This is a genomic window from Ochrobactrum sp. CGA5, assembly GCF_006345815.1.
Lineage (GTDB): Bacteria > Pseudomonadota > Alphaproteobacteria > Rhizobiales > Rhizobiaceae > Brucella.
This window is the reverse complement of sequence record NZ_VCIG01000042.1, coordinates 423535-481205: the sequence shown is the minus strand read 5'-3', so window position 1 is coordinate 481205 and position 57671 is coordinate 423535. Positions and strand designations below refer to the sequence as shown.

Genomic DNA, 57671 nt, shown 5'->3' with positions numbered 1-57671 from the left:
CTACGCCAATCTCTCCGACCGCGTGGCTTCCGCCGTTCTCGATGGCACTTATGACCGTGCCATTCTGGTTTGCGGCACCGGCATCGGTGTTTGCATTGCAGCCAACAAGGTCCCGGGCATCCGCGCCGCGTTGACGCACGACACCTATTCGGCAGAGCGTGCAGCGCTCTCCAACAATGCCCAGATCATCACCATGGGCGCCCGCGTCATCGGCGCGGAAGTGGCCAAGACCATAGCCGACGCTTTCCTCGCGCAGACCTTTGACGAAAACGGCCGCTCGGCTGGCAATGTCAACGCGATCAACGAAGTTGACGCGAAATACAACAAGGCTTGATTGGCCAGTCATTAAAAGCAGAAAAGCGGCCAGTTGGCCGCTTTTCTTTTGTCACTTTAGAAAACTTAGCTGAACTTCGGATCCAGCGAACCATCGCGATAGCGCTTTGCCATGTCGGAAAGCGGGATCGGACGGATCGAGGCAGCATGACCGGCGGTGCCGAACTGCTCGAAACGCTCCTTGCAGAGCTTGGTCATCGCAGCCATTGCAGGCTTCAGGTATTTGCGCGGATCGAACTCGCTCGGATCTTCCTGCAGGACGCGGCGAATCTGGCCGGTCAGCGCCATACGGTTGTCCGTATCGATGTTGATCTTGCGCACGCCATGCTTGATGCCGCGCTGAATTTCCTCAACCGGAACACCCCAGGTCGGCTTCATCTTGCCGCCATACTTGTTGATGATTTCCTGCAGCTCTTCGGGCACGGAAGATGAGCCGTGCATGACAAGATGCGTGTTCGGCAGCTTGCGATGAATTTCCTCAATCACATGCATGGCGAGCACGGAACCGTCCGGCTTGCGGCTGAATTTATAGGCGCCATGCGACGTGCCCATTGCGATTGCCAGCGCATCGACCTTGGTTTCGCGTACAAACTTCACCGCCTCATCTGGATCGGTGAGAAGCTGGTCGTGCGACAGCACGCCTTCCGCGCCGTGACCGTCTTCTGCATCGCCCATGCCGGTTTCGAGCGAACCCAGAACACCGAGTTCACCTTCCACCGAAATGCCGCCCAGATGGGACATCTCGCTGACCTGACGTGTGACAGAGACGTTATAGTCCCAGTCGGCAGGGGTCTTGCCATCAGCCTTGAGCGAACCGTCCATCATGACGGAGGTAAAGCCTGCCTGGATGGCGGTCATGCAAGTGGCGGCTTCGTTGCCGTGGTCGAGATGCACGCAGACCGGAATATGCGGATAGATTTCCGTCACCGCGTCCATCATGTGACGAAGCATGATGTCATTCGCATAGGCACGCGCGCCGCGCGAAGCCTGCAGGATGACTGGCGCATCGACGGCATCCGCCGCTTCCATGATGGCCAGCGCCTGTTCCATGTTGTTGATGTTGAATGCCGGGACGCCGTAACCCTTTTCAGCGGCGTGATCGAGCAATTGCCGCAGCGTAATGCGCGCCATTTCTAGCCTCCTAGTCAATGTTAGATCAGGTTATTTCGCGAAGTATTCGCCGAGGATATCCACCTCTTCGGCCACGCCGAACACCAGCGCACTGCGCTCGTGATAGGTTTGCGGGACGATATCGAGAATGGGTCTCGAACCGTCGGTCGCCTTGCCACCCGCCTCACGGGCGAGGAAAGCAATTGGATTGGCTTCGTAGACGAGCCGCAGACGGCCCTTCTCGTAGCCGGGGCGGCTGTCATTCACATAGAAGAACAGACCGCCGCGCTGCATGATGCGGTGCATGTCGCCAACCGCAGCACCGAGCCAGCGCATATTGAAGTTACGTCCGCGCGGACCATCCTTTCCAAGGAATGCGTCGTTGACATAGGCTTGCATGCCCGTGGACAGATGCCGCTGGACGGATGCGTTGAACGCCAGATCGGAGGTGCGTTCCGGCAGCGTTACATTGCGGCGCGTGATTTGGAAAATCCCGCTTGCCGGATCGAAGGTCGCGAAAATCACGCCCTCACCCACTGAAAAGCCGAGATCAACCGAATTGCCATAGGAAACATAACCGGCGGCAAGCTGGCGATTGCCGGGCTGCAAGAACGGCTCCACTGTGTCTGCCGGGAAAATCGAAAATATCGTGCCAAGTGGCGCGCCGAGGCCCACATTGCCCGAACCGTCGAGCGGGTCGATGGCAACGGCAATTAACCCATCCGCCTTACCCGCCACGGGGAGGTCGGCTTCTTCCGATAGAATGGACGCCGCACCCGCAGCAACCAGCAGATCGACGAACAGATTGTGCGAACCGACATCGATGCACTTCTGCTGGTCCTGATCGCTGTTGACGCCCACGAGCTTGCCCGGATCGCCCGGAAGAGAACCTCGTGCAATACGACCGGCAAGCCGTATCGCCCCGGCCAGAATAGCCTTGATCGCATCGGCAGTCGCAAGGCGCAATGCGTCCTTGCCTGCCCAGTTGTCGAGATAGGCACCGACAGCTTCGGCTTCCACGCGGTCGCTATCGCCTACCAGAACGAGGGGAGAAAAATTGCCAGCCATTGTCATTTGCCCTGCTCCAGCAAGAATTTTGCACGGGCGATAATCGCCTCTGCGGTGATGCCGAATTTTTCATAAAGCACTTCGGCGGGAGCCGAAGCGCCGAAGCCATCCATGCCGATCACGTCGTCTTCGCTGTCGACATAACGCGTCCAGCCGAATTTACCTGCAGCCTCGACGGCGATGCGCGGCGCGTCACCCAGAACGCCCTCGCGATAATCCTTGCTCTGCTTTTCAAACAGATCCCAGCTTGGCATGGAGACAACCGCCGTCGCTATGCCTTCTTCGGCAAGCTTTTCTGCTGCCTTCACCGCAAGCGAGACTTCCGTGCCCGTGGCAAGCAATGTGATCTGGCGCTCGCCCTTCGCCTCACGCAGCACATAGGCACCGCGTGCCGAAAGGTTCTCGCCATTGTCGGTACGAAGCTGTGGCACGTTCTGGCGTGACAGGGCCAGAACCGAAGGCGTATGCGGATCGGAAACCGCCACAGCCCAGCATTCCAGCGTTTCAATCGTGTCTGCCGGACGGAAAACATGAAGGTTCGGCATGGCGCGCAGGCTGGCCAGATGTTCAACCGGCTGGTGGGTCGGGCCATCTTCGCCGAGACCAATGGAGTCATGCGTCAACACGTGGATGACACGCACACCCATGAGTGCCGAAAGGCGAATGGCGTTGCGGGCGTAATCGGAAAACACCATGAAGGTGCCGCCGTAAGGGATGAAACCGCCATGGACCGCGATGCCGTTCATCGCCGCGCCCATCGCAAATTCACGCACGCCGTAGCTGACATAGCGACCGCTCTTTTCCGGCGTGAAATCGCTGTCGACGGCAGGAACACGGGTGAGGTTCGAATGGGTAAGATCAGCCGAACCGCCGATCATTTCCGGTAGCGCCGCCGTCAGGCTTTCAAGCGCGATCTGGCTTGCCTTGCGGGTCGCAACATTCTGCGGCTTGTCGAGGAGGCGCTGCTTTGCGTCGTGGACCACCGCCGCAAAGCCCTCCGGCAAAATGCCGGCAATACGACGGTCGAACTCGGTACGTTCCGCTTCCGGCAACGCATCGACGCGCTTCTGCCATGCTTCGCGGTCTGATGCGCCGCGTGCACCGGCTTCACGCCAGGCATCCAGCAGGGGACCAGGAATCTCAAAGGCTTCAGCCGTCCAGCCGAGCGCTGCCTTGGTGGCGGCATTTTCCGTAGCACCTAGCGGCGCGCCATGCACACCGCTCGTACCGGCGCGGTTCGGAGAACCATAACCAATGACCGTCTTGAGTGCGATCAGCGTCGGACGGTCGACCTGAGCCTTGGCACGCGTCAACGCGGCATCGATGGCATCATGATCGTGACCGTCGACCTTTTCGACGTTCCAGCCGCACGCCTTGAACTTGGCCGGAATATCGTCGGTGAAGGCGATTTCCGTGCTGCCATCAATCGTGATGCCGTTATCATCGTAAAGCACGATCAGCTTGCCAAGGCGAAGATGACCAGCCAGCGAGATCGCTTCCTGTCCCACGCCTTCCATGAGACAGCCGTCGCCGCAAAAAACATAGGTGCGGTGATCGACAATATCCTTGCCGAACTGGTCGGCGAGCGCGCGTTCGGCGATTGCCATGCCGACCGAGCTGGCAAGACCCTGACCAAGCGGGCCGGTGGTCAGCTCAACGCCTTCAGTGTGACCATATTCTGGATGACCGGCGGTCTTTGAACCCCATTGGCGGAAGTTCTTCAGCTCGTCGATAGACACATCCTTATAGCCCGCCAGATAGAGCGCGCTGTAAAGCAGCATCGAACCGTGACCATTGGAGAGCACGAAACGATCGCGATCCGCCCAGTTCGGTGCCGCGGCATCAAATTTCAGATGCTTGGAGAACAGAACGGCTGCCGCGTCTGCCATGCCGAGCGGCATTCCCGGATGGCCGGAATTGGCGGCGTCCACAGCATCAATCGAGAGAGCGCGAATGCAGTTGGCGAGTTGCAGCATATCTGATACGGGCGGGGCGAAATTCATCGGCGGCAACCTCCTTGCCAAAAGCAAAGCCTTGAGCATGTCCGGCAGACGAAACCCGGTTCGGCGCCGATATGCGTACAACAACAAAGCCAGGGCGCATTGTGTAACGGGGCGTAACCCCGACTGGGTGCAAAGCGCTCGTGCTGCCCGAGATTTTGCAGTCCTTTCAGGGCCAGCCTCTCAGACACCAATTCCGGTAACACCGTTTCAAAAGCATAACAATACGGCCATAACATTATAACGATTTAAATGTGATCTTGAGTGTGATTTTTCTTTCCACACCCCTGCTTTAGGCTATTCGGGCGGACCAAATCGCGGTTCTGGCGACGCGACTCACTTCCCGAAACACGAAAAAGCAGTCCGCAGGCGACCCGCAGACTGCTCCTTATAATAGTATCGAGATGAGGCGATTACGCCCCGGCCATACGCTGGCGCCTCTCACGCAACAGCATCGGGCCGTATTCCAGGACATAGAGCCCGAAAGCCCCCATCCAAAGTAGGGCAGATGCTGCGAGGATGGTGTGGAAGAAATTCGGCATGACTTCCGCCAGTGGACGGATCAGCGCTGCCGCGACAAGGCACAGATAAGCGACTTGCGTGACGGGCGAAGCCGTCAGTTCGCGCCCGGTATGGCCGCGGGTGGCCCGCGTCATGACCGCCAGCATCATGCAGCCGATCGCACCCACGGTCACGACATGCAAGGCGGAATATGGATTAAGGCGATCAATGGCCGAAAGACCGATGACAAAAAAGCCGAGCGGGATAAATGCATAGGCGACGTGAAGTACAAGCAGCAGCTTTTCCCGCGCTACAGACCATCCGCGCCAGCGGTAAAGCCGCACGATGTGAAACAGGGCTGCAATCCACGCCAGTACCGCAGTTATGGTTTGATCGGGAGCTGCGATCCAGCCGATGCAGGCAGCCATCCCGACAAGGATACTAAACCCGTCATAGCGATTGAACGGGACCGGAAAGCGCGTCGTCCCCATCTTGTTGAGCCAGTTGCGGGTGAAGCTTGGCACAATGCGCCCGCCAATCACCATAACCAGAAGGACATAAGCGCTGACCCCGATGCGGTTGGCCAATGCCACGTCGCCGTCGGTCAGGATCAGATAATGGAAGACAAGATTGGCGCCCATCACCGTTGCCACGCCGACCAGCACCTTAAGGTTTTTCCATTGGCGCCCAGCAATGATTTCCCGCGCACAGATGGAAAGCAGCAAAGGCAGAAACAGGCTTTCGACAGCGACTGCAAAGCGCACATCGATGAGATCTGGCTCCAGAAAGACGAGGCGTCCGGCAAGCCATACGCCACAAAGAAGGGCAAGCGGTGTGCCCGACACCGGCAGGCCTCCCGTCCAGTTCGGAATGGCTGTCAGCAGAAAACCCGCCAGGACGGCTGACGAGAAACCGAATACCATTTCATGAGCATGCCAGTTCAATCCACCATAGGAACCGCCCAACGGCATTCCGAGCGTCAATGACAATATCCAGAAAAGCATGGCCAAAATGGCCCATATGGCTCCGCCCAGAAAGAAAGGGCGGAAGCCATAGCTGAGGAGGACGGGACCGGTCATTTTCAGTCCGCGCGGCATACCTTTTTGATCGGATGGCATCGCAGCAGGTACTGCTTGCAGGCTTGGCTGTCTGGTCATGATGTCCTCGTCATGAAGCCGGTTCAAGTTCGGCTCATCGAGAGTTTTCGGTCACTCTTGCTTAATTTGCGCTGGCGACGACTTTTTCCAGCCGTTGCTGAACGACCTTTGGCTTCTTGGCCGAAACGATCTGGTCAAGATTGGCTGGATTGTCGCCCACCGCGATCAACGCGATCATTCCCATGGCATAGTGTGGTGTGCACTTTACCAGATATGCACCGGGTTGGTTAACCGTCAGCACATAGTTCTCGTTGATCTTGCTTTTGAATTTTTCGGCACCTTCAGGGATCATGTCCTTGATGGATTCAACATTATGCCCCTTGTCGACCGGCACGAAGGTGATTGTGTCGCCGGGATTCGCCTTGATATAGGCAGGCTCGAAAACCATGGCGCCCTCAGCGCCCTTGTTGAGCATGTGAACTTCAATATTTTCAGCAAGGGCTGGTGCCGCCAGCACAGCCAGAATGCCTGCTGCAGCAAGTTCGATCGCGAGGTTACGCATTTTCATCCTGATCTCCATCGATTGGCGCACCTGCCTTCTCGGCTTTAACGCGCCATGTAACGGGATTTAGACCTGACGCCTGTCGGCCTCTTTGATCTGGATCAAACACATGAAGTTATTCCTGATAATGGCGCTCAGAATAAAACCGATTGATTATCTGCATCGGAACATCGCACCATTCGATGTGCCCGCCAGCCCTTTTGCCGCAGCCTCCAGTCCTCTGGTGCGGCATGACAATCCTGCATGCATCTTGTATGCATTCTACGAACGATATTCGCCTACACTCGGCCCCGCCCCAAGAACAGCGCCCAAGAATTGGCAAGGAATGAAAGAATGAGCGACACCATTTCGATTTCAACTGAAGAACTCGCCAAGCTTGTGCGAGAAATCCTTCGCAAGGCTGGTTTCAGCGCCGATCATGCCGCAGCCATTGCGAAGACAATTGTGGCGGGCGAGCGCGACGGCTGTAAATCGCATGGTGTCTACCGTATTGAAGGCTGCCTTCGCACGCTGAAGAGCGGCAAGGTTGTCGCCGATGCCGACCCGGTCGTCACGACCGACGACAGCGCGGTCGTGCGTGTGGACGCCAAGGGCGGCTTTGCCAATCTTGCATTTGAACGCGGCACACCTGCCCTCGTGGAGAAGGCGCGCAAGCTAGGCATTGCGGCGCTGGCGATTAACGACTGCACCCATTTCGCGGCCTTGTGGCCTGAAGTCGAAGCACTCGCCGAACAAGGCCTTGCGGCAATTGCCATGTGCCCCAGCTATGCCACTGTGGCACCAGCAGGCGGAACGAAGCCGCTTCTCGGCACCAACCCCTTCGCCTTCGGCTGGCCTCGCTCCGGCGAGTATCCTTATGTGTTCGACTTTGCCACGAGTGTTGCCGCGCGTGGCGAACTGGAGCTTTACCGTCGCGCCGGAAAGCGACTGCCAGAAGGCTGGGCCGTCGATGCGGACGGCAACCCGACCACCGATCCCGAAGCCGCCCTTGCCGGCGCGATGTTGCCGTTCGGCGGGCACAAGGGATCGGCTATTTCCACGATGATCGAACTTTTGGCCGGTGTGATGATCGGTGATTTCACCAGCCCCGAGGCCCTAGACTTCCTTGGCACGACGACGCTTGCGCCGCGCCATGGCGAACTCATCATTGCCTTCGACCCTGCCCGCATGGCAGGTGGCCGCGGCAACCCGCAGGAGCGTGGCGAGATCCTGATCGATGCGATTGCCGGACAGGGTGCGCGCCTCCCATCGCAACGCCGCTTTGCCGCGCGCCGCGATTCATTGGCAAAGGGCATCACGCTCAGCGCCGACGAGATCGCACTGTTGGAAAAGCTGAAGGAAAAGGGTCTCGACGCAGTGTCGTGAACCCAAACAAAAAGGCGCCGGAGTTCGGCGCCTTTTTCTTTTATCTGCATTTGTTTCAGGCGGCGTATTTCGCCGCCGCACCGCCCTGCTTGTTCCAGTCGGCATACCAGCTCTGGAAGAGCTTCAACTGGGTTTCGCAATAGCCACGCTGGCTGTCGGACAACTTGTCAGTCTCATTGAAATGCAGCTCATATTCCGGGTTGCCAGTCAGAACCATCATATGCTTGTAGAAGAGCACAAGGTCCGGGCCTTCATCGAAAGATGACAGCACGTCCAATGCGGCTTCCAGTTCCAGCGCCAGCTTGCGCGCTTCAACATCGCCTTTGGCCGCAGCCTTCGACAACGCTACCAGGTGCTGGACTTCTTTCGGCAGCACATTGCCGATACCGGTGATCGCACCGGTTGCACCGCAATTGACGAAGCCATGGAAAACGCCGGTATCGACACCAACCATCAGGGTCACTTCATCATCGGCGCTGGTGATGTTTTCGGCTGCGTAACGCATAGCTTCCGCACCGCCGAATTCCTTGAAGCCGATCAGGTTCGGATGTTCCGCACGCAGGGCGAAGAACAAGTCTGCGCGGGTTGCAAAACCATAGTAAGGGCTGTTGTAGATAACGGCTGGCAGATCGGGAGCCGCCGCAAGGATCGCCTTGAAATGGGCCTTCTGCGCCGACATCGACGAACCGCGCGAAAGAACGCGTGGAATGACCATCAGGCCCTTGGCACCGACTTTCTGCGCATGGGCAGCGTGGGCAGCGGCGATCTTCGTATTGACCGCACCGGTACCGACGACGACGGGCACGCCAGCTTTGGCAAGCGCTTCGACGCCGGCCATGCGTTCTTCGTCCGTGAGAAGCGGCCAGTCCCCCATGGAACCACAATAGACAACCGCAGACATGCCCTTCGCGATCAGTTCCTTGCCTTTGCGGACCAACGCATCGAAATCAGGCGTGCGGTCAGGCTTGCAGGGGGTCATGAGGGCCGGAATGCAACCGGAGAAAATGTTAGAGGTCATAGCGTTTTTCCTTGAGCGCTTTTCACACAACCTGAATCTACAATCGGTCTGTCGAGCGTTGTATTGAATCAAATATACACTTTGTATTTTTCTTGTCGACCAAAATTTTATTTCTGGTTATGATTGCTTGACGGTTGGGATTTAAACTGGTGTTAAAAAGGCTGTTGCACTGCCTCATAAACACCCACAGAGGACAAACAGGATCATGGACAAAGACGACGCAAACCAGGCAGCCGACCGGAAGAAGGGTTCAGGCGTCAAGCTGGTTTACGACGTGCTGCGCGACGAGATCATCGATCTTTCGCTTGCGCCGGGTAGCCCCATCGATGAAAACCAGCTTGCCGAGCGCTTTTCCATGTCGCGCACGCCTATACGTGAAGCATTGGTGCGGCTGGCAAGCGATGGCTTCGTGACCACACTTCCCAATCGCTCGACCGTTGTTTCCAACATCGATTTTCTCAGCCTTCCCGCGTTTTTCGACGCAGTGACGCTGATGTACCGTGTAACGACGCGGCTTGCCGCCCGCAACCGGACCGACAAGGACCTTGAAAACATCCGTGCACATCAGGAAGCTTTTGCCCGCGCAGTCCGCTCACAAAACGCGCTGGAAATGATCGCAACGAACCGTGATTTTCATGCGGCCATTGCGGAAGCGGGACGCAATCCCTTCTACACCACTTTCTTTTCGAGGCTTCTTGATGAAGGTCGCAGGCTGTTGCGCCTTTATTACCAGTCGTTTGCCGATCGCCTACCCGAGCGCTACGTCACCGAGCACGAAGACATGATCCGCGCCATCGAAGAACGGGACGTGGATACCGCCGACCTGCTTGGCAAGGTGCATGGAGACCAGATCGTCTATCAAATCCGCAAGCTGATCGCGGAAGACCGTCGCGATCAGCTTGATTTATAGGGCGTTTACAGCAGAGAGGCCGCAATCATACGGCTTCAGGCAAGCGTCGGGGGGCCGTTACGCGGTCGAACCATGCAAGCGTCGCCTTGCTGTCGGGAGCCAGAAGAACGCCGCAATCACCGGCGAAATCGTTCCAGCCTTCGACATAGGTCTCCCGGACCACGGTCAGCACCGGAATCCGGCGCGAATACGCCGTTTCGATGATAGAGCGGAAACCATGTCCTTCCGTTTCACCCTTGCCGAAACGGTTGAGGATCAGAATGTCGGCTCCGTTATCGAGTTCCGTCAGAAGCGGGCCTGCCACATCGGCGAGCGCCGCCGGGTCGAGACGACACCCCTTCGACCCCGAACCGAGCGGCTGCGAAATAATCTGCGTCATGCCGGTGCCGATATGCTCGATCTCGATTTCACGGCAGCATTCATCCGCGCTGCCTTCGCGGTGCTGGATAAAACCCACCGCGCGAAGTCCCGTTTGCCTCGCCCGATGCGCTACACCTGCCAGAAGCTGGTCCACCGGCACGTCCTTTGCGGCCAGAATAGCTGCAAGTGTCGGTTCATGGCTCATGCCTCGGTTCCCTCATTCGACAACAGATCAATCCCCGTAATATCGGCATCTGCTGCGAGGATTGCGATATATTGCGACACGGCCTTGGACCAGGTCGAGGCTTCCAGCCAGCCGGCAATCCTGTCGGCGACATAGTCGAACGGCAGTTCTTCACCCTCGATGCGACGATCGAGCCGCACGATATGAAAGCCGAACCGGCTCTCAATCGGGTTCGGCGTTATTTCACCGGGTGTAAGGCGCTCCAGCGCCCGCTCAAATTCGGGCACTGTGCTGCCGCGTGTGAGTTGGCCAAGATTTCCGCCATGCGCACCTGACGGGCAGGACGAATATTCAAGCGCAACCGAGGCGAAAGTGGCCGGCGCGGCAATCACCGAGGAGGCCAGATGGGCCGCAGTCGCACGGGCCTTTTCGCGCGCTTGGCTGTCGGCCGGATCGGCGGCGATCAGGATATGGCTCGCCTCCAGAATGGGCGCGCTTGTGAAGCGGTGGCGGTTGTTTTCGTAAAAGCGCAGCGCTTCCTCGCGCGTTGCGGAAGGCACTTCGACCTCCCGTTCGATCACCATGCGCACCAGCGCATCCTCGTCAGTCTCGCTGCGCCCTTCGGCGTCTTTCTCGCGATCGGGAACAATACCGGTTTCCCTTGCGCGCTGCAGAAGAAGCTCACGCACGGCGAGCGCCCGCGCGGCGGCAAACAGCGCCGCACCGGGGTTTTCCGACGGATGGTTTTGCGCCTCCGTCAGAATGTCGGTTTCGTTGATCGCCACGCCGTTGACGGACACCGCGTCGAAGACCGGACGCGGCTTCGGCGGCACCCGCGTATCCGGTTCCTGATAGGTGGTGTAGCCGGTCGGGTGATTGTGCTGCCCTGCGGCGGGCTGTTTCCGATCGAAAAGCGTGACCATAAGCCTTACTCCGCAGGTATGCGCATTTGCGAGGGCTGGACCGTTTGGTTACGTTTGCGCACAACCTGATAGCCCGGACGCCAGATGTAGCGCACCGGCGCGCTCAGCATATGCACAAGGCGCGTAAACGGAAACAGCAGGAAGATGGTAAGCCCCAGGAAGATATGCATCTTGAAGATGATCGACGCATTGGCGATATAGCTCGATGCCGCCGGGTTGAAGGTGAAAATGCCTTGCGCCCAGTTCATGAATGTTACCATTTCGCCGCCGTCGAGATGCTGAAGCGAGATCGGGATGGTGCTGAGCCCCAGCAGAAGCTGCAACCATAATAGAATGATAATCAGCGTATCAGTCGGCCTTGAGGATGCACGAACACGCGGATCGAACACACGGCGATGCACAAGCATGCTGGCGCCGACGATTGCCATTACCCCCGCGATGCCACCCGCCACGACGGCGAGTATCTGTTTTGCCTCATGGCTGACGCCCAGCATGTCGAAGACCCAGATCGGTGTCAGCAGGCCGACAAAATGACCGGCGAAGATGAACAGCACGCCGAGATGGAACAGCACCGAACCCCACATAAGCTGCTTGCGTCGCAAAAGCTGGCTTGAGCCCGAACGCCACGTATAGGGCTCGCGGTCGTAGCGGAAGATCGAACCAAGGACGAGCACGCTCAATGCGATGTAGGGATAGATGCCGAAAAGAAACGTATGGAGGTACGCCATTTTCCGTCTCCTATATATGCGAAGGGTTGGACGGGGAGCCGGGCTTGCGCTGTGCAGCACGCATCTGCATGCGTAGCCGGTCCGGCCCGCAGGAGTTTTCACCCGCATTGCCGCCAAACGTCACTGCTTCTTCTTCCCATATGCGGTCGAGCGCGGCGAGGTCGTTCGGATCGTCTTCCTCTTGCCGAAGCAATTCTCCGACGAGGTTCTTGTCCGGCTTGGCATTGGCGACGTGAAGCAGCGCGGCAAAGGCGTTGGCATAGGGTGACTGCCGCTTGCGCAGACGCTCACCAATGGCCGCGGTAATATGGCCGGTCTGGGTGAGAAGATCGTGGATTTCTTCCGGCGAGCGCGTCGACAGGAATTCGAGGAACAGCGGCAGATAGTCCGGCAATTCCTTGGCATCCACGACAAAGCCGTTGTCGTCATACATCTTCATGAGATCGACCATGGCCTGGCCGCGATCGCGGCTTTCACCATGTACATGCTCGAAAAGATGCAGTGACAGCGACCGTGTGCGGTCAAAAAGATGCACGTAGCGTTCCTGTGCCTCGTAGAGGTCGCAGTCGCAGACATACTCGACAAGACTGTCGAGGAGCCTGCGGATGCCGGGCGAGAGTTTTTCCCCGGCAAGCGCCTCTTTCAGTTCCTCTCCGCCAAGCTGCAGCTCAGGCGTCGGATAGGACAGCAGCAGCGATATGATTTTCAGGGTCTTGTTCATTACACCTGCTCCCTGAAAATGTCGGTTGGCGTCTGGACGACCTTCTGGCGCTTGGAACCGAACAGGTCTTCCGTCGATGTGCCACCTGAGCAGCCATTGCCGAAGGTGAAGCCGCAGGAGCCGCGCATGTCATAGGCGTCTTCGGTGACTTCGCGATGCGTCGTCGGGATGACGAAACGGTCTTCATAGTTGGCAATCGCCATGATGTGGTACATTTCCTCGATCATCGCCCCGCTCATGCCGACGCGGTCGGCAATCGCCTCGTCGATAACGCCATCGACGGTCTTGGCGCGCATATAGGCACGCATGGCGAGCATGCGTTCCAGCGCCGAGATGACCGGCTCTTCCTTGCCTGCCGTCAGAAGATTGGCGAGGTAGCGGACCGGAATGCGCATGGAACGGACATCCGGCAGCGGACCATCCATGCCGAGCTTGCCCGCAGCGGCAGCCGATTGGAGCGGCGAGAGCGGCGGTACATACCAGACCATCGGCAGAGTGCGGTATTCAGGATGAAGCGGGAAGGCAATCTTCCAGTCCATTGCCATCTTGTAAACGGGTGAATGCTTGGCAGATTCCAGCCAGGCTTCCGGCACACCATCCTTGCGCGCCTGTTCGATCACGGCAGGATCGTTCGGATCGAGGAAGATGTTGAGTTGCTCCTGATAGAGATCCTGTTCATTGGCCGTGGAAGCGGCTTCCGAAATACGGTCTGCATCATAGAGCATCACGCCCAGATAGCGGATGCGACCGACGCAGGTTTCCGAACAGACGGTCGGCTGGCCTGCTTCAATGCGCGGATAGCAGAAGATGCACTTCTCGGACTTGCCCGAACTCCAGTTGTAATAGATTTTCTTGTAGGGGCAGCCGGAGACGCACATGCGCCAGCCGCGGCACTTTTCCTGATCGATCAGGACAATGCCGTCATCCTCGCGCTTGTAGATCGCCCCTGACGGGCAGGCTGCAACGCAGGTCGGATTGAGACAGTGCTCGCACAGGCGCGGCAGATACATCATGAAAGTGTTTTCGAACTGGCCGTAGATTTCCTTCTCCACGCCTTCGAAATTGTAGTCTTTTGAACGCTTGGCGAATTCACCGCCAAGAATTTCTTCCCAGTTCGGACCCCATTCGATCTTTTCCATCCGCTCGCCGGAAATCAGCGAGCGTGGACGGGCGGTCGGCATGGTCCTGCTTTCGCCTGCTGTCTGGAGATGGCCGTAATCGAAGTCGAACGGCTCGTAATAGTCGTCGATTTCCGGCAGGTCCGGGTTGGCGAAAATCTTGGCGAGGATACGCCATTTGGCGCCCATCTTCGGCTCGATTTTACCGTTCTTCTTGCGGACCCAGCCGCCGTTCCACTTTTTCTGGTTTTCCCATTCCTTGGGAAACCCAATGCCGGGTTTGGTCTCGACATTGTTGAACCAGGCATATTCCACGCCTTCACGGTTCGTCCAGACGTTCTTGCACGTCACCGAGCAGGTGTGGCAGCCGATGCACTTGTCGAGATTGAGCACCATTCCAATTTGCGCACGGATTTTCATTCTGCTGCCTCCTTCGCTGCGGAGCTCTGGTTGCCTTCCTCAAGCGGCCCTTCCATCCAGTCCACATGGTCGAGCTTGCGCACGACCACGAACTCGTCGCGGTTGGCGCCGACGGTTCCGTAATAGTTGAAGCCATAGGACTGGTGGGCGTAGCCGCCGATCATATGCGTCGGCTTTGTGATGATGCGGGTGACTGAGTTGTGAATGCCGCCGCGCTGGCCGGTGAGCGGCGAGCCGGGCGTGTTCACGATCTTCTCCTGCGCATGATACATGAAGATGGTTCCATCCTTCATGCGCTGGGAGACGACCGCACGGGCCACGATGGCGCCGTTGGCGTTGTAGACTTCCACCCAGTCATTATCGACGATGCCGGCCCTTGCTGCATCCGGCTCCGAAATCCAGACAACCGGCCCGCCGCGATTGAGCGTCAGCATCAGGAGATTGTCCGTATAGGTGGAGTGGATGCCCCATTTCTGGTGCGGCGTGATGAAGTTCAGCACCAGATGCGGCTGGCCGTCCGCCTTTTCGCGGATTGCCGGGTTGACCGTCTTGGTGTCGATGGGCGGGCGATAGACGCAGAAGCCCTCGCCGAAGGCGCGCATCCACAGATGATCCTGATAGAGCTGCTGACGGCCGGTCAGCGTGCGCCACGGGATCAGCTCATGGACGTTGGTATAGCCCGCATTATAGCAGACGGTTTCGGACTCGATGCCCGACCATGTGGGAGACGAGATAATCTTGCGCGGCTGCGCAACAATATCGCGATAGCGAATCTTCTCATCTTCCTTGGGGATAGCCAGATGAGAATGGTCGCGGCCTGTGAATTTCGACAGCGCTTCCCATGCCTTGACCGCCACTTCGCCGTTGGTTTCCGGCGCGAGCGACAGAATAACCTCGGTTGCGTCAACGTCGGTATAGATGCGCGGGCGCCCCTCGCTCGCACCCGGCTCATGCACCTTGCCATTCAGTTTGGCGAGCAGCTCGACCTCGTGTTCGGTATTCCACGAAATGCCCTTGCCGCCATTGCCCAGCTTGTCCAGGAGCGGCCCGACGGAGGTATAGCGCTTGTAGAGGTTTGGATAATCGCGCTCCACAACCACAACCGAGGGCATTGTCTTGCCGGGGATTGGCTCGACTTCACCCTTCTTCCAATCGAGGACCTCCTTAGGCTGCGCCAGCTCGCCCGCCGTGTCATGCAGGGTGGGCACGAGAACGATGTCCTTCTCGACGCCCAGCACTTCCGGCGCCACTTCCGAGAACTTCCGGGCAATTCCCTTGAAGATTTCCCAGTCGCTCCGTGCTTCCCATGCCGGGTCGGCTGCGCTCGACAGCGGATGGATAAACGGATGCATGTCGGACGTATTGAGATCGTTCTTCTCGTACCAGGTGGCAGTCGGCAGAACGATATCGGAATAGGCGCAAGTTGTGGACATGCGAAAATCAAGCGTAACCAGAAGGTCGAGCTTTCCTTCGGGAGCATTCTCATGCCACACGGCCTCACGACTTTCCTGTGCGCCTTCCTGTCCCAGATCCTTGCCAAGCAGCCCGTTGGACGTGCCAAGCAGGTGTTTCAGAAAATATTCATGCCCCTTACCCGATGAGCCTAACAGGTTGGAACGCCAGACGAACATGTTGCGCGGCCAGTTGGCCTCGTGGTCCGGGTCCTCGCAGGACATGGTGATGGTGCCATTCTTCAGCGCATTCGCGATGAAGTCTTTCGGCTCCTTGCCCGATGCGGCTGCCTCCTTGGCAAGCTCCAGCGGGTTGGTCTGGAGCTGCGGCGCGGAGGGCAGCCAGCCCATGCGCTCGGCACGGATGTTGTAGTCGATCATCGTGCCTTCCCACGCGCCTTCGGGTGCGGTGGGCGAGAGAATGTCCTGCACCTTCACGGTCTCGTAGCGCCACTGATCGGTATGCGCATAAAAGAACGAGGTGGAGTTCATGTGGCGTGGCGGACGGCTCCAGTCGAGCGCGAAGGCAAGTGCTGTCCAGCCGGTCTGCGGACGCAGCTTTTCCTGCCCCACATAATGGCTCCAGCCGCCGCCAGACTGACCGATACAACCGCACATCACCAGCATGTTGATGATGCCGCGATAGTTCATGTCCATGTGGTACCAGTGATTGAGACCGGCACCGAGAATAACCATGGAACGACCATTGGTCTTTTCGGCATTGGTTGCGAACTCGCGGGCGACAGCAATGATCTGGTCGCGGGGGACGCCGGTGATCTTCTCGGCCCAGGCCGGAGTGTATGGCAAGCCTTCGTCATAGGACTTGGCTGAGTTCTCATCGCCTAGCCCGCGATCCAAACCGTAATTGGCAGCAAACAGATCGAACACTGTTGCGACCAGCACCTCGCCCTTTTTCAGCTTGAGCTTGCGGGCCGGGACCTTGCGCACCAGCACGCTGTCATGGTCGGTGCCTTCGAAATAATCGTGCTCGCGATTGCCAAAATAAGGGAACGCCACATCGGCCACGGCATCGTGCGCGCCCGCCTCAATGAAACTCTTGGCGAGTTCCACATCCTTGCCCCGGCCATCCTTTTCTTCGAGGTTCCACTGGCCGTCATCGCCCCAGCGGAAGCCGATGGAGCCTTGCGGGGCAACATAGGCGCCTGATTTCCTGTCGAAAGCCACTGTCTTCCAGTCGGGATTGTTTGCTTCGCCCAGATCGTCCTTCAGGTCGGAGGCGCGCAGGAAGCGGTCCGGCACATAGCGTCCGTCTTTCTTCGTGAGCATGACCAGCATCGGGAAATCAGAATATTTACGGCAGTAATCCTCGAAATAGGGCACCTGCCGGTCGAGGTGATATTCGCGCAGGATCACATGGCCAAGCGCCATGGCAAGCGCGGCGTCGGTGCCCTGTTTCGGATGCAGCCACAGGTCGGAAAACTTCGCCGCCTCCGAATAATCGGGGGAGACCACAACCGACTTTGTGCCTTTGTAACGCACTTCCGTGTAGAAATGCGCGTCCGGCGTGCGCGTCTGCGGTACATTGGAGCCCCAGAGCATCAGGAAACCCGCATTGTACCAGTCAGCCGATTCCGGCACGTCGGTCTGTTCGCCCCACGTCATGGGTGAAGCGGGCGGCAGGTCACAATACCAGTCATAGAACGACATGCAGACGCCGCCGAGCAACGACAGGTAGCGCGAGCCCGCTGCATAGGACACCATCGACATGGCCGGGATCGGCGAGAATCCGATCACCCGGTCCGGCCCATATGTCTTGGCCGTATAGGCGTTGGCCGCAGCGATGATCTCGTTGACCTCTTCCCACGTAGCGCGGACAAAACCACCAAGACCGCGCACCTTCATATAGTCGGCACGCTTGGCAGGGTCCTGTTGGATCGCTGCCCACGCCGCGACCGGCGTTTTCAAGGTACGCTCCCTGCGCCACAGCTTCAGGAGACGGGAGCGGATCAGCGGGTATTTCACACGATTGGCAGAATAGACATACCAGCTATAGCTTGCCCCGCGCGAACAGCCGCGCGGTTCGTGGTTCGGCAGATCGGCGCGGGTGCGCGGATAGTCGGTCTGCTGGGTTTCCCAGGTGATGATACCACCCTTGACATAGACCTTCCACGAGCAGGAGCCGGTGCAGTTCACGCCATGGGTGGAGCGGACAATCTTGTCGTGCTGCCAGCGCTTGCGATAGGCGTCTTCCCAGTCACGGTTTTCATTGGTCGTGACGCCATGGCCTTCCGAGAAGGTGCCGACATTCTTGCGCGCAAGAAAGTTCAGGCGATCGAGGAGTAGACTCATGATTTTATCCTCACTTGATTTCTTCAGGCAGCGGCAGCGGCTTGTTTGCTGCGGTGCTCCACGTCATAGAGCAGGCCGCCTTTTCGGGTGTAGACGCCCCACGTGATGACGAGGCACGTCACGTAGAAGATCAGGAAGGCCCAAAGTGCCGCTTCCGGTCCGCCGGTCATGCTGATCGAGGTGCCGTAGCCCTTCGGGATGAAGAAGGCGCCGAAGGCAGCAATGGCCGAGGTGAAGCCGGTGATGGCAGCAGATTCCTTGTCCGCTTCATGACGGCGCTCTTCCGGAGTAGCGTTTGGCATCAGCCGTACCATTTCCTTCGACATGATCGCCGGGATCATCTGGAAGGTGGAGGCATTGCCGATACCAGTCGCGAAGAACAGCAGGACGAAGGAAGCGAAGAAGCCCCAGAAAGCATTCGGCTGATCCTTGACGCCGACGAAGTACAGCACGCCAGCCACGCCGACCATCATCAGCACAAATGCCCAGATAGTGACGCGGCCCCCGCCATACTTGTCCGCCAGCCAGCCGGAACCCGACCGCGACAGCGCGCCGACCAGAGGCCCGAGAAAGGCGAACTGAAGCGCATTCACTTCCGGGAACAGGATGTTGGTCAGAAGCGGGAAGCCAGCCGAGTAGCCAATGAAAGAGCCGAAAGTCCCCGTATAAAGCCAGCACATAATCCAGTTGTGCTTGCGGCGGAAAATGACGGCCTGGTCGGCAAACGAAGCCTTGGCCGACGCAATATCGTTCATGCCGAACCAATTGGCGAAAGCCGTGACGACGATGAACGGCACGAAGAAAAAGCCGGCATTCTGCAACCAGAGCGGTGTGCTGCCGGCTTCGGTGGCAACCATTGCCGGATCACCGCCAAGCTTGCCGAATATACCGGCAGTGATGACCAGCGGAACCACGAACTGCACGACGCTGACGCCAAGATTGCCGAGGCCCGCATTGAGCGCCGCCGCATTGCCCTTTTCATGCTTCGGGAAGAAGAACGAGATGTTGGACATGGAGGAGGCAAAATTGCCGCCACCGAAGCCACAGCACAGCGCCAGCAACAGGAAGATGAAGTAAGGCGTGTTCGGATTCTGTACCGCATAGCCGATACCGATGGCCGGAATAACCAGCGACCAGGTCGTCAATGTCGTCCAAAGGCGTCCACCGAAGATCGGCACCATGAAGGAATAGAAGATACGGAAGGTCGCGCCCGAAATGCCGGGGAGCGCTGCCAGCCAGAAGAGCTGGTCGGTCGTAAACTGTTAACCACCAGCGGCAGCTTCGCCACCACCACAGACCAGACCTGCCAGATGGCGAAGGACAGGAGAAGCGCCGGGATGGAGAGCCACAGATTGCGCTTCGCGATCTTCCTTCCCTTCTGTTCCCAGAAGGTTGGATCGTCCGGGCGCCAGTCGGTAAGGACGGAATCGCCCTTTGCCGGCTTGATTTCGGCCTTCTTCAGACCCTGCAATTCGGCGAAGGCCGGAAGCTCTTCCGTGGCCGTGCCTTGCGAGGCGCGTTCCATCTGGCGGATCGAGACATGCATCCACGCAAAGGAAACCGCAACGATCACAAACAGGAGCATGAAGCAGCTCGTCCAGAGGCCGGTCTGATCCAGCAGCACACCGAACAGGATCGGCAGGATAAAGCCACCAAGGCCACCGATCATACCAACGAGACCGCCGACAGCGCCAACATTGCCTGGATAATAGACAGGGATATGCTTGAAGACGGCTGCCTTGCCCAAAGCCATGAAAAAGCCGAGGATGAAAACCGTGATAGTGAAGCCGATCACGCCCATTTCGGCGTGGAAAGCCAGCGGACCGTTATCGCTCTGAATGACATAATCCGTCGGTGGATAAGACAGCACGAAGGTTGCGACCAGCGAAACGGCGAAGGTCCAGTACATGACCCGACGTGCGCCGTAGACATCCGAAAGATGTCCGCCATAGGCGCGGAAAAGGCTGGCCGGGACGGAGAAGAACGCCGCGATTATGCCTGCGAGGCGAATATCGACGCCATAGACATGAATCAGATATTGCGGCAGCCACAGTGCAAGAGCCACGAAAGCGCCAAAGACGAAGAAATAATACAGCGAGAAACGCCAGACCTGAATATTCTTCAGCGGCTCCAGCTCCATCAGGGTGCTGGTCGGTTTTTCGCCTTTGCGCCGACGCTCGACCAGAACGGGATCATCGCTCGTGGTGAAATAGAAAATCAGCGCCATGACAACCATCGCAGCGGCCCAGATTTCGGCAACCGCATGCCAGCCCAGTGCAACCATGACCATCGGCGCGAAGAACTTCGTCACCGCCGCGCCGACATTGCCCGCGCCAAAAACCCCAAGCGCGACACCCTGCTTTTCTGGCGGGTACCAGCGCGAGACATAGGCGACGCCAACCGCGAAAGACCCGCCTGCCACGCCGACGCCCAGCGCTGCAATCAGCATCTGGGGATAGGTGGTGGCGTATGTCAGAAGATAGGTGGCAACCGCCGAGACCAGCATCGTGAGCGTGAAAATGGCGCGGCCGCCATAACGATCCGCCCATATGCCTAGGATCACCCGGATCAGCGATCCGGTCAGGATAGGTGTGCCGACGAGCAGGCCGAACTGGGTTTCGGTCAAGCCAAGCTCGGATCGAATTTCAATGCCGATGATTGCAAAGATGGTCCAGACCGCAAAACAGACGGTAAAAGCGGTCGTACTCATCGCTAGCGCCGTGGTCTGCGCCCTGGGATTTTCCCCTGCGACATGTTGCATAGGCGTACTCCGAATTGAATACCATGGAAGGTTTCGTTGGCACTTATGCGTCGGCTGTCAGATGAATACATTGATTAAGATCAATATCGGCAGACTATTCAAGTTGAATTTTAAATATTCGTACGTTAACAGCAAAAATAGATTTAATTTGATCAAAGTATTGATTTATTCATATTGTTTAATTGATATTTATCAAGCATAATTGACACATCAGAACTTGAGTATAAAAGTGAGGTTTAATGCGGAAGGAAGACATAGACGCATTGAGAAATTTGCCGCTTTTCATGGATATGGCGGATGCCACGTTCGAGCGGATCATACGTCCGAGCTTCGTTCAGTCATTTCCGCCGCGGACGACCTTGATCAAGGAAGACGAGCCTGCGGACTTTCTGTTCGCAATCCTCGATGGTCTTGTGCTCATGTCGGCGAAATCGGACGAGGGCGAGACCGCACTGGAGATACTCCGCGCAGGCGACATATTCATTCTCGCGGCCGTGCTCAATGATGATGTGTGCCTGCAAACCGCGCAGACCCTGACGGCCACCCGCGTGTTGATGGCGCCCTCAAGCCTGGTCCGGGATTTGATGAGCGAGGATGTAGGCTTCATGCGCGCTGTCGTCTTTGAAACCGCACGCTCCTATCGACGCCTGGTAAAAGAACTGAAGGCGCAAAAACTGCGAAGCAGTGTACAGCGTCTCGCCAACTGGATCGTCAAGGAATCGCTGTTGAACAACGACGCGGACGTCGTGATGATCCCTTATGAAAAACGGACGCTTGCCGCCTATCTCGGCATGACGCCGGAAAACCTGTCGCGCAATTTTGCAACGCTCGTCTCGCATGGCGTCAGTGTGCAGGCATCCGCGATCAAGATCACGAACAAGAACAAGCTGCTGCAATTCGCAGCACCTTCCCATCTGATCGACAGAGAAGAACCGGCGCGTACAGTCGACAGGGTTTAAAGCTTCCGTCTCAGGTCCAGAAGTAGCGCACGATATGGAAGAAGACGGGTGCCGAAAAGACGAGGCTATCGGCGCGGTCGAGCATGCCGCCATGTCCTTCGATCATGTGGCCCCAGTCTTTAACACCGCGGTCGCGCTTGATGGCGGAAGCCACCAGACCGCCGAAGAAACCCATGATGCATGATGTCGCCGCCAGGGCGCCCGCCTGCACCGGCGAAAACGGCGTGAGCCAGGCAAGCCCGGCGCCCAGAAGCGAGGCGCTAGCGACCCCGCCGACAAACCCTTCCCAGGTCTTGGATGGCGATATGCTGGGCGCGATGCGATGTTTTCCAAACAGCTTTCCAAAAATATATTGCAGCACATCGCTGCCCTGCACCGTGGCCACAAGAAACGCGATCAGAAGCAGCTTTTTGCCATCGAAACCGGGAATGTCCAGCGTCATCAAGGCGGGCACGTGGCTGATACAATAGACTGACAGCATGATGCCCCATTGCTGCTCGCTGATACGCTCCAGAAAGCGCGACGTATCCCCGGAAAGGGCGGTCAAAACCGGCATGGCGAGGAAGCAGTAAACCGGGATGAAAATGGAATAGAGCCCATACCAGTCGATCCATATCAGATAATATTGTACCGGAATGACCAGCAGGAACATCCCCAGCAGCACGCGGTGGTCGGCGCGTCGTGTCTGCGTCAGCGTCGCATATTCGCGCAAGGCGGCGAACGAGATCAGCGCGAACAGCATGATCACCCCGCCTTTCCCGAACAGGAAGGCTATGCACATGGCCCCGACCATGATCCACCACGCCTTGATGCGGGCATTGAGATTGAGCAGTGTGGATGAGAGCGGCTTCTGCGCGCGCCATGAAAGAACACCGGCAACCGCGCTTGCCGTTATCAGAACGCCCATGAGGCCAAGGAATAATCGGGTCGTTTCGCTCATGGATGTTTACCGTTATGGGGCTGGATATCGAGAAGGCTCTGGCGGGCACGGGCGAGAAATTCCTTGCGGTCCTCGCCATCGCGAAGCTGCACCGGCGCACCGAAAATAACCCGGCACAGAAGCGGCACGGGCAGCATGGCACCCTTGGGCAGCACTCGCGACATATTTTCGATCCAGCACGGCACCAGTTCGACATCGGGACGCGCCAGCGCCAGATTGTAGAGGCCGGAACGAAAACGCAACAGCGCCTCATCGGTCATGTTGCGCGTGCCTTCGGGAAAGATGATGAGCGAGTGCCCCTCGGCCAGCGCCTTCAGCATCACTTCCATCGGATCCTGTGTGCGCTCAACCCAGTTGCGTTCAACGAGTACGGTGCGCAACAGAACTTCGGCCATGAACTGGCGGACGCGATTGCCTCGCCAGTAATCGGCACCTGCAACAGCGCGGGTACGCGCGCGCTCTTCCTGATCGAGACAGGAGGCAAGCAGGATGAAATCGCCATGGCTTGTGTGATTGGCAAAATAGATGCGCTGATTGCGCGACGGACCAGTGCCGCTCCAGATTGGCCGCACGCCGGTGATCCCGCGCGACAGGATTGCCAGAAACGAACCGAAAATCGATTGCGCCTGATGGCGGATCATTTCCCGCATGTCACAGCCCCTGCCCCAATGGCTGACCTGATGGCACTATTGCCAGCAGAATGAAAAGCACAATACCGAGTATCGTGAAGAACCGCAGGCGCCCAATGATGCGCCGCGAACCCTTTATCCTTTCTACAAGCGAGCGTGCCGGACCTTCATTGGGCCGGAGTCCCATGCGCTCAAGCATATGGTCCACTTCGCCCAAACCCGTTTCACCGGAACTGGCTATCAACCTGAAAAGCGCAGCATCGAACAGAAGATGCGCGGCGATACCCAACACGATCAATGCGCTTGCCAGAAGCAGCGGCCAGATAAGCCAGAAAGCCAGATCATGCACAGGCCGTACGAAGGGTGCGACGGCGAGAAGCACGACGGCGACGGTGATGCCGAGAAAGCCATTGCGGCGCAGAACGATTGCCATGGAAGTTGCGGGAGAGTTCATGCCAGTCCCCCGGCAGAATGCAGATGGACCGGCCAGCCTTTGGTCAGGATGAGCTCTTCGGCTTCCCTTGCATTGGCGGCGCGGCCGGTAGAGACGAGCCAGTCAACCGCAACGGTTGCGCTGCGCTGAAAGCCAAGCGCGCAACAGATGAGGACCGGGCCGTGGTGGCGTGCGGCTTCAACGGCATCGGCAGCCAGTTGCACTTTTTCGGAAGACGGCGCGACCAGATCAATCGTGCCAAAACTTTTCCATTCGATAGAATGGGGTGGCGGCACCATTTCAGCGGCAAGATCAATGACGGCAGCAAAGGATGAGAGTTCTGCGGCTTTTGGAAAACGCCCGAGAAACACCCCGTCGGCAAGCTCGACATACGGCGGCAGCTTGCGTGTCCAGAACCGCACATTCAGCCGGGCAAAAAGCCGGTAGGGCCAGAGCAGCCAGCGGCTTGCGAGACTGACCGATCCATCCGTCCGCTTCTGGAAAATGCCAGCGCCTGCGCCGAGATAGCCAAGCGCCACAACGGCCAGTGCGGTTGCAGGCCAGAGCCAGAAAATCGCATAGCCGGTGACGGTCAGGCCATGGATGGCAAGCGCCAGAAACAGGATTGCACCCGCCAGATAGCAAAACCCGATCTTCCTGGATTTTGGGTCGAATGTGAACTGAAAACCTGCCAGCGACGAAGGACCGCTGCGTGGAAAAAGCCACAAGGCAAACAGGCCGAGCAAAGCGCCCGCTGGAATATCGACCGCGTGGTGCTGGTAGGTGGTGAGCACCGACAGGCCAATCAGCAGACACCAGACATGCCAGACTATGCGCACGGCATCGTCCATCGCGCGACGCATCTGATCCCAGATGATGATCAAGAGCGCGATATGCAGCGATGGCGCCTGATTGAATGGTTTGTCGAAGCCGCCGAGCACATCGAACATAAAGCCCGGAAGACCGGCTGTCGCAGGCTTTACGAAGGTGGCTGTCAAAGGAAAGGCGACGAAGCAAAGGACCGCAATGATTTGCGCCGTCAGATAGCGCTTTGCCAGCCGGTCGACCTGTTCCGGGCTGTCATTGACGAACAGCGCAATCGCGTAGAACAGATTGACGGACCAGTAAGGAACAATGCTCCACGCGATGAACGGAACCTGGCTTTCCCATCCGAAAGCCAGGTTCGGTACGTGAGCCTGCTGCGATGCGAGCCAGTTAGCCGTACCATAGGTCAGATAGAAAAAGGGCGCTAGAAACAGAAGCCAGTAGACAGCGCGACGGATTACAAGCCGTCGCGAATATCCGTCAATATCCGTCAAGTGCATTGTCACGCTTCGCCATCTCCCACGCGCTCAGCAATCGAGACGGTGAAAATGCCCCATTGATCGATGCGCTGTTCAATCTTGCGATAACCCGCCTTCTCGACAAGCTGGTCCATTTCGCCTTGCGTGCGGCGGCGCATCACCCATGCCTCGCCGCCACGATGCGAGGTCAGCGCCCGCGCGATCATTTCCAGTTGCGGATGCCATGGCTGGTTCGTGTAGATCAGCAATGAACCGGGCTTCTGCGCGCGGGCAAGCCCCGACAGCGACCGATTGATCAGCGCATTATCAGGGAAGAGTTCGTAGAGACCGGACACTATGGCAAGGTCTGGCTGCGGCGCGACCGCTGCGAGGCTTTCCTCGTTGAAAGCATCGCCCTCTTCCATATGAGCAACGGCTTCCAGCCCGCGCTCCCTGATGAGCTTGTTGCCTGCCAGCACATTGATCGGCGAATAGTCGCGTAGGTGAATGCTGTCCGGCAGCGCATCCCCCCGCACCACCGCATCAATGACATAGCGGCCATGGCCGCAGGCAATGTCTAGAATATTGCTCGAGCGGCCTTCGCTTTTAAGCCGTTTGATCGCCACACCGATCAGTTCTTCCAGGTGCACCTTGCGCTGCCGGATGCCACGCCAGCCAATCGCTTCCAGAAACTGCTTGTCGATGAGCTTGCCGCCCGGTCCAAGGCCGCGTGGTTCATTCTTATAGACATAATCGAGTGTGGAACCGGAATCGAAGCCTGTACGCTTACCGACTTTCAACCCTTCCGAAAACAACGCGCCGAAGGCTATCGAAGCGCGTGTCGATGCCCAGTAGAGGCCCTGCGCCGTCAGAAGCGATAGCGGGCTCGACAACCGGTCCGCCTCGTCGCGCGTGTGGCCGACAATATGCGCTTCGGTCAGATCAGCGCATTGCGGCGTTTCGGAAAACCGGGCCTCAATGAAATCGTGGATGAGGTCGATTGCCGGTTTGCGATCCCGTTCGCCGAGCGTGTCGTGATAGAAGCCTTTCAGAACATGCCGCTCCTTGATGCGGCTGCCGAGATTCTCGAAGAAGCGATGTTGCGGTGCGGGACGCACGACAAAATCGCTGCCGGAAATGAGTAGCTGCGTCGGAACGGTAATCGCCCGCGCATCGTCCACCACGCGCTTTGCCGTCTCATAGAGTTGCAGCAGGATATGCGACGCGATGGGTCGCGTGATCAGCGGATCGGTACGATAGGATTCGATGCGTTCAGGATCGTGGGTCAGGAATTGCGGCTTGACGTAGGAATTGACGTAAAACGTGCCTTTCAGCTTCTGCCACAGACCGATGCCTTGCTTGGCGAATGGCACATAAAGCTTGATGTCAAAAGCAGGCGAAGCCAGCACCAGCGCCCGTACATTCGGCGCATAATCATGCACCCAGGCAGCGGCCAGCACCGCGCCGACGCTCTGCGCTATGATTGCCACGCCTTCGATGGCCATGCCGGTTTCCTGACGGATATGGGTGACAAAACTGTCGAGGTCCCGGATCGACGTACCAAATGAGGGCGAGAAGCCGCGCACGCCTGGCGACTGGCCATGACCGCGAGCATCCCAAGCATAGAAGGCGTAATCGTCCAACCCCAGTTCATCGACAAGGTGCGCAACACGTCCGCTATGCTCGTGCCCGCGATGAAGCAGCACAATCACGCCTTTCGGCTTGCCGGAAAGTGCTGGCCAGAAACGGTAGAACAGCGACGTGCCGTCATGGGTAACGAACTGACTTTCCTGTCCAGCGCGATGCCGGTTTGTTGCGTGCTCGTTCATGCATCCCTCTTCTGGCATTTCACCGTTGGACAATTGTCCCTATTTCTGTTGAGTGAAACATAATGTTTGAATAAACGAGCTAGAGCGAACCGCAAATAGCTGTTCAATATTTATTCTTCGTTTCCCAAGAGATTCTTGATGTCAGTTTATCAACTCAAGTCGCGTTTCCAGAATTTACTGAGACCTCTTGTCGTGCGACTTGCTGCGGCGGGTGTAACGGCCAATCAGGTTACAGTCGTCGCTGCACTGGTCTCGATCATACTTGGCGCTTTTCTGGGGTGGAGTGGAAACGCAGCATGGTATGCACTCGTCCCGGTATGGCTGTTCCTGCGCATGGCGCTGAACGCCATCGATGGAATGCTGGCGCGTGAACATGGGCAGAAATCGACGCTTGGCGCTTATCTCAACGAGATCGGCGACGTTGTTTCCGATGCAGCCCTCTATGCGCCTTTCGCATTGGTGGCGCCGTTCACCGGCCCGTGGATTTTTGCAATTGTCTTTCTCGCTACCCTTACGGAGTTCGCAGGCGTAGCGGGTGCGTCTGTGGGTGCGAGCCGCCGCTATGACGGCCCGATGGGTAAGAGTGACCGCGCCGTCGTCTTCGGCGTACTGGGTGCCTGGATCGCCATTGACGGCGGCCTGCCGAACTGGATTTTCTGGCTGCAGCCCCTCCTCTGCCTGCTTCTGATCGCGACCACGGTCAAGCGCATCGCAAACGGCATAAACGAGACAAAGAACCGATAAACGGCGTCCCTGCACTGGCATTGACGCAATCGGGACCTATGTTGGTTCCCATTCAATTCCAGCTCAATCGGAGGCAATGCCAATGAAGAAAGCTAAGATTGTCTTTCTGCTTGCGGGCATAGTCACACTTTCGTCTGCACTTTACCCGGCGCATGCGGCCAGCAATGACAGCTCGAAACAAAGGGCGAAGGAAGTCACCGCTGTTGTCGATGCCGTTGCAAAGAAAATGCCCGGCCAGCCGATCAATACGGTGATGTATATCCGCTCCAATAATTTCGAGGTTCTGGCAGGCGACTGCACGGTGCGCGCGCATATCGTCTCGTCGGGTCACAAGGCGAAAAGCACCTCTCCCGACAGGATCAAGGTCCGGCTTAACAAGCGGCGCTGTGCGCGTTAGGTCCCATTGAGCTGTGACTTGGCAACGGTCTTGACGACCCAGTCGGCAAAAACACGGAGACGGTTGCTCAGATGACGGTTGGGTGGATAGACCAGATAGATCGGCATCGGATCGATTTCCCATTCCTGCAGGACAGGGCGCAATGCACCGTTTTCGATGTCGTCCTTCACCATGAACAAAGGCGCCTGCACCACGCCCAGTCCTGCCCGCGCGGCAGCGAGATAGGTGGTTGATTCATTGGCAGCCACCACATAACGTCCGTTGACCTCGATTTCCTCCGTCCCCTTTTTGAAACGGAAAGGCATTTGCTGGCCGGTCGATGGCCGGAAATAGCCAACCACCGTGCAATTATCGCTCAGATCGGATGGATGCAACGGGGTGGAACAACGGTCGAGATATTCCGCTGAAGCGCAGGCGATGAAATGCATGTCGCCGATGCGCCGCGCAATCAGCGACTGGTCGGTCAGTTCACCGATGCGAATGGCGCAGTCCACATTCTCCGCAACGTAATCGACGGGTCGATCCGAGACGCCGAGATCGATCTGGATATCGGGATAGCGCTGATGAAACTCCATCAGCGCCGGAATGATGATAAGATTGGCGACCGCGCTTGCCATTTCAACGCGCAGGCGGCCCTTGGGCAAGGTCTGGGCGCTCGACAGACTGCCGTCAAGCTCTGCAAGATCGGCCAGCAAACGTGCTGCACGCTCGTAGTACAGCGCGCCGTCCGGCGTTACGAGAACACGGCGGGTCGTACGATTGAGGAGTTTTGTACCAAGATGCGCTTCCAATCCCTGGATAAGATTGCTGATCGTCGCCTTGGGCATATTGAGCGAGGCGGAGGCGCGGGTGAAGTTACCGGTTTCGACAACCCGGAGAAAAGCGCGCATGGCCGAGAGCTGGTCCATTATCAATTTGCCATCATTGTTCGAGATTCTGGACAGTGTAACCAATCATAGGGGACTATTCCAGCCTATAGACAATGATAATATTCAACCATAGCGGTTCGCCGCTGGAGCATTTCCGAGCCCAAAAGTGTGAAACGGTTTTGCGTTCGGAAATGGTTGGAAATAAAATGGATAGAGCGGCTCAGACGATTCCGTAAAGCAGGACCCGCTCTAGACACGAAGGCCAAGAAAGATGTGCGAGAAGTTTACGGTCGAGACGTTGCAGGTTCATGGGCAACCCCATGGGCAAACGGGTAACGTCACCTGCACGGCGCGCATTTACAAGGGCACCAAATTGCTCTCTCCGCCGCCGGTGGTGTTGCACCTTCACGGCGGTGCTTTCTCGGTCAACTGCCTTGGTGCCTGCGAACGCGTTGCTGAAACACTTGCCGAGGCAGGTGCGGTGGTCGTGTCGCCGGAATATTCGTCGGCTTGCCTCAACCCGTTCCCGGCGGCGCTTGAGACGGCCTACTCAATTCTGACTTCGATGCGCGCGCGTTGCCCGGAATTTGCGCACAAGAAGTCGATGCTGTTCGTCGCCGGTGAAGAGGCGGGCGGTAATATTGCTGCGGGCGTGGCCCTCATGGCGCGCGATCAATATCTGACCGACCTTAAGGGTCAGATACTGCTTTCGCCCATGCTCGATCCCTGCCTCGCCACGGCGTCTTTCCGCAAATATTGCCCGGAAAGCGCCGTCCAGACAATGTCGGATGGCTGGCAGCATTATCTGGGCGAGTGTGCGGGTTTCACCCACCCCTATGCTGCGCCCGCCCTGTGTACGCGTCTTGCTGGTCTTGTACCCACTTTGCTTGTTACCAGCGCCGAGTGCCCGATGCGTGATGAAACGCAGGCCTATGCCGAGCGTCTTCGTCAAGCGGGCGTGAAGGTTCAGTCTCATGTCCTGCCCGGGAAAGCCGGCTGGATTCCCGAAAACAAGGTGGCGGACACCGACTGGTCGCCACAAGAACATACACTTATCGACCTGTTTGCCGATTTCTTCCGGCAAGCAGGAGCAAAGCCAATCGCAGCTTAAAGCATGTCTGCCCAAAGTGGGAACTGGTTTTGGGATAAAGTCATGCTTGAAGACAATCGGGTTTGAAGTCCTCCCAAGCTTTGGCCTGATGCTTACATTAAAGCCGGCCCGCACCGGTTTTCCTTTATCGAAAGCATAATCTTACCGATCCTCGTTTCACTCCGGTCGGATTATGTTCCAGGAGATATAACATGACATCGATCACAGCCCGCCGGGCCCTATGGGGCGCCGGCCTGAGTATCCTATTGTCTGCAGCAGGCAGCGGCGCCATTCTCTTTGGTGTTCCGCATCTCAAAGCCGATGCCGCAACCGATATTTCCGCGCCCCCGCCTGCCGTGCCGGTTTCTGTCGCCAAGGCGGAAGCACGGCGTATTGCGACCTGGGAAGAATTTTCGGGTCGTCTGGAAGCGATTGACCGGGTTGAAATTCGGCCCCGCGTCGGCGGCGCCATCCTGAAAGCCCATTTCCGCGAAGGCGCTCTGGTTCAGCAGGGCGACCTGCTCATCACCATCGATCCAGAACCCTATGCAGCAGCGGTGGAAAAAGCGAAAGCGCAGGTTGCAGCCGAAGAAGCCCGCGTTGCGCTGGCCAAGACGGAACTGGAACGCGGACGCCAGCTTGTGACCACCCGCACGATTGCCCAGAGCGGCCTCGACCAGCGTTCCAGTGCTTATGACGAAGCGCTGGCAAGCCTGCGTTCAGCCAAGGCCGCGCTTCGTTCCGCCGAGCTTGATCTTCAGTATACCCAAGTGCGCGCGCCGATTTCCGGTCGCGTCGGGCGGCTGGAAGTTACCGCAGGCAATCTGGTCGCCGCGAGTTCCGCGTCGCCGGTCCTGACCACGCTTGTTTCGGTTGATCCGATCTATGCGAGCTTCAGCGCCAATGAGGAAGTTGTCACCAAGGCACTTGCCAAGCTTGCCGGATCTCCCCGCGGAAACGCCATTGAGCGCATTCCTGTCCAGATCGGCACGGCTTCCGATGATGGTACGCCTATCTCCGGCCATATCCAGCTCATCAACAATGAGGTCGATGCCACAACGGGCACAATCCGCGTTCGCGCCGTAATCGACAATCCAGATGGACGGCTCATACCGGGCCAGTTTGTCCGTATTCGTTTCGGCGAACCGGAACCGGATGAAAGACTCGTGGTGAGCGATCGGGCGATTTCTTCCGATCAGGACAAGAAGTTCGTCTTCGTGGTCGGCAAGGATAACAAGGTCGAATACCGGCAAGTGGTTCTCGGTCGCAATTATGACGGCCTGCGTATCATCGAAAGCGGGTTGAAGCCCGGCGAGAATATCGTCGTGAATGGCCTGCAGCGCATTCGTCCGGGGGTGGTTGTCGCACCGCAACCCGTCACCGAGGCACTTGCCAAAAGCTGATTTATAACAGCGCGCTTGAGCGCGCATAACGCAAGAACTCAGCCGAGAAAACCCGCGAGATCTTCCGATTTCGTGGGACAGGAGAGTTGTTGCCCATCCGCCTAAAGGGGGATACTGACATGAACTTCTCACGCTTCTTCGTCGACCGGCCGGTCTTCGCTGGCGTTTTGTCGGTTCTGATCTTTGTTGCCGGTCTGATCGGCATGACAGGTCTGCCGATCTCGGAATATCCAGAAGTCGTGCCGCCACAGATCGTGGTCCGCGCGCAATATCCGGGCGCCAACCCAGCCGTCATTTCACAAACCGTCGCCACGCCGCTTGAAGAACAGATCAACGGTGTCGAGGGCATGCTCTATATGCAGAGCCAGGCGACCGCCGACGGCGTCATGACTCTGACCGTCACTTTCGCGCTGGGTACCGATCCCGATCAGGCCCAGCAACTGGTGCAGAACCGCATTTCACAGGCCGAACCGCGCCTGCCGGAAGAAGTGCGCACGCTTGGTGTTACAACTGCCAAAAGCTCGCCCGACCTGACGCTGGTCGTTCACCTTATCTCGCCGGACGGGCGATATGACGTGAACTATCTGCGCAACTATGCCGTTCTGAATGTCAAGGATCGCATTGCCCGTGTTCCGGGTGTCGGTCAGGTTCAGATATTCGGCGGTGGTGATTATTCGATGCGTGTCTGGATCGACCCGCAGAAAGCAGCCGAACGCGGGCTTTCTGCAAGCGACATCGCCAATGCAATTCGCCAGCAGAATGTTCAGGCGGCAGCCGGTGTCATCGGCGCATCACCGTCGGTTTCGGGGCTCGACCTTCAGCTTTCAGTCAATGCGCAGGGCCGCCTTCGGTCGCCTGAAGAATTCGCCGATATCGTCGTGAAGTCTGGCAGCGAAGGTGAAATCACCCGACTGGGGGACGTTGCGCGTATCGAAATGGGCGCCGCTGATTATTCCCTGCGCTCGTTGCTCGATAACAAGTCGGCGGTGGGCATGGGCGTGTTTCAGGCCCCCGGCTCCAATGCGCTCGAAATCTCCGAAAACGTCCATGCCGCCATGGCAGATCTAAAGAAGACCATGCCGGAAGGCGTTGATTTCGACATCGTCTATGACACGACCCAGTTCGTGAAGGCTTCTATCGAGTCGGTCATTCATACACTGCTCGAAGCCATCGTTCTGGTGGTGATCGTCGTCATCCTGTTCCTGCAGACATGGCGCGCCTCTATCATTCCTCTGGTTGCCGTTCCGGTTTCCATCGTCGGCACATTCGCGGTCATGTATGTGTTCGGCTTCTCCATCAATGCACTCAGCCTCTTTGGCCTCGTCCTTGCCATCGGCATTGTCGTCGATGATGCCATCGTGGTGGTGGAAAATGTCGAGCGCAACATCGAACAGGGACTGTCGCCCGTCGAAGCAACCTATCGCGCGATGCAGGAAGTGTCCGGGCCGATCATCGCCATCGCGCTGGTTCTGGTTGCGGTCTTCGTACCGCTTGCCTTCATTACCGGCCTGACTGGCCAGTTCTACCGCCAGTTTGCTCTTACCATCGCAATCTCGACGGTGATTTCGGCCTTCAACTCGTTGACACTTTCGCCTGCTCTGGCAGCCCTGCTCCTGCGCGGTCACGATGCGCCGAAGGATCGGCTCACACGGATCATGGACAAGCTGTTCGGCTGGTTTTTCCGTGGCTTCAACCGCTTTTTCGGTGCAAGCTCGGAAGCCTATGGGCGCGGCGTCGGCGGGATTCTTTCGCGCAAATCGCTGGTCATGGGCCTCTATGTCGTGTTGCTTGGCGTCACCTTCGTTCTGTTTCGTGCGGTGCCCGGCGGTTTCGTTCCGGCCCAGGACAAGCAATATCTGATCGGCTTCGCGCAATTGCCGGATGCAGCAACGCTCGATCGTTCCGAAGACGTGATCCGCCGCATGAGTGACATTGCCCTCAAGCATCCGGGCGTGGCCAATGCCATTGCCTTTCCCGGCCTGTCGATCAACGGTTTTACCAACTCGTCGAACTCCGGCATCGTCTTCGTGACGCTGAAGCCATTCGAGGAGCGCAAGACCCCGGAACTGTCGGCCAATGCGATCACCATGGAACTGAACCAGCAATACGGCGCCATCCAGGATGCTTTCATCGCCATGTTCCCGCCGCCGCCCGTTCAGGGTCTCGGCACGACGGGCGGCTTTAAGCTCCAGCTTGAGGACCGCAATGGGCTTGGCTTCAAGGCGCTGGACGATGCAACCAAGGCGTTTCTCGCCAAGGCCTATCAGACGCCGGAACTGGCCGGTCTCTATTCAAGCTACCAGATCAATGTGCCACAGCTTTATGCGGACCTTGACCGCGTGAAAGCGCGTCAGCTTGGCGTGGCGGTGACCGATGTGTTTGAAACCCTCCAAATCTATCTGGGTTCGCTCTATGTCAACGACTTCAACGCCTTCGGGCGTACCTACAGCGTGCGTATTCAAGCCGATGCGAACTATCGTAGCCATGCCGAGGACATCGGCAAGCTGAAGGTTCGCTCGCAGTCAGGCGAGATGATTCCGCTGTCGGCGCTTCTGAAGGTCGAGCAGACAGTGGGTGCGGAACGCGCCATCCGTTACAACGGTTTCCTGTCCGCCGATATCAACGGCAATCCGGCTCCCGGATTTTCGTCGGGTCAGGCACAGGCTGCCATTGAACGGATTGCCGAAGAAACCCTGCCTCCGGGCATCGCTTTCGAGTGGACGGATTTGACCTACCAGCAGATTCTGGCTGGCAGCTCAGGGTTCCTCGTCTTCCCGCTGGCGCTGCTGCTGGTCTATCTGGTGCTGGCTGCGCAATATGAAAGCCTGGCCCTGCCGCTGTCGATCATCATGATCGTACCAATGGGGATCATGGCAGCGCTCACCGGCGTCTGGCTGACCGGAGGCGATAACAATGTCTTCACCCAGATCGGCCTGATCGTTCTTGTGGGGCTATCGGCGAAGAACGCGATCCTGATCGTGGAATTCGCCCGCGAGCTTGAGCTGTCCGGTCGAAGCGTCGTGCAGGCGGCGGTCGAGGCAAGCCGGTTGCGTCTGCGTCCTATCCTGATGACTTCGATGGCCTTCATCATGGGCGTGGTGCCTCTGGTGACATCGACCGGAGCCGGGGCGGAAATGCGCTCGGCCATGGGCATTGCGGTCTTTGCTGGCATGATTGGCGTTACGGCGTTCGGCATCTTCATGACGCCGGTGTTCTATGTGCTGATCCGCAAGCTCTCCGGCGAGCGCCCGCTGAAACACGCAGGCGCAAAGATCGAAGCCCCGCATCTGGCGCCGGGGGAATAACCCCGCCGTCGTGCCCAGGTTCATATAGCAAGGCCGGAGCAATCCGGCCTTCTTTCATTGGGGACTGTTCTTGGGTGGCCGCGATATCGCCCGAATCTCTTCTTTAACAGGGGGCTTGCCTGTTTCACGAAGGAGAAGATTGTTGCTCAAGCCCGGTTTGCTTGCCCTCGCCCTTGCGGTCACTGCGTTGACGGCATGTTCCGAAACGACACCCCGCCCAACGGCAAGTGCCACTCCTGTAAAGCCGTCGGTCGACCCGACACCCATCACCGGTAACTGGTGCAGCTCGGATGGGCAGCGGTTCTCCATTTCCGGCGAGCGTTTCGACAGTCGCGACAGCCAATGTTCCATAACGCGAATGAACAATTACGAAGGGACGTTTACCGTTTCGATGTCCTGCACCGCCAATGGCCAGCAGTCTAACGAGAACATTACCATCTCACCCGTCGGCCAGTCGCTTCATATCTCGTTCCTGTCGATGGGCGGCAAGCGCGCTGTGGTGAGCCGCTGCGCCTCCTGAATCCCCCAGATTCACATTAAGGCGTAACCATGATTTGGCGCGATTTTCGCGCCAAATGCGTTTTCCCGAACGAACCCGGTGCAATTTCCCATGGGGAATTGCGGCAAGCGCCCGGCGCAATTACGGCAAAAGTACGACGAAGGGCTCTTTGGAAACGATGTGATGCGACAGGTCGCTCCGGCTCTGCTAAACTTGCCGTTGCAATGCTACATCCAAACTGAAGGGAGACAGACATGAAAGTCGTATTCGTGACTACTGCTGTCCTCGCTCTGTCGGTTACGGCTGCGATGGCAGACTGCACCTATCATAGTGCTCAATCCTCCACCAAGATGGAGAAACCTCAAACGACTGCAAGCATTCAGACAACGGCCCCGGAACAAAAATAACTATCATCTCTTCATTTCGTGACGACCGCGCTGAGACGCCGGTCGTCATTTTTTGAAATCACAATAGAGGCAAAAAAAAGCGCGCCCTCCAGGTGAAGGACGCGAAAGAGGTGCAAGCTCGCTCTGATCGAGGAACCCGAACGGCAGGTTCACAAGGCTCGACCAGATGCCAGTCGGCCATTCTTGTCCGGCAGCGATCAATGAATCGGGATCGGTTTTTGTTCGTAGCTCGAAATGCTTCATTTCGAGAGTAACCGTTATCGCCGCTTCTGCGCCATCCAGACTGGTTGGCTGCTTATCGACCCCGACTCCCCGCGGTCGATAAGCAGCCCCCGCCCATTTTTGCGCCAGCCTCCTAAGCCCCAACAGGCCGGCGATCATTTAGTGAACGCTCCAGTAGCGAAACACAATTCCCCCATTCGGGGGGATAGTCCATAAAGAATAACCTGCCATCTGTTTCAGAAACGGCCCGCAAATGCCGGTACAGATTGAAATATCGCGTGAATCTGTTTGATATTTATTTGGAATTGAACCAAAAATTTTTTGGCTGTGGATGGAAGCTGGTGCTTTTGAAGGGAGATTTCACGCTGCAAGCTCAAGAGAACCTTGAAATTGCACGAATCCTCACGTTTAAGCTCCGTTACAATCGCAATGTTTCATTTCTGGAGATACCTCACGTGTCATGCGCAACCTGGATGTTCGCTTTCCGGCGTCTTCTGGCGCTCCCGGCACTGATCGCGTTTTTCGCCGTCTGCCAAATCACCCACTTCACCGGCGCGGCCAATGCTGAGTCGCACGCCGCATTGAAGAACACGCTGACCATTATTGCTCCTAATGGAACAACACGTGTACTAAGCACCGATGAGTTCGCGAACCTGCCACAGAATAAGTTGCAGACCAAGACTGCATGGACCGAAGGCCCCCAGAGTTTCGAAGGCGTATTGCTGCGCGACGTTTTAGCGGCGGTGGGGGTTGACGGGCGAGATGCAACCAGCCGTTCGATCACCGTACTTGCGCTCAACGATTACAGCATCAGAATTCCACTGGAGGATGCGTACAAGTACAATGTCCTTGTCGCGCGCAGGATGAACGGGCGCGAGCTAAGCCTGCGCGACAAGGGACCATACTGGCTCGTTTATCCCCGTGACCAGCATCAGGAACTGAACGATTCGCGCTATGATCACCGCTGGGCATGGCAGTTGAAGCAGATCGAGGTGAAATGAAACTAAAGCGGGGCTATATTCTCTCCGGCCTGGTCATGGCGGGTTTTGCAGCCCTGCTCGCTTATGCGTTCAGCCAGCTTCTGGAAATCCAGAAATCACTTGCAACCTATACCGGCGAGAACATGGTCTGGGCCATCACCAAGACCGAACGCGACGCCGGGCGTCTGGCCGAAACGGCGCTGACTCTGCCAGTCGGCAGCACGAGCAGAGCAGATCTCTCGCTCCGCCTTGACGTTCTTTACAGCCGGTTCACACTTCTGGCCGATGGTCCGCAGAAGAAATATTTTGCCAACATTCCGGGCGCTGCCGAAACGATCCAGCGAAACGCAGACCGGCTTCCCCAGATCGAGGCGATGATCGAAGCCAAGCCCGAACAATTCGACCCCGCCGCAATTTATCAAGCGCTGGTTCCCATGCGCGAGGAACTGACCAAGGTCGCCGATGATGCAACAATCGTGGAGCAAGACCACGGCGGCGCGCAACGCGACCAACAATTGCAGTCGATTTATCTGATCATGTTCGCGGTGCTGGGCATCATGGCCACCGGTGCCATCCTGTCCTGGCAGGTGGTTTCCAACATTCGCAAGGCCGAGCGCGCCCATAAGGCGTTGCAGGAGTACAAGCAACAACTGGAACACACTGTCGCCGACCGTACCGCCGCCCTGCGCGAGGCGCTGGAGAGCGAGCGCAAGGCCAAGGAGCTTTACAAAAGCTTCATTACCACCGTGTCGCACCAGTTCCGCACGCCTGTATCGATCATCGACATCATTGCCCAGCGCTTCATCCGCCGTGCCGACGAATTCACGCCCGAAATCATCATCGACAAAGCCAAGCGCATGCGTAATGCCAGCCGCCGCCTGATCCTGTTGCTGGAAAGCACGGCCAATGCGGAACGCCTTGATGAGAATGACTTCCAGATCAACCGGCAGCCGGTCGATTTCTCAGAACTGGTCCGCAACACCTGCACCTATCATCAGGAACTGCATCCCGAACTGGAACTGGTGACAGACATCCAGGAAAGCGAGGTTTTCTGTTATTGCGACGGCATTCTGGTCGAGCAGATTTTGGTCAACCTGCTTGGCAATGCCACCAAATATTCTCCCGCCGACAAGCCCATAGAAGTGACTACCGAGGAAGACGACAACGAATTCCGCTGCATCGTTCGCGATTATGGCATCGGGATACCGGCGGAGGATTCAGAGCGCATTTTCACCCGCTTTTTCCGTGCCAGCAACGCATCGCACATGGCGGGTACCGGCCTCGGCCTCAGCCTGTCGCGCACCTTGGCCGAGTTGCACGGCGGAACGCTTGTCTTCACTTCAATTGAAGGACAAGGTACGGTGTTCATTCTCACTCTACCAAAGGTGGCCCAGCATGCGCCTGCCTGAAATCCCGCACATGCCGACCGTTCTCTGTATTGAGGACGAAACACACATTCTGGAAGAACTGATCGATGAATTGAGCACTTCAGGTTTCAACGCCATCGGTGCCGCCAATGCGAGCGAAGCATTGCGCGTGCTGGACACGACGACACCTGACATCATCATCTGCGATATATTGATGCCCGGCACCAACGGCTTGCAATTTCTGGAACAGATTCGCAGCTCCCGTACTGACCTTGCCGGAACGCCGTTCCTCTTCCTCACCGCCCTTGCCGATCGCAGCCATGAGCTGACAGGAAGGGAGGCAGGTGCTGACGACTATCTCACGAAACCGATCGATTTCGACCTTCTCATTCTCACAATCCGCGCAAGGCTCAATCTCGTCGCGCGGGTGAAAGCCATATCCGCCCATCCTGCCATCATGGAACCGGAAGGTGAGTTCATCCATCTTTCACGCCGCGAAACCGAAGTGCTGAAAGAGATCGGGGCGGGACACCGGAATGGCGAGATCGCCCGGAAACTTGGACTGTCAGAACACACGGTCAGCGATTATGTGAAGGCCATATATCAGAAACTGAGCGTTTCTTCTCGCGCCGAAGCAACTCGTGAAGCGATAAGGCGCGGTCTGGTCGATATGAGATAGGCGAGCGAATTCAAACATATTTGTTTGGGGACGACCGGCAATGTTCTCGACAATCCGAAGACCTCGAACTACGGTTTGCGTATGAAGCAACCGGTTCGACAACGCGCTGTCTTCTTCATTGGAGGCTACGATCCGAAAACGCCGGAGGCGTTCTTTGGACGATTGAATAGAGAAATCAACAGGTTCGAGGCGCTCTGGGGGCTTCGTTCCGAGGTTTCGGACGTCAGCGTTTCGCCCGATAGCGAGATCGGCTCCGTATCCATCAAGACGGCCCCCGCCGATGCCAAATGGAGTACCGAAACAGACTTCAATTTTCTTGTTCTGGACAGAATAGTGCTGGCGGACTTCGATCGTTCCCTTCCTGTCAGGCTGGCCAAATATCTCGTCGCCTTCGGCGATTTCGTCCTAACCGGCACAGCCTTTCGCTTCTTTGCGAAAGCCTGGCGTTTCGGATTCTATTTCCTCTATCCATTTCTCGTGCTCGCCTTGTTTGCCGCCGCGAGCTATGCGGTAGCGCGCTGGACTGCCCAATGGCTGGGTAGCGCGAACTGGCTCGTCGGCCTGGTGGCTTTTTTTGTGGCGCTCGCCGTTCTGGGCAAGCGATGGTCAACCAACCACCTGATGGATCTGTGGTCGTTTTCACTCAATTTCATTCGAGGAAGACGACAGGACGCCGAAACGCTGATGCAGCGCTTTGCAGCCCGTATCGTCGAGCGCATCGCCGCCAAACATTATGACGAAGTCATTCTGATCGGCCACAGCACCGGCGGCATGCTGATGCTGGACGTTGCGGCCCGCTGCCTTGCCATCGACCCGGAGTTCAGCGGCCGCGCACCCACAGTGACCGTGCTCACCCTCGGATCGACTGCGCTCAAGGCAGGCTATCACCCTGCGGGCAAGCATTTTCGCGAAGGCGTACAACGACTGGCCGATGATGGCAAAATCGACTGGGTGGAGATCCAGTGCCTGACAGATGCGATCAATTTCTACAAAACCGATCCTGTCGCCGAGATGGGCCTGAAACGCGAACCGCAACGCGCCTTCCCTGTCACGAAGACCGTGCGCATAAAAGACATGCTGCAACCGGAAATCTACAAGCGTGTGAAGCGGAATCTTTTTCGCGTGCACTATCAATATGTATTCGGAAATACGAAGCCATATTGGTATGATTTCTTCCAGATTTGCTGTGGGCCAACTTCGCTTAGAGACCGAACGGATGACCGAATAATCGGTGCTTTGCCAATGAAAGAAAGTGCTGCCGAATGACACCGACACTGGCCGCAATCGTTTGGGGCATAGGGCTTGTTGCCTGGGTCGTCATCCGCATCCCGCACCAGCGCCGCGCACGCAAGATCAAGGTCGCCAACGATGCAAGGACGCTGACCGACAGGCTGGCGCTGGGTGCGGCGACCATCGGTCTGTCGCTGATCCCGATTGTCTATGTCGCAACGGGCTTCCCTGCGTTTGCCAACTATGCATTCCAGCCATGGCTGGCCTGGATCGGACTGATTGTCGAAATCGCTTTCCTCTGGCTTTTTTATGCGAGCCATCGCCAGCTGGGCAAAAACTGGTCGGTCTCGCTTGAAATCCGCCGCGAGCACAAGCTTGTAACCGACGGCCTTTACAAATATGTCCGCCATCCGATGTATGTGTCGTTCTGGGCTTGGGCGATTGCGCAATTCTGCTTGCTGCCGAACTGGTTTGCCGGGCTGGCAGGCCTTGTCGGCGTTGCGGTTCTTTATTTCTATCGGGTCGGGCACGAGGAGGCAATGATGCGGGCGGCATTCGGCGCATCCTATAACGAATATGCGCGCCGAACCGGTCGTATCATTCCGAGAATCAAGTTCTAGTGATTTGGCTGAAACGGATCAGCGTTCTAGATACCTGCTCCAACGCATCGTGTCCGAAAGCTCCTTTATAGTTCCAGCATGCGCTCCCACAGGTAATCGACGATGAATTCAAAGCTGAACAGTTTGCGTTCGAAATCCGTGACCCGTCGCGGCCTGCTGTTTGCCGGAGCAGCACTCGCACTCTATGGCAGCGCGGCGCAGGCGGCACCTAAAAGCCCGTCCAGAAAGTCGCCGCAGGCCGATGTTTATCTCCTGCGCGGTTTCGGGGACATTTTCTCCACCGGCATCGATGAGATCGGTAAGCAACTGCAGGCCAATGGTGTCGATGCGCATGTCGAGGGGCACCAGGCCTGGCGTTTCGTGCTGAACCAGATACTGGCCGACCAGCGGAAGAACCCACGCGCGCCCGTGGTTCTGATTGGCCATTCGCTCGGTGCCAACGCCGTCATCGATATTGCAACCGCTCTCGAACAAAAGGGCATTCGGGTTTCATATATGGCTACTTTTGCCGCCACAGCACCCGCCCCTCTGCCCGGCAATATCCGGCGTGCCGTGAATTTCTATTTCAAGCAGCACGGTTGGGGATTGCCGCTGACCGCTGGCCCGCGCTTCAAGGGGAGCCTCGACAATCGCGATTTCTCGGGCATGAAGGATATCGGCCATTTCAACATCGAGAAGCAGCGCCCGCTTCAGGAGGAAGTGGTGCGCAATGTGCTGAGCGTCGTTCGCTCAAGATGACCTGAAAAGCCTATTAGCGGAAGAGAATGTCTGCTGTTTCCAGTAATCTGTTGAAATAGCGTGTATTAATCTTGAGGGTTTGCCATAGCTGGCTCCGCTAGGTTATCGCAGCAAGATTTGTATGTAGATCGTAACAAGCTTTCTGAAACCAGGAAAAGGCAATGAGAAAGCAGAGCAATTACGGCGACGATCTCCATCTGCGCATGCGTTCTGGCGGCAGTCGCCAATGGGGGTTCATTCATAAACGAACAGGAACAGTGGGCGTTGACGTTGCGGACATATGCCGCTTTGTACCACCACGAAGCGAAGCAGACATAACGCGTGACTATGCACGATGTGCTGCTGGCCTTGCAGCCGGCACCATGCGGCCAGCCAATGAGCGGCGACAAGAAACACCATCGCAAAAAATATTAATTTTGATTTCCCCTTGTAAAAACGGATACTAAGGAATATATTGTTAAATATCGATTTTGTCATTGAACGACAAGCTGCTCATAGCGCCTGATTTTTCTTTCAATTTCGGAATAATCGCAACGAATTATATTCGTTGTTTCTTTAATCACGCAAATTGAAAGGTATTCAGTGTGGCTAACGGAACGGTAAAATTCTTTAATGGCGGCAAAGGTTTTGGATTTATCCAGCCTGAAGATGGATCGCCAGATGTATTTGTTCACATTTCTGCGGTCGAGCGCGCCGGTTTGCATACGCTCAACGAAGGTCAGAAGGTGAGCTTCGAGCTGGTGGCTGATCGCCGCTCGGGCAAAAAAGCTGCTGATAATCTGCAAGCGCTCTAGTTTGACGTTTGAACACTGCCTTCGATCTTTGACCACGGATGTACTGGCACTGATCATTAAGGCGATTAGAGGTCGGGTTCTCCCGACCTTTTTTGTTTGTACCATTAGCGAAGGTCAAGACTTCCCAGGGGAGTTCTCAGATGGCTATTAAAGACATCAGCCAGGCCAACTATGCCGACGAGGCCGCCGCAAACCATATGCATAGTCGTTTCGGCGCAAGCGACGATGATATTGCACGGGCGCGCGAGCAAATGGCTCCCCCGTCCAGAGACTGGACAAAGCTGTCAAACATTTTACGGCGATCATGTGGAGGATTGTCTCGCACCCGTTCATTCCGCCATCAGAAAGTATGACCTTTTTAGACAAAGGACGTTGAAATGCTTGAACCAAAATCGAGCGCGCTAACAAAAGATACGCTCTTTAAGAAGCCTCTATCACGCATGGAAGCGAAGAGCGCGATAACGGACAAAACTGCAAAAGCAATTCTCCAAACTGAGAAAGCGGCTGTGGACGCTAAAACCGAACGCCTCCGAGCCGCGCGGTTGGAGCAAAACCAAACACCAAAGCCATAGTTAGGAATTAGATGCAGGTACTTGTACGAGATAACAATATTGATCAAGCGCTGCGCGTGCTCAAAAAGAAAATGCAACGAGAAGGTATTTTCCGCGAGTTAAGAGAACGCCGGGCATACGAAAAGCCATCCGAGAAGCGCACTCGTGAGAAAGGCGAAGCAGTCCGACGCGCGCGTAAGGATGCGAAAAAGAGAGCGCAAAGGGAAGGGTTGCTGCCTAAACCCAAACGCAAAGCCCCGACCACACGCAGGCAAAGCCAAACCCCTTCTTCGACAGCTTCTAATTAGACATTCTGCCCAACAAGCCCCGCGCGATCACACAGCGGGGCTTTCTGGTTCAAATCTTCCTGTCCTGCACCAATACTGCAAGTACCTGATCCAGCGGTTGGTCTGTCTCTGTCGGGTCGTCAAGGGTTGACGCCCGAACAGGCTATAGAGCAGCTTAAAGCAAAAAAAAATCAGGTTATGGCAACTGGCAAAGAATCTGAAAACCAAACCAGAACAACGGGAATGGCGGAAGAGAATGGGAGTCGAACCCACCAAAGACCGTCTATCGGCCCCTCCCGGATTTGAAGTCCGGACATGCCACCGGGCATGTATCCCTTCCAGATAGTGAATTCATTCCTTTAATTCGTATCGGCACGCTGGAGCAACGGACCGAACTCCAACCTGCTGCTACCCTTTCATTGGCTGCTCTTTCCTACAGCACCAACAATCAAAACGTCAATCTGAACGGCTGTATCCCAAAGGCCGGTCACTGAATGATGCAGGTGCCCGGCCACTCATTGCACTGTCTGTTAGCGCAGCCCGCCACGATAGCCAGAACGAATATCAGGCAGATGCTCGTCGAAATAGATTTCATTTCGCTCGTCCGGCTATCCTTATTTCCCTTGCGTAAAATCGCCGAACAAATCCAGCTTTCGGCGGTTCAGGCGGCGCATGTCGCCACGCCTTATCGTGAGGCTGATACGATCGAAGAACTCCAGTATCTGGATTGCCACCTTGCGACCGCTATCGACCCGATCGCGGAAGCGCGCCGCAATGAACCAGCCACTATCAAAAGCCGCGTCCATGTCCGACAGAATGCCGATCATTTCGGCTATTGTCGCCCGCAGGAAAAAATGGTCATGCGCCACTTCGTGCGCGCGGCCCATGCGCCCGGAAAGCTTGAGCAGGCGGCGAACATCCTCCTCCCGCTCATCGAGCAATCCTGCAATATCACGCACACGGGGCGGACGAAAACGGGCGTCGCCTCCAAGAAGCGGTGCTATACACTGCCAGAGCGCCTCATCGGCATCGCTCATCGTCACTTCATGATCGCGAAGGCGAAGCCAGGCGCCATCCAGTCTCAGCAGGTCTGCCTCGACCAGCGCAGCGATGGCAGCGCGAAAGGCTGGCGCAGGCAAGCGCGGCTTCAACGACAGCCGCAATCGTTCCACCCCCATCCCGATCAAGTCCGGATTCTCGTCGTGGAAGACACCGAGCCGCACGAGAATATCCTCACGTAAAGCATTCCAACGCTCCGGCAAAAGCAAGAGCACCGAGTTTGCTTGGCGGAGCATTACGGCATCAAGTTCCTCTGCAAAACCTTGTGGATCATCTGTCAGTGCGCGGTCGCGCAGGAATGCCGCCGCGTCGAGATAATGCGGTTCGACAGACAGAAGTGCGCGCGCCGCTTCCACAGGGTCGTCGATGGAATGAGCATTGAGCTGCGCCATACGTTCCAAGCTGCGACGCTTGCGTTGCGGCGGGCGCAGATCGAGAAACCGTCCGCCGCCGATGGTGCGTTGCGCGGATACATCCCGGATAACAAAGCGGTCTCCCGCTGCCGCCGCGACAGGACGATCCAGTACCAGTTGCACCCGGTCCTCGGTACCGGGCCGAAGCTCCTCATCCCGCAAAAGCACGATACGTGCACCCACCTCGGTTGCGGCATGATGCAGGCGAACCGGAAACCATTGACCGAGCAGCTTTTGCTCCGAGGGCAGAATTTGCAGCGATGCATCAATGCGGTCCGTCGGACGATGAAGGCCGGGGGACACCAGCATGTCGCCGCGATGCACCGCCTCTTTCGATACACCCTCGCCTGCCAGATTGAGTGCGCAGCGATCACCTGCCTGCGCAGTTTCGCTGGGCCGGTTCTGGGCGTGGATGCTACGGACCCGCGCTTCCCTGCCCGACGGGCTGATGACCAGATGGTCGCCAATACTGACCTTACCCGAAAGCACCGTACCCGTAACGACGGTGCCAGCGCCCTTGAGTGTGAAAGAGCGATCCACAGCCAGACGAAAACGCCCCGTTGTCCGCCGCTCACCGAATGCATGGGCCTGCACTTGCAGCATGGTTCTCAGCTCATCGATCCCGGCACCGGAGACAGTAGAAGCCGCCAGGATGGGAACATCGGCAAGTCCCGTCAGCGCCAGTTCGTTGCGTATAGCTGCTTCCACTTCGGCAAGACGGTCAGGATCGACAAGATCGGATTTTGTTATGACGGCGACACCGCGCCCGATGCCGAGCAGATTGACGATTGCGAGATGTTCGCGCGTTTGCGGCATGATCCCGTCATCGGCAGCGACAACCAGCATGACGAAATCGATGCTCGCGGCACCGGCAAGCATCGTATGTACGAACTTTTCATGCCCCGGTACGTCGACAAAGCCGAGTATATCCTTTTCGTCGCTGGACAGGGGCAGATAGGCAAAACCGAGATCAATGGAAATACCCCGCGCCTTTTCCTCTTTCAGCCGGTCCGTATCGACCTGTGTCAGCGCACGCACCAGCGAGGTCTTGCCATGATCAATATGCCCCGCCGTTCCGATGATCATGGCTTCTCGTTCAGCGCATTACGCGCCGCCCCGATGAACGGTGCGGCGAGCGCGCTGCCGCCCTTCTCGGCCCGCAGCAAACATTCGTAAGCCGCCAAAGGATCGCGCTCCACGCCCATGCCAAGATGCAGCGCCGCACCAAGCATGGCCTCTCCATCCGGGTCGCCTGCGACAGAAGCCTTCCGCCACCAATGTACCGCCAGTGAGGGATCACGCGGGACACCCAAGGCATTATGATAGATCATGCCAAGCCGGGTCATGGCTGCGGCAACACCGCCCTCCGCTGCTTTCAGCGCCCATTCACGCGCCTCAACCGGGTCGGCGGTTATCACCTCCCCTTCCATGAGCATCCAGCTTAGCATATCCTGCGCCTGCGGATCGCCCTGTTCGGCGGCAAGCCGATACAGCCTTGCCGCTTCCAGATAGTCGGCTTCAATATCTTCACCCTTGAAGAAGAGCGACGCGAGATTGCGCTGGCCGGAAGCATCGCCAGCCGCAGCTGAGAGCGCCAGCCAGCGCTGCGCAAGACCGACATTTTTCTCAACGCCCATCCCGCCTGCAAAGCAGGCGCCGATATTGTTCTGCGCTCGTGCATTGCCTGCACGTGCCAACGGCTCCCAGATGGAAAGCGCCGTTGCGTAATCACCCGCCTTCGCAGCGGCAAGCGCTTTGTCCAGCGCTTGCGCTGTCGCATCCGGGTTCGGCTTGCGGGTAAAAAGATCAGCGAACCGCATAGGACAACAGGTTCCGGACGAAACTGTTCTCGTCATCAAGGCAGCGCAGATCGAGCACAAATGCACCCTTTTCGATCCGCCCGATGACCGGCAAAGGCAGCGCACGCAATGAACCGCCGAGTGCTGTCAGCGCGGAGCCGCTACCGTCTTTAGGCACAATCGACAATCCGGCGCTTGGAACAGTTGAAAGCGGCAACGCACCAGAGCCGATCTGGCTGGCACAATCCGTCACCGTCACGATGTAAGCCTCGCCAAGAGCTTTCTCCAGTTCCGGCTTGAGCCGTGCCGCCTGTGCAACCATTTCGGATTGCGGACGTGCCAGATAGCGCATAGTCGGCAGATATTCTGCTAGCCGTTGCGGATTGCGATAAAGTTTCAGTGTCGCTTCAAGCGCCGCGAGCCTGATCTTGTCGACCCGCAAGGCCCGCTTCATAGGGTTCTTGTTGATGCGGGCAATCAGGTCGCGCCGCCCGACGATGAACCCCGCCTGTGGTCCACCAAGCAGCTTGTCACCGGAAAAGGTGACTATATCCGCACCTTCGGCAACCGCTTCGCGCACCGTCGGCTCATGGGCGAGACCGAAGGAGGTCAGATCAGCAAGTGTGCCGGAGCCGAGATCATTCACCAGCGGCACGCCCTTCGCTTGCGCAAGCGCGGCGAGTTCCGGCGCTGTAACTTCCCGCGTGAAACCTTCGATCCGATAATTGGACGTATGGACTTTCAGCACCAGCCCTGTTTCGGTGGTGATTGCATTCCCGTAATCATGCGGATGGGTGCGGTTGGTAGTGCCCACTTCGACAAGCCGTGTCCCGGCGCGGGTCATGATGTCCGGCATACGAAAAGCGCCACCGATCTCGATCAGTTCGCCGCGGGACACAATGGCTTCCTTGCCCGAGGCAAGGCTGTTCAGCACCAGAAGCACGGCAGCGGCATTGTTGTTCACGACGGTTGCATCTTCCGCCCCCGTCAGTTCACAGACAAGCGCACGGAGATGATCGTCCCGCTCGCCGCGCGATCCTGAAGACAGGTCGAACTCAAGCGAAACAGCCTGCCGCATGGCTTGCGTCGCGGCCTCGATTGCGGCTTCGGCAAGAATGGCGCGTCCCAGATTGGTGTGCAGGACGGTTCCCGTCAAATTGAATAGGGGGCGCAAGTTCAATTGCACTGACGCTTCCAGCAATTGAATAACCCGTTCAGCCAAATGCGTGTTGCTTGAAAGCAGGGTGCCCGATTTCACCGCCTCACGCTCATCGCCCAACACCTTGCGCACCGCTTCTGTCACCGCCCCATGGCCAAAACTATCCAATGCGCCGGAGAGTTCGGGCATTTGCAGGATGGTATCCACGGACGGAAGATGACGCAGCGAAGCTCTGATCTGGTCCATACTGCCTCACAGTCCGGCAAGCAGCGGAGAGAAGCCGCCACGCCGGTAAGGCGTCTCGCGCATCAGCATATCGAGACCGAGACTTGCAATATCATCGGTCATCGGATCGGCATCTGCTGATAGCTGCTGATAGATGATCTTCACCCAGCTTTGGCATTCGTCGCAGGTTTCGGCCTTGATGATGCCACCGCCTTCTTCGACTTCCTTGTAGCCGATGCCCTTCGTGGAGCCGCAGCATACGCATTTGACCCGCACATAATGCCAGAGCGTGTTGCACACGGCACAGGAACAGAAGCGAGCGCCATGCGCACCGTGCCATCCCACGACCATTGAGCTTGACGGCGTGCTGCCACAAGTCGGGCAGACGCCATCGGCCACCGGCTTCACCGATTTCGGATCAAGCGCCGATGCAAGCCGCGTGAAATGGAGCTGTAGACCTGCCCAGACATAGATGTGTTCAGCAATCGCTTCCGGCGGCAGCAAACCGGCAAAGATTGCCTCGACCATCCGGCGACGCTCATCCCTACCACCACTCGCCACACGTTCCAGCGCGTCGGCGGCATCCTGTGGCTTGGCAATCATGCGGGCGCGCTCGAACAGCCGGTCGAAGATGGTGTCAAGCGCCTCTTGCGATGCCGCATCTACGCGGTCTATCGCAGGCATGCCGAACTCTCCTCCCCGCGCGTTGTTCTGCGGCACGTCGACAGGACCGAGACTGGCATTTGCGTCGGACAGGGCTGCGCTCAGGTCCGCTATGAATTCCAGATAGGGTTTCAACGGGCTGACCGAGCCCAAAAGACGCAGTCGCGCAGCTCTTTCGGCGAAGAGTGTGCCGGGGTCCGGCAATTGCACGAAGGGAGGTGCCGATATTTCGCCGATGACCGTCGGGTCCGGCATCAGATCGTTCTTGCCTGCCATATCACTCCTCACGAACCCAACGGGCCACGTGGACCACTGACTATTGTCATTCTGGGGCGACTGCCGAGCTTTTCAACCCTACAGTATTGAAAATATCATGCAGCAGGCTTGCTCCCGCCCTGTTTAACTTTCCGCTTCGACGCCAGCTCGCGCAGCCATTTACGATGATGCCGCCACGCCCAGCCGCCGGTGACTGTGCCGCGCGTCATGGCGCTGATCGTTCCCTTGACCCAGATCGCAGCGTAGACGTGCACGATCCAGACACAGATCGCCGCCACTGCAGCCATGGAATGAACAAGCAGAGCCCAGCGCTGCTGGTCAATGCTGGTTGAGGCACCGAAGTATTCATTCCAGATCATCACGCCGGAAATGATCAGGATGATAATGAGGACGGACATGGACCAGAAAACGAGCTTCTGACCAGCGTTATATTTGCCGACTTCGGGCAGCTTTTCTTCATGGCCGGCGATCACGTCATTGGCATGCGCGAGCCATTGGTTGTCTTCACGCTTCCACAGATTGGCGCTCCAGAAACGCAGGAAAAGCCCAAGGAAGCTGAAGAAAAGCACCACACCGATCCACGGATGGATGGTACGTGTCCATTGTCCGCCGCCGAACAGGCCCGACAGGAAAAACAGCGATGGGTGAAACATCGCAAGGCCGGACAGTGCCAGCAGCACCAGGCTGATCGCGGTGATCCAGTGATTGATACGTGCACCGCCTGAATAGCGGTGCACCTTGACCGGCTTGCCGGGTTCTATCCCGTCACCGCGTTCCACATCGTCAAAGTAGGTCTTGCTCATGAGCTTTTCTCTCCCGTGAGCTTTTCGGCCTGTTCCTCGTCGTGCTCTGTCACGACGTTCGGACCCTTGAAGATATAATGCAGCAGACCCGCTGCAGCGGCCAAACCCATCGCGGCCATGCCTGCATATTTGGACACGCCTTTCCACGCCTCCACAACCGGGCTGATGCGCGGATTGTTCGGCAGGTTGGCGTAGATTTCGGGCTTGTCGGCATGGTGCAGCACATACATCACATGCGTCCCGCCAACGCCCGGCGGATCGTAAAGGCCGGCATTTTCAAAGCCGCGTGATTTCAGATCCTTGATGCGGCCGTCGGCCCATTCCTTCATCTCGTCCTTGGTTCCATAGACGATGGCCTGCGTCGGGCATGCTTTGGCACAGGCCGGACCTTGTCCCACTGCGATGCGGTCGGAGCAGAGCGTGCACTTGTAAGCTTTGTGTGTCACTTCAGAAACACGCGGAATGTTGAACGGACATCCCTTGATGCAGTAGCCGCAGCCGATGCAATTATCATGGACGAAATCGACGATGCCGTTGGAATATTGCACGATTGCACCCGGCGCCGGGCAGGCCTTGAGGCAGCCAGGGTCTTCGCAATGCATGCAACCATCCTTGCGGATCAGCCATTCCAGATTGCCAGAGTCGGGATTGTCCCACTCGGTAAAGCGCATCAACGTGAATGTATTCGGCGTCAGATCATGCGGGTTGTCATAGACACCGACATTGATGCCGATCTCCTCGTGCGTGTCGTTCCATTCGGCGCAAGCCGACTGGCAGGCCTTGCAGCCAATGCATTTCGACACATCAATGAGCTTCGCCACCTCGGTCTGGCGCTCGGCAGGCTGCGTCACATTCGACGCCGACCGCCTGATCAAGTCCTTATCACCGAAACGCGGCTGTTGCGGCTGGACGCTAGGATTGGGAACGGGTGGAAACATCTCTAATCCCTCCTATGCTACAGGCGCGCTGCTGCGCTCGATATTGACCAGAAACGCCTTGAACTCCGGCGTCTCGATGTTCGCGTCGCCAACGAAAGGTGTCAGCGAATTCGGGCCGAAGCCCTTGCGGGCAGCGCCCATGAAGCCCCAGTGGAGCGGGATGCCAACAACATGCACTGTCTTGCCGTCACAGATGAGCGGCTTGATACGCTTAGTCACCACGGCCTTGGCCTTGACCGAGCCGCGCTTCGACCAAACCCGCACCCAGTCTCCCTTGGCAATGCCCTTCTCCTTCGCCAGCTCTTCCGAGATTTCCACGAAGAACTCGGGCTGCAAAACGGCATTCACCGTGACGTGCTTCGTCCAGTAGTGGAAATGCTCGGTCAGGCGGTAGGAGGTCGCCGCATAGGGGAACTCCTCCGAAGCCGTTTCCGCAAACTGCTTGAAGTCGTCGTTGAAAACACGCGCCACCGGATTGCCCCGAATGTTAGGTGCGATCACATTGGCGAGCGGCGATTCAAACGGCTCATAATGGGCTGGGAATGGACCGTCGCGCATCATGCCGCGGCTGAACAGGCGCGAAGAGCCTTCCGCATTCATGATGAAAGGTCCGACTTCCTCCGGTTTGGCGGTCGGCGCAATATCCGGCACGTCATAACCCGTCCATTTCGAACCGTTCCACTCAATGAGCTTGCGGCTCGGGTCCCACGGCTTGCCATTGATGTCGGCCGAGGCGCGGTTATAGAGGATGCGACGGTTTGCAGGCCAAGCCCACGACCAGTTGAGATAGGCGCCCGTCTCATCAGGGTCGTGATTGTCACGGCGGGCCATATTGTTGCCAGCCTCGGTGAAGCAGCCAGAATAAATCCAGCAGCCCGATGCCGTCGAACCATCATCGCGCAGCGCCGCAAAACCAGGCAGTAGCTTGCCCGCCTCAGCAATAACCTTGGTTGGATCGGCTGGATCGGTCACAGTGCCGATGGCACGACCGTTCAGTTCCTTGGCCAGTTCTTCCGCCGTCGGTTCACCCTCATCCTCATAATCCCAGACGAGATTGAGAATTGGATCGGGGAAGGCACCGCCTTCCTTACGATAGAGTTCCTTCAGCCGCAGATGTATCTGTGCCATGATCCAGTTGTCTGTCTTCGCCTCACCGGGCGGCGTCGCACCAGGCCAGTGCCATTGCAGCCAGCGCCCGGAATTGGTGAGCGAACCCTCGTCCTCAGCAAAGCAGGTGGAAGGCAACTGGAACACTTCCGTCTGGATGGAAGCCGAATCCACATCGTTGAATTCACCGTGGTTTTCCCAGAAACGCGAGGTTTCCGTTTCCAGCGGGTCCATCGTCACGAGGAACTTCAACTTCGACAAAGCATCTGTCAGCTTCTTGCGATTTGGCACCGCCATCAGCGGATTGAAGCCCTGACAGATATAGCCGTTGACCTTGCCTTCATGCATCATGTCGAAGATACGAAGCATATCGTAATTCGGCACGTCCAGCTTCGGCAGCCAGTCATAGGCGAAGTCGTTTTCGACGGTCGCGGCACTGCCCCACATCGCCTTCTGGAAACTGACAAAGAATTTGCGATAGTTCTGCCAGTAGCTCATCTGGTTCGGACGCAGCGGCTTGAAACCGCGTGTCGAGATATAGGTGTCGAAATCGACCTCTTTTTCGACCGGGATGTTCAAGTAACCGGGCAGAAGGTTGGACATGAGGCCGATATCGGTCAGTCCCTGAATGTTAGAGTGACCGCGCAGCGCGTTCATGCCCCCGCCACGCACACCGATATTGCCGAGGATAAGCTGCAGCATCGCCATGCAGCGAATATTCTGCGACCCCTTGGAATGCTGCGTCCAGCCCAGCGCATACATCGACGTCATTGTCTTGTCAGGCGCCGAGCATTCGGACATCATCTCGGCCACTTTCAGGAATTTCTCCTTCGGCGTGCCGCAGATGCGTTCCACCATGTCCGGCGTGAAGATGGAAACATGCTGTTTCAGCAGGTTCCATACGCAGCGGGGGTTCTGCAGTGTATCGTCAACGACCGCATAGCCGTCATCGCCGATTACATAATCCCAGCTCGAACGGTCATAATCCCGCTTTTCCTCATCGTAGCCCGTAAACAAGCCGTCCTTGTATTCAAAGCCATCCTTGATGATGTAGCTGGCATTGGTGAAATGCTTCACATATTCCCACTGCACCTTGTCGTTCTGGATGCAGTAGTTGATGACACCGAGCAGGAAGGCAATATCCGTACCCTGCCGGATTGGCGCGTAGAAATCCGCCACGGAAGCCGTGCGCGTGAAACGCGGATCGACGACGATCAGCTTCGCCCCGCGATTGGCCTTGGCCTCCGTTACCCACTTGAAGCCGCATGGATGCGCTTCCGCCGCATTGCCGCCCATGACGACGACGAGATCGGTGTTCTTGATATCGGTCCAGGAGTTGGTCATTGCTCCACGGCCAAATGTTGGGGCGAGACTCGCCACCGTCGGGCCGTGTCAGACGCGTGCCTGGTTATCGAATGCAACTATGCCTGTGCTGCGCACCACCTTGTAGGTGAGAAACGCTGTTTCATTGGTGGTTGCCGAAGCCGCGAGGAAACCTGTCGAAGTCCAGCGGTTGACCGTGGTGCCCGCCGCGTTCTTCGCTATGAAGTTGGCGTCGCGGTCGTCTTTCAGGTGCCGCGCGATACGGTCGAGAGCATCTTCCCAGGAAATCTGCTTGAACTCGGATGAACCCGCCTCGCGGACCCGCGGATTCTGCAGACGGGTCTTCGCGTTGACGAAATCCTTCAGTGCCGCCCCCTTCGGGCAAAGCGTGCCGCGATTGGTGGGGTGATCCGTATCGCCTTCGACATGGACCAGATCAGCTTTCTCGCCTTTCCTGACATCGCCCTTGGAATAGAGGATGATGCCGCAGGCAACCGAGCAGTAAGGACAGGTATTTCGGGTTTCGGTCGTGTTGGTCAGCTTGAAGGGGCGAATGGCTTCAGCATAGGCGGTTTCCACCCCGCCGAAACCGAAAGACCCAAGCGCCGAAGCCGCCACTACCGCCCCCGTCCCGCCCAGAAACTGGCGTCGTGAGAGCTCCACATTCATTGCGCTGCACCTCCCTGATCGTCAGAAGAAAAATACCGCAGCATATTCTTCTTTAAATTGGACTTGCCTAAGATCAGTTCACCGCAATAAAACCAAGTTGTCAACAGAAGCGCGACCTAAAACAATTAACAATAAGGTGTAGTTACCAATAACATGATATTCTTAGTCATGTATTCATGCGCGAGCCTTGCAGTAAGAATGGCCTGAAAACGTGCTAGCTGATTGACGTTCCCTTGTAAAAGCGCCACACTGATGTCGTGGCTTCTTTTGTTGCTCCCGAGTTTCGGGGCTTGAATTTTGAGTGGCTCTTGCTTCGCATCGGCTTATTTGACCCGATGCGGTGGCGTTGTGCGACCCTCAGCCCAGCCTCGTTTGAAACGGGCAAAGTCGCGTCCAGATTTCCTGTAATCATTGCATGTTTGTCACTTTCCGGCCTGAAGGTCGTGAAGCGATTTTTCTCGGGCAATCGCAACAAGAACAATTCAAAGCAAAAAGGGGATCGTCATGAACCGTCGGGAACTTCTTAAATCCGGTGCGGCTTGCGCCGCCTTCAGCATGCTGCCGAATTTTGCATCTGCGGCCAGCAACACATTCGCGCCGCAGCCATCGGGCTGGCGCAGCTTCGAGATCACAACCAGCATTGCACCTGTCGCCTCAGGAGAGCCCATTCGAGTCTGGGTTCCTATGGCCGGGTTCGATGGCAGCGACTGGAACCGTCCGGAAGGCAATCGCTGGACGACAAACGCCAAGGTCGCGCGGCTCGACCGCGATGCGGCCAGCGGCACCGACCTGCTTTATCTTGAATGGGACGCAGACGAAGCAAAGCCGCAAGCCGAAATCATCAGCCTCATCTCCACCCGCGACCGTGCAAGCAATCTCGATGCTTCGATAAGGGCCGTGCCGCTGACCCAAGCCGAACGCGAACGCTATCTGGCCGGGACCCGCCTTGCGCCGGTGGATGGCATCATCAAGCAGACCTCTGACAGGATCGTTGCGGATGCGGATACCGATCAGGAGAAGGCGCGCCGCATCTACGACTGGGTCGTCGCCAACACATACCGGCGCGCCTCAACGCGCGGCTGCGGTGATGGAAACATTGTCGCCATGCTTGACAGCGGCGATCTCGGTGGCAAATGCGCCGACATCAATCCTTTGTTCGTGGCTCTCGTCAGGGCAGCGGGAATTCCGGCCCGCGATCTTTATGGCGTGCGCGTCGCGCCTTCCGCCTTCGGCTACAAGAGCCTTGGTGCAAAGAATGAGACCATCACCAAAGCCCAGCATTGCCGCGCCGAAATCTATCTCGACGGCATCGGCTGGGTCGCGACCGATCCGGCGGATGTGCGCAAGGTGATGCTGGAGGAGGAAAAGGGCGGGCTCCCCGCCGATGATCCGCGTGTCGCAGCCGTGCGGCAAAAGCTCTTCGGCTCCTGGGAGGGCAACTGGATCGCCTTCAATGACGGCAGCGACATCGCCTTGCCTTCTGCTCAAGGACCACAACTCGGCTTCCTCATGTATCCGCAGGCCGAAGTCGCCAGCACCCGTCTGGATTGTCTCGATGCGGACGCCTTCCGCTACGCCATGACCGCACGCGAAATAACGATATAAGTTCTGAGGACATCATGGATATCGCATCACCTATTCGTCTCAGCACGCTTGCCCATGGCGGCGGCTGCGGCTGCAAGCTGGCTCCGGCGGTCCTGCAGGATCTGCTGGCGGACCAACCCGCCATGCAGCCTTTCAAGCAGCTTCTCGTCGGAACTGAAACCGGCGATGACGCCGCCGTTTGGCAACTGGATGACGAAAACTGCGTGATCGCTACCACGGACTTCTTCATGCCGATGGTAGATGATCCGTTCGATTTTGGACGCATCGCGGCCACCAATGCGATATCCGACGTCTACGCCATGGGAGGAACGCCGATCATGGCGCTGGCGATCCTCGGCATGCCCGTGAACAAAATGCCAGCGGAAATGATCCGCGAAATCCTGAAAGGCGGTTCCAGTATCTGTGCTGAAGCTGGCATTCCGGTCGCAGGCGGGCATTCCATCGACGCGCCGGAACCGATCTATGGGCTTGCGGTCATCGGGACCTGCAAGCTTTCGAGCCTGCGCAAGAACAGCGGCGCGCTTCCGGGAGACACGCTGATCCTGACCAAGGCAATCGGAGTCGGTATTTATTCCGCCGCGTTCAAGAAGCAGGAACTCGACAGCGCCGGTTACGATGAAATGATGGCGTCTGTTACATTGCTGAACCGCATCGGGGCCACACTTGGCAAGGATGACGCCGTCCACGCGGTCACTGACGTCACCGGCTTCGGCATCCTCGGCCATGCGCTCGAAATGGCGCGCGGTTCAAAAGCCGGCATTGCTATCGCCTATGACGCCCTGCCCTTTCTCAAGCAGGCCGAACGGCTGACAAAAGACGGTTTCGTGACCGGAGCATCCACTCGCAACTGGGCAAGCTATGGACATGATGTGCAGCTTCCGGACGATTGTCCGCTCTGGAAACAGCAATTGCTGACCGATCCCCAAACATCTGGTGGGCTCCTCGTATCCTGCGCGCCGGAGGCAGCAGAAAGGCTTTTGAATAGCATCCGCGCCGCCGGTTATCCATCTGCCAGCATCATCGGCAGGGTGACGGATGGTGATGAGCGCGTAACAGTGACAGGATAAAATCGCGACAGCATCGGCCAGAAAAGCGGAATCGATGTTTTGGCCAATGCGTAAATCCAATAGTTCAGAGCATCCTTGTGCACTTATAAGCACGCATGGAGCTCCAAGGCCACTCATCAACAGCTCCCTGGCTGATTGGTCCGATCCCCTCTGGAAATCACCGGCACGAGGCGATAAAGGCAATAGCGCGTCCCGAAAAGTGCGAAGCGGTTTTCGGGAAAGATGCGCGTAAAATAACAAACGGACAATATTTTCCAGAGGGACATCATGGGCTATTTCCCAAGCTGGCGTTTGACATCAAACGCCGTCGTGCTTCCTGACGAGCGCCTGCCGGCCGCCGCCGCCATTCCTATGGGCGTGCAACATCTTCTTGCAATGTCCGGCTCGACCATCGTTGCACCACTGCTGATGGGTTTCGATCCCAATGTCGCCGTCTTCTTCTCCGGTATCGGCACGCTTTTATTCTTCCTGCTGACGGCAGGTCGTGTGCCAAGCTATCTCGGCTCGTCCTTCGCTTTCATCGCAGTCGTCATCGCCGCAACAGGCTATGGCGGCTCCGGTCCAAATCCCAATATTGGCATCGCGCTCGGCGGTATTATTGCCTGCGGCGCGCTCTATGCATTGATCGGCCTTGTGGTCATGGCCATCGGCACGGGCTGGGTGGAACGGCTGATGCCGCCGGTCGTCACCGGAGCCATCGGCGTTTCCATTGGCCTCAACCTCGCTCCGGTCGCCGTCAGCCAGTTGAAGGGAACCGGCACACATATAACCATCGCGCTGCTCACCGTTCTCTGCATGGCGATGATCGCGGCCTATGGACCGCGCGGCACCAAGCGCCTCTCAGTGCTTTTTGCACTGTTGTTCGGCTATCTGCTGGTCCTCATTCTCGGCAACGGCCTCGGCATTGTACCTGGCATCGACTTCACCGCAGTCAGCAATGCCGCTTGGTTTGGCCTGCCGCATTTCACGACGCCGGAATTCAACTGGCAAGCGATCACCCTGATTGCACCGGTCGCAATCGTTCTGGTGGCGGAAAATCTCGGCCACATCAAAGCCCTCGGTTCGATTACCGGCCAGAACATGGATCGTTATATCGGTCGCGGCTTCCTTGGTGATGGTCTTGCAACGATGATTTCCGGTTCGGGCGGCGGCACCGGCGTTACCACCTATGCCGAAAATATCGGCGTCATGGCGATGACCAAAGTCTACTCGACGCTGATCTTCGTCATTGCCGCAATCATGGCGTTGATCCTCGGCATGTCGCCGAAATTCGGCGCGATCCTGCAAACCATCCCGGCCCCGGTTCTGGCAGGACTTGCCGTTTCGGTGTTTGGCCTCATCGCTTCGGCCATGGCCCGCATCTGGATCGT

50 protein-coding genes, 1 tRNA gene and 1 pseudogene (2 of these 52 only partly in view) are annotated in these 57671 nt (G+C 57.4%); 24 read left to right on the top strand and 28 right to left on the bottom strand.

All coding sequences use genetic code 11. From position 1 onward, the window contains the following. A protein-coding gene (locus tag FJQ48_RS20525) for an RpiB/LacA/LacB family sugar-phosphate isomerase (RefSeq protein WP_139976753.1) crosses the window boundary here: on the top strand, nucleotides 1-334 show its 3' portion. Its footprint begins 122 nt before the window's first position; only the last 334 of its 456 coding nucleotides appear in the window; its start codon lies off the left edge, out of view; the stop codon is at nucleotides 332-334. A gap of 65 nt (nucleotides 335-399) precedes the next feature. Here the strand turns inward: FJQ48_RS20525 and fba are convergent, their stop codons facing one another. The 5 genes from fba to FJQ48_RS20500 form a co-directional block, all read right to left on the bottom strand. Continuing rightward, nucleotides 400-1464 (bottom strand): class II fructose-bisphosphate aldolase, encoded by a 1065-nt coding sequence (gene fba / locus FJQ48_RS20520; protein WP_121981089.1) that lies wholly within the window; start codon nucleotides 1462-1464, stop codon nucleotides 400-402. A gap of 30 nt (nucleotides 1465-1494) precedes the next feature. Then, a complete protein-coding gene (locus FJQ48_RS20515; protein ID WP_139976752.1) occupies nucleotides 1495-2517 on the bottom strand; it encodes a class 1 fructose-bisphosphatase in 1023 nt (340 codons plus the stop codon). Next, nucleotides 2514-4514, bottom strand: a complete 2001-nt coding sequence (tkt, locus tag FJQ48_RS20510) for a transketolase (protein WP_139976751.1) — start codon at nucleotides 4512-4514, stop codon at nucleotides 2514-2516. Before tkt ends, FJQ48_RS20515 begins: the two co-directional genes overlap by 4 nt. Before the next feature lie 410 nt (nucleotides 4515-4924). Next, nucleotides 4925-6169, bottom strand: a complete 1245-nt coding sequence (locus tag FJQ48_RS20505) for an NnrS family protein (protein ID WP_139976750.1) — start codon at nucleotides 6167-6169, stop codon at nucleotides 4925-4927. Between the two features lie 61 nt (nucleotides 6170-6230). Continuing rightward, complete coding sequence (locus FJQ48_RS20500) at nucleotides 6231-6671, bottom strand: pseudoazurin (protein WP_139976788.1); 441 nt, start codon at nucleotides 6669-6671, stop codon at nucleotides 6231-6233. 333 nt (nucleotides 6672-7004) lie between these two features. On the opposite strand from FJQ48_RS20500, the gene FJQ48_RS20495 reads away from it, so the two are divergent. Next, nucleotides 7005-8036: an Ldh family oxidoreductase gene (locus tag FJQ48_RS20495; RefSeq protein ID WP_139976749.1), complete on the top strand. Its 1032-nt coding sequence runs from the start codon at nucleotides 7005-7007 to the stop codon at nucleotides 8034-8036. 55 nt (nucleotides 8037-8091) lie between these two features. On the opposite strand, the gene FJQ48_RS20490 is transcribed toward FJQ48_RS20495, so the two are convergent. Continuing rightward, the gene (locus FJQ48_RS20490; RefSeq protein WP_139976748.1) at nucleotides 8092-9054 is read right to left on the bottom strand and encodes a dihydrodipicolinate synthase family protein; all 963 of its coding nucleotides are present in this window, start codon (nucleotides 9052-9054) and stop codon (nucleotides 8092-8094) included. Nucleotides 9055-9259: 205 nt separating this feature from the next. On the opposite strand from FJQ48_RS20490, the gene FJQ48_RS20485 reads away from it, so the two are divergent. Continuing rightward, nucleotides 9260-9964: a GntR family transcriptional regulator gene (locus FJQ48_RS20485; protein ID WP_139976747.1), complete on the top strand. Its 705-nt coding sequence runs from the start codon at nucleotides 9260-9262 to the stop codon at nucleotides 9962-9964. Nucleotides 9965-9989: 25 nt separating this feature from the next. Here FJQ48_RS20485 and FJQ48_RS20480 read toward each other — a convergent pair whose 3' ends face one another. From FJQ48_RS20480 to FJQ48_RS20450, 7 genes and pseudogenes are all read right to left on the bottom strand, one after another. Further along, a complete protein-coding gene (locus tag FJQ48_RS20480; RefSeq protein ID WP_139976746.1) occupies nucleotides 9990-10529 on the bottom strand; it encodes a DUF2478 domain-containing protein in 540 nt (179 codons plus the stop codon). Continuing rightward, nucleotides 10526-11431, bottom strand: coding sequence for a peptidylprolyl isomerase (locus tag FJQ48_RS20475; protein ID WP_139976745.1), 906 nt, complete (start codon nucleotides 11429-11431; stop codon nucleotides 10526-10528). The genes FJQ48_RS20480 and FJQ48_RS20475 overlap by 4 nt, the downstream gene beginning before the upstream one ends. 5 nt (nucleotides 11432-11436) lie before the next feature. Next, nucleotides 11437-12159: a respiratory nitrate reductase subunit gamma gene (narI, locus tag FJQ48_RS20470; RefSeq protein WP_139976744.1), complete on the bottom strand. Its 723-nt coding sequence runs from the start codon at nucleotides 12157-12159 to the stop codon at nucleotides 11437-11439. A gap of 10 nt (nucleotides 12160-12169) precedes the next feature. Next, the gene (gene narJ / locus FJQ48_RS20465) at nucleotides 12170-12880 is read right to left on the bottom strand and encodes a nitrate reductase molybdenum cofactor assembly chaperone (protein WP_139976743.1); all 711 of its coding nucleotides are present in this window, start codon (nucleotides 12878-12880) and stop codon (nucleotides 12170-12172) included. Next, the gene (gene narH, locus FJQ48_RS20460; protein ID WP_139976742.1) at nucleotides 12880-14418 is read right to left on the bottom strand and encodes a nitrate reductase subunit beta; all 1539 of its coding nucleotides are present in this window, start codon (nucleotides 14416-14418) and stop codon (nucleotides 12880-12882) included. The genes narJ and narH overlap by 1 nt, the downstream gene beginning before the upstream one ends. After that, nucleotides 14415-18179 (bottom strand): nitrate reductase subunit alpha, encoded by a 3765-nt coding sequence (locus tag FJQ48_RS20455; protein ID WP_139976741.1) that lies wholly within the window; start codon nucleotides 18177-18179, stop codon nucleotides 14415-14417. The genes narH and FJQ48_RS20455 overlap by 4 nt, the downstream gene beginning before the upstream one ends. Before the next feature lie 23 nt (nucleotides 18180-18202). Next, a pseudogene (locus FJQ48_RS20450) lies at nucleotides 18203-20940 on the bottom strand (MFS transporter). A gap of 239 nt (nucleotides 20941-21179) precedes the next feature. Here FJQ48_RS20450 and FJQ48_RS20445 point away from each other — a divergent pair. Continuing rightward, nucleotides 21180-21899 (top strand): cyclic nucleotide-binding domain-containing protein, encoded by a 720-nt coding sequence (locus tag FJQ48_RS20445; RefSeq protein ID WP_139976740.1) that lies wholly within the window; start codon nucleotides 21180-21182, stop codon nucleotides 21897-21899. A gap of 10 nt (nucleotides 21900-21909) precedes the next feature. Here FJQ48_RS20445 and FJQ48_RS20440 read toward each other — a convergent pair whose 3' ends face one another. From FJQ48_RS20440 to FJQ48_RS20420, 5 genes are read right to left on the bottom strand one after another with little or no spacing between them, the layout of a single operon-like run. Next, entirely contained in the window at nucleotides 21910-22839 is a 930-nt protein-coding gene (locus FJQ48_RS20440; RefSeq protein WP_139976739.1) for a phosphatidate cytidylyltransferase, read from the bottom strand. Continuing rightward, nucleotides 22836-23489, bottom strand: coding sequence for a lysophospholipid acyltransferase family protein (locus FJQ48_RS20435; RefSeq protein WP_139976738.1), 654 nt, complete (start codon nucleotides 23487-23489; stop codon nucleotides 22836-22838). The genes FJQ48_RS20440 and FJQ48_RS20435 overlap by 4 nt, the downstream gene beginning before the upstream one ends. A 1-nt stretch (nucleotide 23490) precedes the next feature. Further along, a complete protein-coding gene (locus FJQ48_RS20430; protein WP_139976737.1) occupies nucleotides 23491-23922 on the bottom strand; it encodes a hypothetical protein in 432 nt (143 codons plus the stop codon). After that, nucleotides 23919-25232, bottom strand: coding sequence for a phosphatase PAP2/dual specificity phosphatase family protein (locus FJQ48_RS20425; RefSeq protein ID WP_139976736.1), 1314 nt, complete (start codon nucleotides 25230-25232; stop codon nucleotides 23919-23921). The genes FJQ48_RS20430 and FJQ48_RS20425 overlap by 4 nt, the downstream gene beginning before the upstream one ends. Then, complete coding sequence (locus FJQ48_RS20420) at nucleotides 25229-27013, bottom strand: bifunctional alpha/beta hydrolase/class I SAM-dependent methyltransferase (RefSeq protein ID WP_139976735.1); 1785 nt, start codon at nucleotides 27011-27013, stop codon at nucleotides 25229-25231. Before FJQ48_RS20420 ends, FJQ48_RS20425 begins: the two co-directional genes overlap by 4 nt. Nucleotides 27014-27151: 138 nt before the next feature. Here FJQ48_RS20420 and FJQ48_RS20415 point away from each other — a divergent pair, with 138 nt between their 5' ends. Continuing rightward, entirely contained in the window at nucleotides 27152-27757 is a 606-nt protein-coding gene (locus FJQ48_RS20415; protein WP_139976734.1) for a CDP-alcohol phosphatidyltransferase family protein, read from the top strand. An 82-nt stretch (nucleotides 27758-27839) separates the two neighbouring features. Then, nucleotides 27840-28154 (top strand): hypothetical protein, encoded by a 315-nt coding sequence (locus FJQ48_RS20410; protein ID WP_139976733.1) that lies wholly within the window; start codon nucleotides 27840-27842, stop codon nucleotides 28152-28154. Here FJQ48_RS20410 and FJQ48_RS20405 read toward each other — a convergent pair. Continuing rightward, nucleotides 28151-29062: a LysR family transcriptional regulator gene (locus FJQ48_RS20405; RefSeq protein ID WP_139976732.1), complete on the bottom strand. Its 912-nt coding sequence runs from the start codon at nucleotides 29060-29062 to the stop codon at nucleotides 28151-28153. The two genes, FJQ48_RS20410 and FJQ48_RS20405, sit on opposite strands and share 4 nt — an antisense overlap. 232 nt (nucleotides 29063-29294) lie before the next feature. Between FJQ48_RS20405 and FJQ48_RS20400 the strand changes: the two genes are divergently transcribed. The 5 genes from FJQ48_RS20400 to FJQ48_RS22520 all read left to right on the top strand — a co-directional run bounded on the left by FJQ48_RS20400 (nucleotide 29295) and on the right by FJQ48_RS22520 (nucleotide 35727). Next, a complete protein-coding gene (locus FJQ48_RS20400; RefSeq protein ID WP_139976731.1) occupies nucleotides 29295-30134 on the top strand; it encodes an alpha/beta hydrolase in 840 nt (279 codons plus the stop codon). 191 nt (nucleotides 30135-30325) lie between these two features. Beyond that, nucleotides 30326-31516: an efflux RND transporter periplasmic adaptor subunit gene (locus tag FJQ48_RS20395; RefSeq protein ID WP_139976730.1), complete on the top strand. Its 1191-nt coding sequence runs from the start codon at nucleotides 30326-30328 to the stop codon at nucleotides 31514-31516. 119 nt (nucleotides 31517-31635) lie between these two features. After that, a complete protein-coding gene (locus FJQ48_RS20390; protein ID WP_139976729.1) occupies nucleotides 31636-34821 on the top strand; it encodes a multidrug efflux RND transporter permease subunit in 3186 nt (1061 codons plus the stop codon). 142 nt (nucleotides 34822-34963) lie between these two features. After that, a complete protein-coding gene (locus tag FJQ48_RS20385; protein ID WP_139976728.1) occupies nucleotides 34964-35341 on the top strand; it encodes a hypothetical protein in 378 nt (125 codons plus the stop codon). 233 nt (nucleotides 35342-35574) lie between these two features. Continuing rightward, the gene (locus FJQ48_RS22520; RefSeq protein WP_155723819.1) at nucleotides 35575-35727 is read left to right on the top strand and encodes a hypothetical protein; all 153 of its coding nucleotides are present in this window, start codon (nucleotides 35575-35577) and stop codon (nucleotides 35725-35727) included. 45 nt (nucleotides 35728-35772) lie between these two features. Here the strand turns inward: FJQ48_RS22520 and FJQ48_RS20380 are convergent, their stop codons facing one another. Further along, nucleotides 35773-36108 (bottom strand): hypothetical protein, encoded by a 336-nt coding sequence (locus FJQ48_RS20380; protein WP_139976727.1) that lies wholly within the window; start codon nucleotides 36106-36108, stop codon nucleotides 35773-35775. A gap of 119 nt (nucleotides 36109-36227) precedes the next feature. Between FJQ48_RS20380 and FJQ48_RS20375 the strand changes: the two genes are divergently transcribed. From FJQ48_RS20375 to rpsU, 10 genes are all read left to right on the top strand, one after another. After that, a complete protein-coding gene (locus FJQ48_RS20375) occupies nucleotides 36228-36950 on the top strand; it encodes a molybdopterin-dependent oxidoreductase (protein ID WP_247870426.1) in 723 nt (240 codons plus the stop codon). Continuing rightward, nucleotides 36947-38338: a HAMP domain-containing sensor histidine kinase gene (locus tag FJQ48_RS20370; protein WP_139976726.1), complete on the top strand. Its 1392-nt coding sequence runs from the start codon at nucleotides 36947-36949 to the stop codon at nucleotides 38336-38338. The genes FJQ48_RS20375 and FJQ48_RS20370 overlap by 4 nt, the downstream gene beginning before the upstream one ends. After that, nucleotides 38325-38975 carry a response regulator transcription factor gene (locus FJQ48_RS20365; protein WP_139976725.1) on the top strand — a complete coding sequence of 217 codons (651 nt, stop codon included), beginning with the start codon at nucleotides 38325-38327 and terminating at the stop codon, nucleotides 38973-38975. Before FJQ48_RS20370 ends, FJQ48_RS20365 begins: the two co-directional genes overlap by 14 nt. Before the next feature lie 81 nt (nucleotides 38976-39056). Further along, nucleotides 39057-40241, top strand: a complete 1185-nt coding sequence (locus FJQ48_RS20360) for an alpha/beta fold hydrolase (RefSeq protein ID WP_139976786.1) — start codon at nucleotides 39057-39059, stop codon at nucleotides 40239-40241. Next, complete coding sequence (locus tag FJQ48_RS20355; RefSeq protein ID WP_139976724.1) at nucleotides 40238-40825, top strand: protein-S-isoprenylcysteine O-methyltransferase; 588 nt, start codon at nucleotides 40238-40240, stop codon at nucleotides 40823-40825. The genes FJQ48_RS20360 and FJQ48_RS20355 overlap by 4 nt, the downstream gene beginning before the upstream one ends. Before the next feature lie 102 nt (nucleotides 40826-40927). Further along, complete coding sequence (locus FJQ48_RS20350; RefSeq protein ID WP_139976723.1) at nucleotides 40928-41563, top strand: thioesterase domain-containing protein; 636 nt, start codon at nucleotides 40928-40930, stop codon at nucleotides 41561-41563. Nucleotides 41564-42147: 584 nt separating this feature from the next. After that, nucleotides 42148-42357 (top strand): cold-shock protein, encoded by a 210-nt coding sequence (locus tag FJQ48_RS20340; RefSeq protein ID WP_139976721.1) that lies wholly within the window; start codon nucleotides 42148-42150, stop codon nucleotides 42355-42357. Between the two features lie 140 nt (nucleotides 42358-42497). Further along, nucleotides 42498-42710: a hypothetical protein gene (locus tag FJQ48_RS20335; RefSeq protein ID WP_139976720.1), complete on the top strand. Its 213-nt coding sequence runs from the start codon at nucleotides 42498-42500 to the stop codon at nucleotides 42708-42710. A 24-nt stretch (nucleotides 42711-42734) separates the two neighbouring features. After that, nucleotides 42735-42929, top strand: coding sequence for a hypothetical protein (locus tag FJQ48_RS20330; protein WP_139976719.1), 195 nt, complete (start codon nucleotides 42735-42737; stop codon nucleotides 42927-42929). Between the two features lie 11 nt (nucleotides 42930-42940). After that, nucleotides 42941-43216, top strand: coding sequence for a 30S ribosomal protein S21 (rpsU, locus tag FJQ48_RS20325; protein ID WP_139976718.1), 276 nt, complete (start codon nucleotides 42941-42943; stop codon nucleotides 43214-43216). 223 nt (nucleotides 43217-43439) lie between these two features. Here rpsU and FJQ48_RS20320 read toward each other — a convergent pair. The 8 genes from FJQ48_RS20320 to fdnG all read right to left on the bottom strand — a co-directional run bounded on the left by FJQ48_RS20320 (nucleotide 43440) and on the right by fdnG (nucleotide 53629). Then, nucleotides 43440-43535: transfer RNA gene (locus FJQ48_RS20320), tRNA-Sec, on the bottom strand. Nucleotides 43536-43809: 274 nt separating this feature from the next. Next, nucleotides 43810-45753, bottom strand: coding sequence for a selenocysteine-specific translation elongation factor (selB, locus tag FJQ48_RS20315; protein WP_139976717.1), 1944 nt, complete (start codon nucleotides 45751-45753; stop codon nucleotides 43810-43812). Continuing rightward, nucleotides 45750-46487 (bottom strand): tetratricopeptide repeat protein, encoded by a 738-nt coding sequence (locus FJQ48_RS20310; RefSeq protein WP_139976716.1) that lies wholly within the window; start codon nucleotides 46485-46487, stop codon nucleotides 45750-45752. The genes selB and FJQ48_RS20310 overlap by 4 nt, the downstream gene beginning before the upstream one ends. Continuing rightward, complete coding sequence (gene selA, locus FJQ48_RS20305; RefSeq protein ID WP_139976715.1) at nucleotides 46474-47871, bottom strand: L-seryl-tRNA(Sec) selenium transferase; 1398 nt, start codon at nucleotides 47869-47871, stop codon at nucleotides 46474-46476. Before selA ends, FJQ48_RS20310 begins: the two co-directional genes overlap by 14 nt. 6 nt (nucleotides 47872-47877) lie before the next feature. Continuing rightward, nucleotides 47878-48789 carry a formate dehydrogenase accessory protein FdhE gene (gene fdhE, locus FJQ48_RS20300; protein ID WP_139976714.1) on the bottom strand — a complete coding sequence of 304 codons (912 nt, stop codon included), beginning with the start codon at nucleotides 48787-48789 and terminating at the stop codon, nucleotides 47878-47880. A 95-nt stretch (nucleotides 48790-48884) separates the two neighbouring features. Beyond that, the gene (locus tag FJQ48_RS20295) at nucleotides 48885-49592 is read right to left on the bottom strand and encodes a formate dehydrogenase subunit gamma (RefSeq protein WP_139976713.1); all 708 of its coding nucleotides are present in this window, start codon (nucleotides 49590-49592) and stop codon (nucleotides 48885-48887) included. Then, the gene (fdxH, locus tag FJQ48_RS20290) at nucleotides 49589-50530 is read right to left on the bottom strand and encodes a formate dehydrogenase subunit beta (protein ID WP_139976712.1); all 942 of its coding nucleotides are present in this window, start codon (nucleotides 50528-50530) and stop codon (nucleotides 49589-49591) included. Before fdxH ends, FJQ48_RS20295 begins: the two co-directional genes overlap by 4 nt. Nucleotides 50531-50542: 12 nt before the next feature. Next, on the bottom strand, nucleotides 50543-53629 hold the full coding sequence (gene fdnG / locus FJQ48_RS20285) for a formate dehydrogenase-N subunit alpha (protein WP_139976711.1): 3087 nt from the start codon (nucleotides 53627-53629) through the stop codon (nucleotides 50543-50545). A gap of 504 nt (nucleotides 53630-54133) precedes the next feature. On the opposite strand from fdnG, the gene FJQ48_RS20275 reads away from it, so the two are divergent. The 3 genes from FJQ48_RS20275 to FJQ48_RS20265 all read left to right on the top strand — a co-directional run. Next, nucleotides 54134-55234, top strand: a complete 1101-nt coding sequence (locus FJQ48_RS20275) for a transglutaminase-like domain-containing protein (RefSeq protein ID WP_139976710.1) — start codon at nucleotides 54134-54136, stop codon at nucleotides 55232-55234. Nucleotides 55235-55248: 14 nt separating this feature from the next. Further along, nucleotides 55249-56301 (top strand): selenide, water dikinase SelD, encoded by a 1053-nt coding sequence (gene selD, locus FJQ48_RS20270; protein ID WP_139976709.1) that lies wholly within the window; start codon nucleotides 55249-55251, stop codon nucleotides 56299-56301. A 267-nt stretch (nucleotides 56302-56568) separates the two neighbouring features. Further along, nucleotides 56569-57671 carry the 5' portion of a solute carrier family 23 protein gene (locus tag FJQ48_RS20265; RefSeq protein ID WP_139976708.1) on the top strand. 187 nt of this gene lie beyond the right edge of the window, so only the first 1103 of its 1290 coding nucleotides appear in the window; the start codon lies at nucleotides 56569-56571; the stop codon falls past the right edge of the window.

Bases quoted from the DNA above. Each gene is read 5' to 3' on its own strand.
- fba (WP_121981089.1), bottom strand. From the start codon at position 1,464: ATGGCGCGCATTACGCTGCGGCAATTGCTCGATCACGCCGCTGAAAAG.
- FJQ48_RS20515 (WP_139976752.1), bottom strand. From the start codon at position 2,517: ATGACAATGGCTGGCAATTTTTCTCCCCTCGTTCTGGTAGGCGATAGC.
- tkt (WP_139976751.1), bottom strand. From the start codon at position 4,514: ATGAATTTCGCCCCGCCCGTATCAGATATGCTGCAACTCGCCAACTGC.
- FJQ48_RS20505 (WP_139976750.1), bottom strand. From the start codon at position 6,169: ATGACCAGACAGCCAAGCCTGCAAGCAGTACCTGCTGCGATGCCATCC.
- FJQ48_RS20500 (WP_139976788.1), bottom strand. From the start codon at position 6,671: ATGCGTAACCTCGCGATCGAACTTGCTGCAGCAGGCATTCTGGCTGTG.
- FJQ48_RS20495 (WP_139976749.1), top strand. From the start codon at position 7,005: ATGAGCGACACCATTTCGATTTCAACTGAAGAACTCGCCAAGCTTGTG.
- FJQ48_RS20490 (WP_139976748.1), bottom strand. From the start codon at position 9,054: ATGACCTCTAACATTTTCTCCGGTTGCATTCCGGCCCTCATGACCCCC.
- FJQ48_RS20485 (WP_139976747.1), top strand. From the start codon at position 9,260: ATGGACAAAGACGACGCAAACCAGGCAGCCGACCGGAAGAAGGGTTCA.
- FJQ48_RS20480 (WP_139976746.1), bottom strand. From the start codon at position 10,529: ATGAGCCATGAACCGACACTTGCAGCTATTCTGGCCGCAAAGGACGTG.
- FJQ48_RS20475 (WP_139976745.1), bottom strand. From the start codon at position 11,431: ATGGTCACGCTTTTCGATCGGAAACAGCCCGCCGCAGGGCAGCACAAT.
- narI (WP_139976744.1), bottom strand. From the start codon at position 12,159: ATGGCGTACCTCCATACGTTTCTTTTCGGCATCTATCCCTACATCGCA.
- narJ (WP_139976743.1), bottom strand. From the start codon at position 12,880: ATGAACAAGACCCTGAAAATCATATCGCTGCTGCTGTCCTATCCGACG.
- narH (WP_139976742.1), bottom strand. From the start codon at position 14,418: ATGAAAATCCGTGCGCAAATTGGAATGGTGCTCAATCTCGACAAGTGC.
- FJQ48_RS20455 (WP_139976741.1), bottom strand. From the start codon at position 18,179: ATGAGTCTACTCCTCGATCGCCTGAACTTTCTTGCGCGCAAGAATGTC.
- FJQ48_RS20445 (WP_139976740.1), top strand. From the start codon at position 21,180: ATGCGGAAGGAAGACATAGACGCATTGAGAAATTTGCCGCTTTTCATG.
- FJQ48_RS20440 (WP_139976739.1), bottom strand. From the start codon at position 22,839: ATGAGCGAAACGACCCGATTATTCCTTGGCCTCATGGGCGTTCTGATA.
- FJQ48_RS20435 (WP_139976738.1), bottom strand. From the start codon at position 23,489: ATGCGGGAAATGATCCGCCATCAGGCGCAATCGATTTTCGGTTCGTTT.
- FJQ48_RS20430 (WP_139976737.1), bottom strand. From the start codon at position 23,922: ATGAACTCTCCCGCAACTTCCATGGCAATCGTTCTGCGCCGCAATGGC.
- FJQ48_RS20420 (WP_139976735.1), bottom strand. From the start codon at position 27,013: ATGAACGAGCACGCAACAAACCGGCATCGCGCTGGACAGGAAAGTCAG.
- FJQ48_RS20415 (WP_139976734.1), top strand. From the start codon at position 27,152: ATGTCAGTTTATCAACTCAAGTCGCGTTTCCAGAATTTACTGAGACCT.
- FJQ48_RS20410 (WP_139976733.1), top strand. From the start codon at position 27,840: ATGAAGAAAGCTAAGATTGTCTTTCTGCTTGCGGGCATAGTCACACTT.
- FJQ48_RS20405 (WP_139976732.1), bottom strand. From the start codon at position 29,062: ATGGACCAGCTCTCGGCCATGCGCGCTTTTCTCCGGGTTGTCGAAACC.
- FJQ48_RS20400 (WP_139976731.1), top strand. From the start codon at position 29,295: ATGTGCGAGAAGTTTACGGTCGAGACGTTGCAGGTTCATGGGCAACCC.
- FJQ48_RS20395 (WP_139976730.1), top strand. From the start codon at position 30,326: ATGACATCGATCACAGCCCGCCGGGCCCTATGGGGCGCCGGCCTGAGT.
- FJQ48_RS20390 (WP_139976729.1), top strand. From the start codon at position 31,636: ATGAACTTCTCACGCTTCTTCGTCGACCGGCCGGTCTTCGCTGGCGTT.
- FJQ48_RS22520 (WP_155723819.1), top strand. From the start codon at position 35,575: ATGAAAGTCGTATTCGTGACTACTGCTGTCCTCGCTCTGTCGGTTACG.
- FJQ48_RS20380 (WP_139976727.1), bottom strand. From the start codon at position 36,108: ATGATCGCCGGCCTGTTGGGGCTTAGGAGGCTGGCGCAAAAATGGGCG.
- FJQ48_RS20370 (WP_139976726.1), top strand. From the start codon at position 36,947: ATGAAACTAAAGCGGGGCTATATTCTCTCCGGCCTGGTCATGGCGGGT.
- FJQ48_RS20365 (WP_139976725.1), top strand. From the start codon at position 38,325: ATGCGCCTGCCTGAAATCCCGCACATGCCGACCGTTCTCTGTATTGAG.
- FJQ48_RS20360 (WP_139976786.1), top strand. From the start codon at position 39,057: ATGAAGCAACCGGTTCGACAACGCGCTGTCTTCTTCATTGGAGGCTAC.
- FJQ48_RS20355 (WP_139976724.1), top strand. From the start codon at position 40,238: ATGACACCGACACTGGCCGCAATCGTTTGGGGCATAGGGCTTGTTGCC.
- FJQ48_RS20350 (WP_139976723.1), top strand. From the start codon at position 40,928: ATGAATTCAAAGCTGAACAGTTTGCGTTCGAAATCCGTGACCCGTCGC.
- FJQ48_RS20335 (WP_139976720.1), top strand. From the start codon at position 42,498: ATGGCTATTAAAGACATCAGCCAGGCCAACTATGCCGACGAGGCCGCC.
- FJQ48_RS20330 (WP_139976719.1), top strand. From the start codon at position 42,735: ATGCTTGAACCAAAATCGAGCGCGCTAACAAAAGATACGCTCTTTAAG.
- rpsU (WP_139976718.1), top strand. From the start codon at position 42,941: ATGCAGGTACTTGTACGAGATAACAATATTGATCAAGCGCTGCGCGTG.
- selB (WP_139976717.1), bottom strand. From the start codon at position 45,753: ATGATCATCGGAACGGCGGGGCATATTGATCATGGCAAGACCTCGCTG.
- FJQ48_RS20310 (WP_139976716.1), bottom strand. From the start codon at position 46,487: ATGCGGTTCGCTGATCTTTTTACCCGCAAGCCGAACCCGGATGCGACA.
- selA (WP_139976715.1), bottom strand. From the start codon at position 47,871: ATGGACCAGATCAGAGCTTCGCTGCGTCATCTTCCGTCCGTGGATACC.
- fdhE (WP_139976714.1), bottom strand. From the start codon at position 48,789: ATGGCAGGCAAGAACGATCTGATGCCGGACCCGACGGTCATCGGCGAA.
- FJQ48_RS20295 (WP_139976713.1), bottom strand. From the start codon at position 49,592: ATGAGCAAGACCTACTTTGACGATGTGGAACGCGGTGACGGGATAGAA.
- fdxH (WP_139976712.1), bottom strand. From the start codon at position 50,530: ATGTTTCCACCCGTTCCCAATCCTAGCGTCCAGCCGCAACAGCCGCGT.
- FJQ48_RS20275 (WP_139976710.1), top strand. From the start codon at position 54,134: ATGAACCGTCGGGAACTTCTTAAATCCGGTGCGGCTTGCGCCGCCTTC.
- selD (WP_139976709.1), top strand. From the start codon at position 55,249: ATGGATATCGCATCACCTATTCGTCTCAGCACGCTTGCCCATGGCGGC.